Genomic DNA, 56020 nt, shown 5'->3' with positions numbered 1-56020 from the left:
GCCACCCGCGCCGGCCCCTGCTCCTCGCGCGACTCCGGCGGGCATCGCGCCAATGACTCCCGCGCCTGTCGCTGGAACCGCGCCTCGCGCGGCGCCCGTGGGCACGGTGCCACCCGCGTCGGGCCCCGCTCCTCGCGCGACTCCGGCGGGCATCGCACCGCTGACACCTCCCCCTGTCGCGGGGATGGTGCCTCGCGCGGCGCCCGTGGGAACGGTCCCTCCACCTCCGGGAGCAGGCCCCGCTCCTCGCGCACCCGCGGCGGGCACCGCGCCGCTGACTCCCGCGCCTGTCGCGGGCGCGGCGACGCGTGCGACAGCCTCCACGGGCACGCCCCCCGTCGCCGGAGCCGCGCCACGCGTGGCCCCCGTCGGCACGGTGCCTCCGTCGGTCGCGGGCACACCGCCTCGCGCGGCCCCAGCCATCACCGGGCCCCTGACGCCCCCGCCCGTCGCGGGCGCCATCATTCCGCCACCGCCGCCCGAGGGCGCCACGGCACGTGGAGCCGCGCCCACCTCAGGTGCGGTGCCGAGCGTTCCCTCCATCGCCCCGCCGGTCCCCGCCACGCGTCCGCCGACGGTACCGCCGCCCCCCGGATTGGCCCGTCCCACCGTGCCCGGCATCGCCCCGGTCACAGCGCCTCCCGCGGGCACTCCACCCGGTCCGGCGTTGACGCCCAGGCCACCTCCGACGCTCGCCGTCGGTCAGGTCACCTCTCCGCCGCCCCCGTCCTCGGCGCCACAGCCGCGCCCGGGCCCACGGCCCACCATGTCATTGCCGGCGATCGTCTCCACGGACGCGCCCCCCCGCCCTCCAGCGGCGGCCTCCGTCCCGGGCATCGCGCCGATGACGGCGCCTCGCGTGCCGGCCATCAACCCCGTGGTGCCGTCCATCGCGCCGGCGGTCCCCTCCATCGCCCCCATGGCGCCGCCCCCGCCGCCCGTGGGCGCCCTGTCACCGCCCCCGCCTCCGAGCGCCAAGGGCCCGGGCCTGGATGCGCACCAGCTCGCGGACCTCCAGTCGCGCTGCTCGAAGCTGGAAGAGCTCGACTACTTCGAGGTGCTCCTGCTGGAGCGCACGGCCACGCCCGCCGACATCAAGAAGGCGTTCTACCGGGAGAGCCGCACCTACCACCCGGACCGCTTCTTCCACATCGACGACAAGCAGCTCAAGGAGCAGGTGCACGAGCTCTACAAGCGCGTCACCGAGGCCTACTACGTCCTGCGCGACGACACGAAGCGCAAGAAGTACCTCGCCGACGTGACCGGCTCGGAGCGCGCGCAGAAGCTGCGCTTCACGGAGGCGTCCGAATCCGAGACGAAGGCCGCCGCGAAGAAGGAGCAGGAAGAGCAGATCGGCACCCACCCCAAGGGGCGCCAGTTCTACCAGCAGTCCCAGAAGGACATCGACGCCGGCAACTGGTCCGCCGCCGAGCGCAATCTCAAGATGGCCCTCACCTACGAGCCCTCCAATCCCCGCTACAAGGAGAGCCTGGCCGAGGCGCAGAAGCGCCTGTCGGACGAGGCCAAATCCAAGGGCGACTCGTTCAAGATTCGCTGACGTCGTCCGGAGGCGCGGCAAAGCCCCATGGTCATCGACCTCATCATCCTGGGCATGGTGCTCTTCTTCGGGCTCATCGGCGCCTTCACCGGCGCCTCCCGACAGGTGGCCAACTGGGTGGGCCTGGCGCTGGGGTTCTTCGCCTCGCGCCGCCTGGGCCCCTTCGTCGCGCCCCGGCTCGCGGAGGCGCTCGACGGCCCGTTGCTGATGGGCCTCCTGCTGGGCACGGTGCTCCTCTTCGTCGGCGTGTGGCTCACCGTGCGCTATGCGCTGGGCGCCCTGCTCCAGCGCTTCCTCGCCACGGGCAAGCAGAACGAGGACCGAGGCATCGACCGCTTCCTGGGCTTCGTGCTGGGCGCGGGGAAGACGGCCGCCTTCGCGTGGATGGCCCTCAGCGCGATGACCTTCTTCGAGCAGCACGTCATCGTCGCCGGCAAGCGCATCGGCGTGTCCCCCAAGGACTCCCTGGCCGCCCAGGCCGCGCGCCGCTTCAACCTCTTCGAGATGACCCAGTTCGCCCCCATGGACGACATGGTCCAGGTGGCCAAGGCGGCGGGAGACCCGGAGCGCGCGGCCTCGCTAAAGGACGACCCCGCCTTCAAGGCCCTGCGCAAGGACCCGCGCTTCCAGCGGCTCCTCCAGGACGACAAGGTGCGGCAGGCGCTCGCCAGGGGCGACACCGCCGCGCTGCTGCGCAACGACCTGGTCCTCCAGCTCATCCAGGACCCGGACATCGCCGCTCGACTGGGAGCGGCGGCCCGGGCCTCGGAAAGTGACGGGGACGTCACACGTTGAGCTGCACGGCGTCCAGCCCCACCAGCCGCGGACGCACGTAGTCCGCGTCCACCTTCACCTCTCGACGTCGCCGCTCGGGCGCCTCGAACATGATGTCCGCCATGACGTGCTCCAGGATGGAGCGCAGTCCGCGAGCCCCCAGCCCCCGCGTCGCCGAGTAGTGCACCACCTCGCGCAGCGCCGCGTCGTCGAACTCCAGCTCCAGTTCGTCCATGGCCAACAGCTCCCGGAACTCCCGGATGATGGAGTCCGGCGGCTCCGTGAGCACGCGGATGAGGTCCGCCTCGCCCAGCAAATCCAACTGCACCACCACGGGCAGGCGTCCGAGGAATTCCGCCAGCATCCCGAATTCCACCAGCTGCTTGGTGCTGATGCGCTTGCGGGGCCCCTTGGAGGCGCCGTCCGCGCCGAAGCCCAGGGGTCGGCTGGAGGCCTCGTCGCCGGCTTCGTGCAAGTCGCTGAAGGTGCCCGCGCAGATGAAGAGGATGTCGCGGGTGTCCACCTGGACGAAGTCGCTCTTGTTCCAGGCCTGGGTGACGTTGAGTGGGACGTACACCTCGCGGCCCTCCAGGAGCTTCAGCAGGGACTGCTGCACGCCCTCGCCGCCGATGTCCCGGCTGCCCGCGCCGTTGCGAGCGCCCTGGGAGCGGCGGGCAATCTTGTCCACCTCGTCCACGAAGATGATGCCCCGCTGCGTGTCCTCGACGGAGTGGTTCGCCTTGAGGAGCAGGTCGGAGATCATCACCTCCACGTCTTTGCCGTAGTAGCCCGCCTCCGTGTACTCGGTGGCGTCCACGGTGGTGAACGGCACCTGGAGGATGTCCGCCAGGTTGCGGGCGATGTGTGTCTTGCCACTGCCGGTGGGGCCGATGAGCAGGATGTTGGACTTCTTGATGAGGGACTGCCTCCGCAGCCTCCGGGCCTGCACACGCTTGAGGTGATTGTGGGCGGCGATGGCCACCGCCCGCTTGGCGAGGTCCTGGCCAATGACGTAGCGGTCCAGTCGCTCGAAGATTTCCCGAGGGGTCAGCGGCGCTTCTTCCCTGCGTGCGGACGACTCCATGTACCCTTCCCTTCTATCCACGCGTCCTCCCGACACTCCGTCCAAAGGGTAGGAATCAGATGGAAGGTCCGCCCGCCAGGACAGGGGCCCTGGGAGGTCGCCTGCCCGCCAGCTTGCTGTCCCTTCAGCCGGCTGTTGTATGCGGGGGGGCTTTCCTATAGTTCCCGCGCCCCTCCAGTGTTGACTGGAGTCCACCCTCCGTTTCCCTGGGAGCCTCGAACCGCCGATGCCCGCAAACGCCCCTCCGCACCGCTGGACCCTCGCTGACGCGCACGAGCTCTATGGAATCCGGAACTGGGGCTCGCCCTACTTCGGCATCAACGACAAGGGCCACGTCTGCGTCCATCCGGACGGCCCCCAGGCCCCCAGCATGGACTTGAAGGACCTGGTGGACGAAGTCCGTCGCCGGGGCATTGGACTGCCGCTGCTGCTGCGCTTCACGGACGTGCTGCGCCACCGCGTCGTCCACCTCAACGAGGCCTTCCGCAAGGCCATGGCCGACCAGGCCTTCAAGGGCGGCTACCGGGGCGTCTACCCCATCAAGGTGAACCAGCACCGCTACGTGGTGGAGACCATCATCGAGGCGGGCAAGGGCTACAACTACGGCCTGGAGGCCGGCAGCAAGCCGGAGCTGATGGCGGTGATGGCGCTCCTCGAGAGCGAGGAAGCGCTGGTCATCTGCAACGGCTACAAGGACGAGGAGTACATCGAGACGGCCCTCTTCTATTCGCGCCTGGGTCGCAACGTCATCCTCGTCGTCGAGAAGCCCAGCGAGCTGCCCCTCATCGCGGAAGTCTCCCGCCGCACGGGCATCACCCCGCGGCTGGGCATGCGCGTGAAGCTGTCCACCCGCGGCGCCGGCAAGTGGGAGGCCAGCGGCGGAGACCGCTCCAAGTTCGGCCTGTCCTCGTCGGAGTTGATGAGCTGCATCAGCTTCATGAAGGACACCGGCCTGCTCCCCTCCTTCGAGCTGTTGCACTTCCACCTGGGCAGCCAGATCTCCAACATCCGCAACGTGAAGAACGCGCTGCGCGAGGTGGGCTGCTTCTACGTGGAGGTGGCGCGTCAGGGCGCGCCCTTGAAGTACCTGGACGTGGGCGGCGGCCTGGGCGTGGACTACGACGGCTCCCAGACGAACTTCGCCTCTTCCATGAACTACACGACGGAGGAGTACGCCAACGACGTCGTCTTCGGAGTGATGGAGGCGTGTGATCGCGCGGGCGTGCCGCACCCGACGATTGTCTCCGAGTCGGGCCGCGCCGTCGTCGCGCACCACGCGGTGCTGGTGGTGGACGTGCTGGGCACCAGCGAGTTCGACCCGGCGCACGTGCCGGACAAGGTGGACGACAAGGCGCCCTCCGTGGTGCGCAACCTCCTGTCCACCTTCCGCGAGGTGACGAACAAGAACCTGCTGGAGGCGTGGCACGACGCGCAGGACGCCAAGGAGGAGAGCCTCACCCTCTTCTCGCTGGGCCACCTGTCGCTGGAGCAGCGCGTGGCGGCCGAGAACATCTACTGGGCCACCTGCCACAAGATCATGCGCATCGCGAAGGAGGCCGGCGAGATTCCCGAGGAGCTGGACTCACTCGAGAAGGCGCTGAGCGACACGTACTTCTGCAACTTCTCCGTGTTCCAGTCGCTGCCGGACTCGTGGGCGATTGATCAGCTCTTCCCGATGATGCCCATCCACCGGCTGGCGGAGAAGCCGACCCGGCGCGCGACGCTGGCGGACATCACCTGCGACTCGGACGGCAAGATTGAGCACTTCATCGACAAGCGCGAGGTGAAGGACGCGCTGGAGCTGCACGCGCTCAACGATGACGACTACTACCTGGGCATCTTCCTGGTCGGCGCGTACCAGGAGATCCTCGGCGACTTGCACAACCTCTTCGGGGACACGCACACGGTGCAGGTGTCGCTGGCGCCCAACGGTGGCTACCTCATCGACCACGTGGTGGCCGGCGACACGGTGACGGAAGTGCTGAACTACGTCAGCTACAGCAGGGACGACCTCGTCGCCCGGCTGCGCAAGTTCACCGAGATGGCGCTGCGCCAGGGCCGCATCTCCCTGGACGAGTCGCGCACCCTGCTGCGCATGTACGAGGACGGCCTGTCCGGTTACACGTACCTGGAGCGCGGCGTGGACGCGAGCTTCGCCGGCAGCGCCAGCCAGCTCCGCCTGGTGCCGGTGCCGGACGCCACCCGGCCGCCGGTGTCTCCGTCGGGCACGTAGTCACTTCGACTTCAGTGGTTCCCACCCCGCCCTCCGCCGCGCCCTCAGGGGAAGCGTCGGGGGGCGTGGTGTTTTCAGTAGCTGGCGATGAGCGGCTCTCCAGCACCGAAGGGCGTGGGCTCGTCCGCGAAGGCGACATCCGCGGCGCGGGCGCGCAGCCGCTGGAGCCCCGCCTGCTGAAGCTCACCCCGGGCGAGGAGTGACTCGAAGTCGAAGCTCGCCAGCCGCAAGTCGTGGAGCTGGAGTCGCGCCAGCGTGCTCCACAGGGACAGGCGGCCCTCGGTGGCCGTGCACAGGCCCTCCAGCTCGACGAGGCGACTCAGGGGTGAGTAGCGCACCCAGTGGCCGTTGAGCTTCAGGCGGCCCGCCTTCTCCAGCACCCACGCGGCGCGGGACTTGACCGGGTCCTTGCGCAGCTCCAGGGCCCGCATCACCGCTTCGAGCGTCCGCTGGTCCTGCCGCAGCTCCGGAATGAGCGCGGCCAGGAAGTGGCCCACGGGGTTGCTGTGGTTCTCCGCCTCGGTGCGCCGCGCCAGCTCGATGCCCGCCACCGAGCCCGCGTGGTGATCGCTGAGATAGATGCCCAACCGCTTCGCATCCATGCCGTCCCTCCCCGCCACGCGGCCACACTGCCGCGGGGGAAGATTCCTCATGGAGAAGCCTCCGGGCAGCGAGTGCCTGGAGGCTCCAACGGAGGGTGGCCGGACGGACAGGCGCCCGGCTCAGTCCGGGTAGCTGAACGTCATCGGCAGCTTCACCTCGGGGTGGAGGCTGCGAGCCACCGGACACTCGCGGCCCACCTGCTCCAGCCGGGCGCGGTGCTCGGCGGAGAGGCCCGCGGGCATCTGGAGGTCCAACACCAGCTCGCCGATGCGGCGCGGCGGCGGCGTCATCCGCTTCTCCACCCTGGCGCGAACCTCGCCCAGGGAGATGCCCTCGCGCGAGGCGAACAGGTGCATCGTCGTCACCGCGCAGGACATCAGCGCCGCGCCCACCAGGTCCGTGGGCGAGAAGCTGCCACCGGTGCCGCCGTTGTCCCGAGGCGCCTCCGTCTGGAGGCCCGCGCTGGACGGGCCGTGGGTGAGCTGCGTCTTGAACTGGGCGTGGCTGACCAGGGTCATCACCACGCCGGTGGGCTGTTGCTGGCTCATGTGTCGGACCTCCTCGGGCTGGTGTGCTTCAGCGGACGTAGGCTTCGTGCTTCTTCGCGTCCTTCTTGGTGGAAGGCTCCGCCTCCTCCACGCTCCAGTCCAGCGTCTTCATCAGCGCCTTGCTGCGCTTCTTCACGTCGGCGTCGAGGAAGGTGATGGCCTCCGGCAACCGGTCCATCAGCCGCATGGGCTTGCGCTTGTTCTTCGGCTCGTTGAGCAGCGCGTGCGTCAGCCAGGGGAACACGGCCGTCACGTCGCAGTGCACATAGACGGAGCCCGTCTCCACCGCCTCCACGGAGACCTTGCCCCAGGTGTGGCCCTCGCCCGCGGGGCAGCTGGACAGCGCGCCGTTGTCCACCGGGTCCACGCAGAACTGCACGTCGATGTCGAAGCCCGACGTGGGGACGTTGAGGATCTGGTCCAGCAGCGGCTCACCCTGCAGCGTGTAGTTCTTCGGCACGCCGCCACCCAGAATCCAGATGGCCAGCCGCTTGCTGCCGTTGTGCCGGCAGAAGTGCTGCATCGCCGCCATGGAGTAGACGTCGTCGTTGATGTCGAGCTCGAACTTGAACTCGGGCCCGAGCAGGCGCTTGAGCTTGACGATGTTCAGGAAGATGGAGCCGTCCTGCACCGCGCCCACCCAGATGGGGACCGCGTGCTTGTAGCAGGTGGACAACAGCGACGGCTGCTTCACGCCCAGCTGCTTTTCGATGCCGTGGATGGCCTTGCCGAGCAGGAAGTGGAACTCCGGCGTGGTCATCTTCTTCTGGAACTCGGGCTGCCGGATGATGGCGGAGAAGAGGCGGTCGGTGTCGAGCAGCGCCTCCTCCCAGAAACCCAAATCATAGATGCGGATGATGCGCGCCAGCCGGTACTGGAGGTCGCCCGCGTTGGGGTTCACCTCGCGGATGGCGTGGCCGATGATGCGGTGCGCGTCGTGGTAGAGATTCGCCCCCGTCGTGGTGATGGCGGAGATGATGCCCTTCTCGATGAGGGGAATCAGACAGCTCTGGTGCAGGCCGGCGGGCGTCATCGCGCCCGACAGCGTGAGGAAGATGGACGCGTCGTCCTCCATCGACTTGGACATCAGCTCGAACGCCGTGCGCTCCTGGCGACCCACGTAGGCGCTGAAGGCGTGGGCGAGCAGCTCCGCCGGCTTCTCCTTGCCGGTGATGGGGCGCGGGTCCGCCTTGCGGGCGCCGGAGTACGCGGAGCGAAGGGACTTCTTCGGGTTCGAGGAGGTCTTGGCCATGGCGCGGCGATCTACCACCGCCCGCGCCCCAAGGGGAGCACCGCCAGAGCCCCGTCCCTACTTGTCCCGCTTGCGACGGCTTGCGCGCTTGCCGGGGGCGGCGTCGGCCGGAGGCGCGCTCAGCACCCGCTCCCGGACCTGCTCGGGCGTCAGGTCCTCGGTGTCCGCCACCACACAGGAGACGAAGGCCAGCTCCGCCAGGACCCGGCGGGCCCGCTCACGCTCCGCGGAGTCCTTGGAGCCCAGCGCCTCCGAGGCCGCCGCCACGTAGCTGCTGGCGAGCGACTCGAAGAGGTACACCCGGTTCTCGATGCTCGTGTCGGCTTTCTTGGCCATGGGGCGGGCAGTCTAGGCCCGCGCCGTCACGGCCGGCGAGCCGGACTCCGGTGCACCCCAGGGGTTGTGAGGCCAGGAAGGTCATGGCCCGCAGCCCGTACTCAAAATCTTTCGTGAGATTTGGAGTGGGTGCTGCGGCATCGCCCTTGACGTCGTCCGTGGTTTGAAGAAGAGCCTAGGTCGCGACAGTGCGGCTTTCAACCGCTCGCCCCGGAGCCCGAGATGATCGACCTGCACTCCCACACCACCGCCAGCGACGGCCAGTACTCGCCCACGGAGCTGCTGACGCGCGCGGCGGCGGCGGGAGTGACGGTGCTGTCGGTGACGGACCACGACACGGTTGCGGGGCTGGCGGAGGCCGGCGAGGCCGCGCGCGCGCATGGCGTGGAGCTGGTGCCGGGCATCGAAGTCTCCGCCTTCGTCCTGGGCCGAGAAGTCCACATCCTGGGGCACTTCGTGAGGCCGGATGACGAGGACCTCGCGCGCTTCGCCCAGCGCCTGCGCGGCGAGCGCGAGCAGCGCATGGAGGCCATGGTGGCGCGGATGCAGCAACTGGGCTTCCCGGTGCGCATGGAGCACGTGCGGGCCGTCGCGGGAGAGGCGCAGCTGGGCAGACCGCACCTCGCGCGCGTGCTGGTGAACCAGGGCTGGGCGGTGGATATGAAGGCCGCGTTCGACCGCTTCCTGGGGACGCGGGGCATGGCCTGGGTGGAGCGCTTCAAGCTGGACGGCGCGGACGCCATCCGCCTCATCCGCAACGCGGGCGGCACGGCGACGCTGGCGCACCCGGGCTCGTCCAAGGCGGAGCGGATGGAGATTCGCGAGCTGACGAAGGCGGGGCTCGCGGGCCTGGAGGTGCTGCACGCGGACCACAACCCGGGGCTGCGGCAGAAGTACCTGGCGCTGGCGAAGGAGCACGACCTGGTGCCCACCGCCGGCAGCGACTTCCATGGCGAGGCAGTGTCCGCCGAGCACCGCCTGGGCACGGCCGCGATGCCGCCGGAGCTGTTCGCGAAGCTGAAGTCCCGCGCCACGGCGTGAGCCCTCCGAGGGGGCGACACGTCAGCCCCAGGAGACCACGGGCTCGGGCGTCCCCTCATCTTCGTCCCGCGACTCCAGCCTCCGGGTGGGTCCGAAGACACGGGCCACGAAGTCGTTGACGAACTTCCCATCCGGGTCCTGGGCGCGCTGCACGGTGCGCAGCGCATGCCAGCGCACGCCATACATCCGCTCCATGTCCTCCTCCTTGGCGCGCGTCGCCTTCCCCAGGTGCACCTGGCCGCCGTACTTGAGGAAGATCTGCTCCACCTCCTCGAACACGGCGCTGGAGTCGACGGACAGGCTGGGCGCCAGCTCGATGAAACACGTGCGCCGTCCCACGCCCGGCCCCACTGTCGCCATGGACGTCGCGGGCGTGAAGCGCACCTCGACGACGCAGACGAAGCGCTTGCGCTCCAGCAGGTCCAACACTTCTTGGAGACACTGCTGGTGCTTCGCGAAGGGCACCCCGTATTCAATCTCGTCGTGGTGGTAGAAGAGCTGGCGCGAGAAGGCGGAGCACATCGGCAACACCGTCTTGCGTCCCTGCTGCGTCAGCTTCATGAAGAACAAGCCGACCTTCGCGAAGGGCTCCGTCAGCATCAGCACCCGCGACAGGCCGAGCAGATAGCCCGACAGCAGCATGTCCATCAGCTCCAGCCCCATTTTGCGCACGTGGCAGAGCCGCGATGGCGGCTGCGTCGTCCGGTTCCACACGTTCATCCGGACGTGCTCCGCGTCCACGCCTCCCACGTAATAGAAGCTGACGTGGTCGTTCGTGTTGAGGACTTCCTCCAGGTGGTCCTCGGCCCACTGGCGCGGGACGACCTCCAGGCGCTTCTCCAGGTTGAACGCGGGGACACACTGGAGCTCCAGCTCGGTGACGACGCCGCAGGTGCCAATCGAGCCGGCCACCGCGTGGAACTCGGGCGAGCCCCGCACGAGCGTCCGCGCCTCGCCCGCCGCGTCCATCACTCGCAGCGACAGCACCTGTTCGGAGAGGAAGCCATGCGACTTGCCGGTGCCGTGCAGGTCCGTGCCAATCAACGCCCCCAGGCTCTGCGCGTTCGTGGAGCCGAGCACCGGTAACGAGAGGCCGTGCTCCAGAATCTGTCGGGTGAAGTCGCGCAGCCGGATGCCGGCCTGCACGCGCACCACCCTCCGCGCCACGTCGACGTCCAGGATGCGGTGCTGCGCGTCGAGCGAAATCAACGTCCCTTGCGTCAACGGACAGCGGTTGAACGAATGGCCTCCGCCCACGACGCGGACCTTCTCCGACTCCCGGACGATGCGCCCCAGCTCCTCTTCCGTCTCCGGCCTCTCGAAGCGCGCGGGCTGACATTCGTAGGTCTGGCTCCAGTTGCGCCAGGTTCCGCACCAGCGGGCGAAGCGACCTTCATGCAGCGTCGTCGTTCCCCCCGACGCGACATAGACAGCGGTGTTGAGCGTGTTGATGCGCCACGTCCGCGCGATGCGACGAATACGGTCCAGCGTCATGAGTCCCCCTCTTTTTCTCGAAGGAAGGAGGCGCAACGGCCGAGGGTGTGAGCCGTCGGCACGGAGCAACGCTCGCCTGGACGCACGGGTTCGGGAATGGAGTCCTCGTGCACCGCACCCCGGGGCAACTCGCCTCTTGCACCACCCCGCCCCACCTTGCCTGTCGACCGGACGGAGTTCACCGACGGCGGGGCAGCGGGGGCGGGCGAATGGCGTTTCTCGGAAAATCCAAGAGCAAGGGCAATGGCAATGGCCACGGCAAGCAGCCGGCGAAGAAGCCGAACATCCTGGTCATCTGGGGTGACGACATCGGCCTGTGGAACATCAGCGCCTACAACCAGGGGATGATGGGCTACCGGACGCCCAACATCGACCGCATCGCCCGTGAGGGCGCGCTGATGACGGACTGCTACGGACAGCAGAGCTGCACCGCGGGCCGCGCCGCCTTCATCACGGGGATGAACCCGCTGCGCACGGGGATGACCACCATCGGAATGCCGGGCGCGGACTACGGCCTCCAGGACTCCGACCCCACCATCGCGGAGCTGCTCAAGCCCCAGGGCTACGTGTGCGGCCAGTTCGGAAAGAACCACCTGGGCGACTCGAACCGCTACCTGCCCACGATGCACGGCTTCGACGAGTTCCACGGCAACCTCTACCACCTCAACGCGGAGAACGAGCCCGAGTGCCCCGACTACCCGAAGGACCCGGCGTTCAAGGAGCGCTTCGGTCCGCGCGGGGTCCTCCACTGCTGGGCCACTGACCGCGACGACCCGACGGAAGACCCCCGCTGGGGCCGCGTGGGCCGGCAGAAGATTGTCGACACCGGGCCGCTCACCAAGAAGCGCATGGAGACGGTGGACGAGGAGTTCCTCAAGTCCTCCCTGACGTTCATGGAGCGCGCGGCGAAGGACGACAAGCCCTTCTTCATCTGGCACAACACCACGCGCACCCACGTGTGGACGTTCTTGCAGGAGAAGTACCAGAACAAGACGGGCAAGGGCCTGTACGCGGATGCGATGACGGAGCTGGACGACCACGTGGGCGTCCTGATGAAGAAGCTGGATGATCTGGGCATCGCGGACAACACCATCGTCGTGTTCTCCACCGACAACGGCGTGGAGAAGATGGGCTGGCCGGACGGCGGCAACGCGCCCTTCCGCGGCGAGAAGGGCTCCACGTGGGAAGGCGGCGTGCGCGTGCCTTGCGTCGTGAAGTGGCCCGGGGTCATCGAGCCGGGCACCGTCATCAACGACATCTTCGCCCACGAGGACTGGATGCCGACCTTCGTGGCAGCGTCGGGCGGTCCCGAGGACCTCGTGGACAAGTGCAAGCAGGGGCACACCGTGGGGAAGAAGAAGTTCCGCGTGCACCTGGACGGGTATGACCAGCGCGGGTTGCTCGCGGGCAAGGAGCCGGGACAGCGGCACGAGTTCATCTACGTGCTCGACAGCGGCAACATCGCGGCGGTGCGCTACGACGACTGGAAGGTCATCTTCAGCTACCAGGATGGCCGGGGCCCGGATATGTGGTTCAGCGGCAAGCGCTTCAACCCCGCCTGGCCCTACCTCATCAACCTGCGCTCGGACCCGTTCGAGGAGGGACTCTTCTCCGGCCTGTACACGAGCTGGTACGGCGAGCGCATGTTCCTCTTCGTCCCGGCCCAGGGGCTGGTGAAGAAGTTCGCGGAGAGCCTCATCGACTACGTGCCCAGTCAGGCCCCGGGCAGCCTGAGCATCGGCCCGCTCAAGGAGAAGGTGAAGGAGAAGATGAAGGAGGCCCAGCGCGACGGGAAGTCGGAGGTTGGCGACCAGGTGATGTCGCTCGCCAACGAGGTGGAGCAGGCCATCCACCGCTTCCAGCAGAGCCACGCCTGAGCCGGCGCGACGGGCCTCGTGACGTGACTACGAGGCCCTGAGCTCCTCGGCCGCCGCGAGCACCTCGTGAACCACCGTTGCCACGTCCTCGCGCGTGGTGCGGTGGTTCACGAAGCAGGCGCGCAGGCAGAAGCGTCCCTCCAGCGTCGCGTTGGAGATGTAGATACGACCGCGCCGGTTGATTCGCGCCAGCAGCCGCGTGTTGAAGTCGTCGAGCCCCGCGTCCGGAAGCCCACCCGTGTAGCGGAAGCACACCGCGCTCAATGTCGCGGGGGAGCGCAGCTCCAGTCCGGCCGTCTCCCGGATGAGCGTCTCCAAATATCTCGCGTGCTCCACATCGCGGCGGATGGCCTCGCGGAACGCGGCGAGCCCGTGGAAGCGGACGGAGAGCCACACCTTCAGGGCCCGGGCGCGACGGGACAGCTCCATCGACTCGTCGAAGAAGGCGAAACCCTCCACCGGGTCCGAATTCAGGGCGCGCGCGTAGTCCCCGGTGAAGGAGAAGGCGCGACGCGCGGCCTGGGCATCGCGGAACAGCAAGACTCCGCAGTCCGCCGGCTGGTAGAGCCACTTGTGCGCGTCCATGGACAGCGAGTCCGCCAGGCCGAGCCCCTCGAAGCGCTCCGGGAAGGCCATGGCCGCGAGCGCGCCATAGGCACCATCCACGTGCATCCACAGTCCGTGCTCGCGCGCGAGGGCCGCCACCGCCGTCAGCGGGTCCACCGCGCCGGTGTTCACCGTGCCCGCCGTCGCCACCACGGCCAGGGGACGCAGGCCGGCTGCCTTGTCCTCGGTGATTGCGCGAGCCAGGGCGTCCGCGCGCATCCGCCATTGCGAGTCGGTGGGAATCAGCCGCAGATGCTTGCGCCCCAGGCCCAGGAGGGCGACGGCCTTGGGAATGGACATATGCACTTCGGCGGACGCGTACACCACGCCGGAGGGCGCGCCGTCCTCGTTGGCGGGGGCGAGCGACTCGCGCGCCATGGCCAGGGCCATGAGGTTCGCGGAGGAGCCGCCGCCCGTGAAGCTCCCGGTGAAGCCCGCGCAGCCCACCGCGCTCGCGAGGCTCCGAATCACCGAGCGCTCCAGGCTCACCACCGTGGGCGCCGAGCGCCACGCGGTGACGTTCTGGTTCACCACGCTGGCCACGTAGTCGCCCAGCACGCCCACCGGCTCGCCCGAGCCGAACACGTACGCGAGGAACCGCGCGTTGCCCGCGCGAGAGCCCTCCATGAAGGGCTTCAGCGCGTCCAGCGCGGCGTCTCCGAGGCCCTGCTCGGGGAGCCCCTCGGAGAACATCGCCTCCGCCGCGGCGCCGGTGATGGAGGGAGCGATGGGGCGCGAGTCGAGCCCCTCGAGCCACTCCTCGGCCAGGGTGGACACACGGTCGGCCAGACGCCGGAAATGCGCGGGGGACAGTTCGAGCGAGCCCATGCGCGCGCACAGTAATGAAGTTCGACGGGTTTGCACGCCACTGGCAGGATGGCGCGATGGCGAAGCGACCGAAGCGAGACATCGAGAAGGTCTACCCCCGCGCGCAGTTCGTCGCGAAGCTGCGACGGCTCGCGGACGCGGTGGAGAGCGGCAAGGCGTTCAACATCCAGGTGGCCGGCGAGCGGCTGCACGTCCCCGCCCACGCGCACTTCAGCATCGAGCACGAGCGCGAAGGCGACGTGGACGAGCTGGAGCTCCAGGTCCGCTGGACGCGCGACGAGTAGGCGCCTCTCAGCTCCGCGTCGTCTTGAAGCGGCTGGTGACGGCGGTGAGCCCCTCGGCCACCGCCTGGAGGTCCTGGGCGATGCGAGTGGTGCGCCCGGTGGCGTCCACGCCCTGCTTCACCAGCTCCGCCACGTTGCGCGCGCCCTGCACGGCCTGCTCGCTGGACTGGCGCTGCTGACGCGTGGCGATGGTGATCTGCCGCGCGGCCTCGCTGGTGCCGCGCGCCAGCTCGACAATGCGCTGGAACACCGAGGACGCCTGCTCCGCCACCTCGACGCCTCGGTCGCTGGTGGCCATGCCCACGCGCGCCTTGGACGCGGCCTCCTCGCCGGAGTCCTGCACCTTCTCGACGATGCGGCCGATGTCCCGCGCGGACGCCGACACGTTCTCCGCCAGCTTGCGCATCTCCGCCGCCACCAGCGAGAAGCCCCGGCCCACCTCGCCCGCCTTGGTGCCCTCCAACGCCGCGTTCAGCGCCAGCAGGTCCGAGCGCTCCGCCACCTGGTTGATGACGTGGGCAATCTTCGACACCTGCTGCAGGTCCTGGTTGAGGCCGACAATCGCGTCCGCCACGCCCTTGGACTCGGTGCGGATGTCGTTGATGCCCGCGACCACTTGCGCCACCACCGCCATCGCCTCGGCCACCGCCTCGTGGGTGCGCCGGGCGCTCGACTCCACGACCTCGGTGGAGCTGGAGATCTGCTCCGCCGTGCGGCTCAGCTCCTCGAACGTCGCGGCGATCTGCTGCGCATAGGCCGCCTGCTGGCTGATGACGTGCTCCTGGTCCGCGGAGGCGCCCAAGAGGCCGCGCGACGCGCCGGAGAGCTGCTCCGTGCGCGACACCAGCTCCAGCACCGTGATTCGCAGCGTACCGAGCATCTGGTTGAAGGACTGCGCCATCAGGCGGACTTCACCCGTGGCCGGCACGTCCAGCTCCACGCGCGAGACATCCCCGCGAGCCACGTCCCGCACCACATCCGTCACCTGGGCCACGGGCTCGACGATGGTCCGCCCGATGAGCGCCGCGAGCAGCAGCCCCAGCACCAGCGCGCCCACCAGTCCCGCCACCACTGCGCCCTTCAGCTCGGTGACGGAGGCCGCCGCTTCATCCAGGCCCAGGCCCACCACATACGTCCGCTCGCCGCTCGCGCACCGCACCGACACCTCGCGCAGCGCCAGGAGCGACGTCACGCAGCCGTTTCGAGTCACCGCCGTCTTGCCCTTCGCATGGTCGGGCAGCCGCGTCAGGGACTCGTACACGGGGCGGCCATCCGGCCCGAGCAGCCCCTGGTAGTTCACCGTGAAGCCGCCCCCACCGTTGACGTCATGGGCCTCCAGCTGGGCGAGCACGGCGTCCAGGCGCTCCTTGGAAGACTCCGAGCCGTCCCAGTCCCGCGTCGCGGGGTGGTTGGCCACCAGGGTGCCGAGGACCCGAGCCCGCTTCTGCAGCAGCTCCAGGGAGACCTCGCGCTGGCGGGCGGAGAAGTTCCAGATGCACAGGCCGATGACCGTGAGACAGGGCACGAGCACCGCGATGGCCACCTGCATCCGCAAGCCGAGCCGCCCCCACATGCCGTCATCTCCCAGGTGATGCGCTGATCGCCGGCCGCCGGCGCCGCCCGACGGTAGGCGTGGCTCCCCAGGAGCGTCAAACGAGCCCGCCGCTCGCGAGCCGTGCGGGGAGGCGCGCGAGGCCCCCTGCTCGCCGCCCGCTGCGACAAGCCCTGCTTTTCATCGTCATCTCAAGGGGTTGCGGCGCCGAGCCAGGGGGAGTTTCCCTTTGACATGGCAAGGTCGGTGTCATTAGGTTCCGCGCGCGATGACTCCCTCTCCCCTCTCGCCCTACCTGCCCCTGGCGGTGGTGCTGCTGTTGGCCGGCATCATGGGCGTCGCGATTCCTTTCATCACCTCGCTGCTGGGCCCCAGTCGCCCTAGCGCCATCAAGTCGACCCCCTTCGAGGCCGGCTCCGAGTCGAGCGGCCCAGCTCGCCAGCGCTTCGCCGTGAAGTTCTACGTCGTCGCGTTGTTGTTCATCGTGTTCGACGTGGAAGCCGTGTTCATGTACCCGTGGGCGGTGAACTTCCAGGCGCTCGGTTGGTTCGGGTACATGGAGATGCTGGTCTTCGCGGTGACGCTGGTGGTGGGCCTCATCTACGTCTGGAAAAAGGGCGCCCTGGATTGGGAGAGCTGAGACATCATGGCTGATGCAGACATCGCTCCAGTGCTGACGACCCGCCGCGACGAGGCCATGGGCTTCTTCCAGCGGATGGTCTCCAAGGGCCTGGGTTGGGCCCGCAAGTACTCGCTGTTCACCTACCCGTACGCCACCGCCTGCTGCGGCATGGAGTACATGTCCGTGGCGGCCAGCCGTCACGACATCGCGCGCTTCGGCGCCGAGTTCCCGCGCTTCTCGCCGCGTCAGGCGGACTTGCTGATGGTGGTGGGCACCATCAACCTGAAGCAAGCCCCCATCCTCAAGCGTGTGTACGAGCAGATGACCGAGCCCAAGTGGGTCGTGTCCTTCGGCGTGTGCGCGTCCTCGGGCGGCTTCTACGACAACTACGCGGTGCTCCAGGGCATCGACCGCATCCTCCCGGTGGACGTCTACATCCCCGGCTGCCCGCCCCGTCCGGAGCAGGTGCTGGACGGGCTCATGCTCCTCCAGGACAAGATCGCCAACCAGGTCCACCGCATCGCGGACCGCGAGCAGCCCAACCAGACGGCCGCTCGGCACGACCTGCTCATGTCCATGGGCAAGTAGTCCTCAAGCCTGCGTCTTGCTCCCGGGGCCCCGCGTGCCTCCCCTTCCCAGGGGTGGCGTCGGGGCCCCTGGTGTTTCCACCGTCACCAGCGGTGGTACGCGGGGTGGCCTTCCTTCACCGCGACGAAGGTGCCCCGGCACAGCGCCGTCACCTTGCCACCGGCGGTGAGCGTGCCCTCGATGATGGCCCGGTCCCCTTTGATTTCCACCGGCTTCGCCTCCAGCCGCACCGGCCCCGTCATCGGCGTGGGGCGCTTGAGGGTGATGGAGTAGTCGGCCGTCACGGTGCACGGCGGCGAGGCCGCGCCCTGCGCCTTCATCAAGTGGTACGCCGCCGTCCAGTTGCAGTGACAGTCCAGCAGCGCGCCGATGATGCCGCCGTTGAGCACGCCGGGGAACGCCTGGTGGTGCTCGGAGGGCGTCCACTCGGCGACGACGAGGTCACCCTCCGCGAGGCTGCGGATGCGCAGGCCCTGGGTGTTGGCCGGGCCGCAGCCGAAGCAGCTGTTGTGGGGGGCGTACTGTTCCTGGAGAGACGGGCCGTCTGGAATCGTCGACATGGCCGGCGACCTTACGCGAGTCCCCCTCCGGCGTCCGTCCTCGCACCGTATCCAGCCACGACTCCAGCGACAGCGCGTCCAGCCCTTCACAGTCGCCCGTGCACGCGCGCAGCAAGGTGCCATCCGCCTGCGGACGGTCCACCCACCAGCGTTCTCCGTCGAACGCGCCTCGGTCCTTCTCCAGCACCACTGCCTCGTGCGCCGCGTCACCGAGTTCCACCACGCCGTCCGGACGGATGCGGTACGCGTCGAACGCGCGCGGCGCGCCGGGCCAGTGCCCCGCGTCGAACACCTCGGGCGAGACATGCGTGAAGCCCGTCTCCGCGTACAGGTTCAGCGGCGCCAGCGACTCACCGCGCAGGAGCGGCGCCAGCGACACGCCAGCGACACCCGTCAGCGCGGGCAGGCTCGACAGCTCCAGCAGCGTGGGTCCCACGTCCACCAGCCGCACCAACGCCTCCGAGGTGGCGGGCGCGGAGAAGCGTCCCTTGGGCGGCTTCACCGCGAGCAGGATGCGGTTCTCCAGCTCGGTCAGCCGCGCGCCATGGACGGGCGTGGCGCCCGCCAGGTCCGGCCGGTCCTCGTGGAAGCTCTCGCCGTGGTCCGAGATGAGGACGATGAGCGCGTCGTCGTAGCGCCCCGAGCGGCGCAGCGCGCCCAGCAGCATGCCCACCTGCGCGTCCGCCTGGGCAATCAGCTCGTCGTAGAGCGCCTCCGCGCCGTCGCGGCTCCACCCGCCCTTGGCGCCTGGAGACACGGGGGCGAAGTGCATGCGCAGCCGTCGCTCCAGAGGCTCGGACGGTGACACGAAGCGCCGGTAGAAGGGGTGGACGGGGTCGCCTGGGAAGTGCGCCGCGGTGGCGTGGAAGGCGAACAAGGTGGGCCCCTGGCTCGCCTCGTCCAGGAGCGTGTTCGTGAGCCGCTCCGCATAGCCCATCGGGTCATGGATGCCGGCCAGCGCGCGGTTGTCGATGAACTCCGGCACCCACGCGGCGCCGACGGAGTGGTCCGCGAAGACGCCGAGCGCTCGGTAGCGCAGCTTCTCCAGCAGGAAGTTCACCGCGCCGCGCGGGGGCTGCAACCGGGTGGCGAAACCCGAGGCGGGCCCCTCCGCGTGGAAGCGCGAGCAGTCCGTGGCGAACACCGTGCGCCACCCCGCCCTCGCGAAGGACTCCGGGAAGGTGGGCTGGAGCTTCATCCGCGACTCGGACGTCAGCGCGTAGCGCACGCCCGTCTCGTGGGGCCAGCGCGCGGTGAGCAGCGAGCGCCACGCGGGCTCCGTCTGCGCCACGGGCGTGTACGCGCGGGTGAAGAGGGTGGAGTCCGCGACGAAGCGGTCCACATGAGGCGCCACCTCACCCGTGCCGCCCAACGTCCGCAGCCGGTCCGGGCGGAAGGCATCGATGCCGATGAGCACCACCAGCGGAGGCTTCACGTCATCCGTCCCGCCGTCCCCCATCCGCCCCGCGACGAACAGCACCGCCACCGCGGCCACCAGCCCCGTGCCCACCTGGAGCCGCCGCTTCCACGTCGGCAGCCGGGCCAGGAGCGCCGCGACGTGCACCAGCGCCAACACCACGGCCGCCGCGCGCGGATGCCACGGCGCGCCATGGTCCACCAGCCACGCCAGCAACGGACGTACGGCGGGAAGGTCGTCGAACAGGGCCGGGCGGGAGATGGCTCGGTCCCACGCCAGCAGCAGGACGAGCACGCACCAGCCCGCGAGCGTCGCCCCCACCCCACCCCATCCCCAGACGCGCGCCAGGCCCCAGGCCACGCCCGCGAGCACCGCTCCCGCCAGCAGATAGACGGCCGCGACGCGCAGCAGCAAGCCGGGCAGCACCGGGCGCACCGCCGCCGACAGCGCCGCGTAGGGCCCGTCCACGTTGATGTCCACGCCGACCAGCCCCGAGCGCAAGAGCAGCCAGGACTCCAAGGCGAACAGCACCAGGCCCAGGCCCGCGCCCAGCACGAGGCGCCAACCGAGCGAACGGAACGGATGAGGGGGAACGGACTCAGCCATGCGTCAGCGTGTATACCGCAACGCGACACGCTCGCGAGCACAGGAGCCTTTCCGGCCCGGAAGGTGCGAGCGCTATCGAGACGGTGCAAGATGCGCGGGCAGTGGAAGTCGACGGGTGGAGCCTGGGATGGGGGGTAAGGCCCTGAGGTCCAACGCGCCAGAAGGCATCCAGGACTCGGTGAACCGGGCCCTCGACGACGAGCGCCGACGCAACGCGCGCCAGATGTCGATGATCCGCTTCGTCGCCGTCTCCGTCATGCTCGTGATGTCGGCCGTCCTGGGCCTGTACTTTCGCAAGGCGGACTGGCTCGCGTACCTCCCTACCCTCTCCATCTACTGGCTCTGCACCGCGGCGGTGTGGGTGGCCGTGGCCCGCTCGCCGCGCGCGGTACGCTGGGCCGGCATGTCCGTGGCCTTCATCGACGTGCCGGCGGTGTATTTGCTCCAGAGCCAGGCGATGCCGGAATCCCCCTCCCCCGGAGGCGTCGCCGGCTTCACGCTCGGCATCTTCGCGGTGCTGGTCATCCTCGCGGCGCTGTCCTTGCGCAACACGGTGACGCTCGTCGTCACCGCCTTCGCCGCCGTCGCGGAGATATTCCTCCAGCAGCAGGCCAAAATCGGCTTCGGCGCCCAGATGGCCTCTGTGGTCATGCTCTCCGTGGCCGCCGCCGGCGCCAGCCACCTGCTCAACCGCATCCGCGCCCTCTCCGCCGCAGTCTCCGAGGAGGAGCTCAAGCGCGCTCGCCTGGGCCGCTACTTCGCCCCCGCCGTCGCCGAGCGCCTCCAGCGCCTTGCCTCCCCCGAGCCCGAGCTGCGCGAAGTCACCGTCCTCTTCGCCGACATCCGCGACTTCACCTCGATGAGCGAGCGCCTCCCCCCGGGCGAGGTCGTGAAGTTCCTCAACGCCTACTATGGCCGGATGGTGGAGGTGGTATTCCGCCACGGAGGAACGCTCGACAAGTTCATCGGGGACGCACTCATGGTGTACTTCGGCGCGCCGCTGGCGGACGCCGAGCACGCCTCCCGCGCGGTGCGCTGCGCCCTGGACCTGGTGAAGGAGCTGGAGGCGTTCAACGCGGACCGGGCCCTCCAGGGAGCCCCGGCCATCCGGATGGGGGTCGGAGTGCACACCGGCCCCGTCATCCTCGGCAACATCGGCTCCACGGCCCGGCGCCTGGACTACACGGCCATCGGCGACACGGTGAACCTGGCCAGCCGGATTGAAGGGTTGACCAAGCGGGTAGGCGTCCCGGTGCTCGTCTCGGAGGCCACCCGTGCGCAGGTGGGCCCCCTCTTCCACTGGGAAGCCATCACCCAGGCGCTGGTGCCCGGCAAGAGCCGGCCGGTGGCGACCTTCGTCCCCTTGCCGCTGGCCCCCGCCCTCGTCGGCAGCCCGGGCTCGGCGGCCTGAATTCCTCCGTTCGAGCGATCCTCCCGCCTGCTCGGACGCCGCGTATGCAACGCGGGCTTCTGGGCTTCCTAAGTGGCCTACATGGTTGAGGGTTTACGTTGACGCCCCCCTTCCGCGCTCCTTATAAAGCCGCGATTCTTCTCCCTCAGTCATTGGGTCCCCCTTGAGCACTTTCGCGTTGGACAGGGTCTCCGCCCACTTTCCCGAGGCGGTGGTGGAGCGTTATGTGGACCGGGCCGGTGGCGCCTGGGCCGTGATCCACCCCGACTCGCTTCCGAAGGTCGCCGCGTTCCTCAAGAACGACGCGGAGCTGGAGTTCAAGCTCTTCGGCTCCATTGACGGCGTGGACCGGCTGCACCTGGCGGAGAGCGACCCTCGCTTCGAGGTCGTCTACTTCCTGTACTCGTTCAAGCGCCATGAGCACGTGCGGCTCAAGGTGCGCGTGAGCGAGCACCAGCCGGTCATCCCCACGCTGGCGTTCGTGTACCGGGGCGCCAACTGGTGGGAGCGCCTGACGTTCGACTTCTACGGCATCCGCTTCGAGGGCCACCCGGACCTGCGCCGCATCCTCCTGTACGACGAGTTCCAGGGCCACCCGCTGCGCAAGGACTACGCGCTGCGCGACAGGCAGCCGCTCATCCCGGAACGCCCCATCAAGGACATCTTCCGCGGTCCCGGCACCAGCGGGCACTCCTGAGGACGACACATCATGGCCGACAGCCACACGTTTGATGCGAAGGGCCACAATCCGGACACCGACGGCTCGCTGCCGGAGGGCTCGGATCTGGAAGCTCACCTCCAGAGCAAGCACATGGTCATCAACATGGGCCCGTCCCACCCCGCCACGCACGGCACCGTGCGGCTGAAGGTGGAGCTGGACGGCGAGACCATCGTCAAGATCGACCCTGAAATCGGCTTCCTGCACCGCGGCTTCCAGAAGAGCTGCGAGAACGTCACCTGGACGCAGTGCCTGCCGTACACGGACCGGCTCAACTACCTGTCCGCGATGATGAACAACTTCGGTTTCCTCAACGCCGTGGAGAAGCTCATCGGCCTGGAGATTCCGGAGCGCGCCCAGTACATCCGCGTCATCGGCAGCGAGCTGCATCGGCTGACGGACCACCTGACGTGCGTGGGCGCCACCGGCCTGGAGATGGGCGGCTTCGCGCCGTTCCTCTACGGCATGGAGGCCCGCGAGCTCCTCCAGGACCGCGTCACGGAGCTGACCGGCGCGCGCCTCACCACCAGCTTCGGCCGCGTGGGAGGCATCAACCGCGACCTGCCCGAAGGCTGGGCGGACAAGGTCCACAAGACGCTCACTCGCACCGAGGAGCTGCTGGTGGAGATGGACGGGTTGCTCACGCGCAACCGCATCTTCGTGGACCGCACCAAGCACACCGGCGTCATCTCCGCCGAGGACGCCATCGACTACGGCTGGACGGGCCCGGCCCTGCGCGCGTGCGGCATCGACCACGACCTGCGCAAGGCGCACCCGTACTGGGTCTACGAGCGCTTCAACTTCAGCGTCGCGGTGGGCGAGCACGGCGACAACTACGACCGCTACCTCGTCCGCATGGAGGAGATGCGTCAGTCCATCAGCATCATCCGCCAGGCCTTGGAGACCATCCCCGCCGGCCCCATCATCGTGGATGACTGGCGCATCGCGCTGCCGCCCAAGCCGGAGGTCTACGGCACCATCGAGGGCGTGATGGCGCACTTCAAGCTCGTCATGGAGGGCATCCAGGTGCCCCCCGGCGAGTGCTACGACGCGACCGAGGCCTCGAACGGCGAGCTGGGTTGGTACCTGGTGAGCGACGGGCGCGGTCGTCCGTACAAGGTCCACGTGCGCGCCCCGGGCTTCCCGGTGCTCGCGGCGGTGCCCCATATCATCGAGGGGAAGATGCTGGCGGACCTCATCCCCACGTTTGACACCATCAACATGATTGGCGGCGAGGTCGAGCAGTGAGCAACGACGACACGAAGAAGCCGACCGGTGACGCGCAGCCGCCCCCCAAGGGCGCGCCCACGGACACCCCCGCGGCGAAGATCGGTCCCGAGCCCTCCAACCCTCCGGCCGGTCCGAAGATGGACACGCCTCCCGTGGCGGCCAGCAGCGTCACGCCTCCGCCCAAGGCCGCCGCCCCTCCGGGCCCGCCGCCCAAGCCCGCGCCGAAGAACCCGGGCTTCGTCACCTGCACCATCGACGGCAAGGAAGTCGTCGTGAAGCCGGGGACGAACATGATCGAGGCGGCCAAGACGGTCGGCTCGGACATCCCGTACTACTGCTACCACCCGCGCCTCTCCATCGCGGCCAACTGCCGCATCTGCCTCATCGAGGCGTCCAACGCGCCCAAGATGGTGCCCGCGTGCCAGTCGCCGCTCGCCGAGGGTGTCGTCGTGAAGACGACGACGCCGAAGGTGAAGGAGCAGCAGCGCGCGGTGATGGAGTTCCTGCTGCTCAACCACCCGGTCGACTGCTCCATCTGCGACCAGGCTGGTGAGTGCAAGCTGCAGGACTACTACATGAAGTACGACTACCGCCCCTCGCGCCTGGAGGGCGGCAAGGCCCTGAAGAACAAGCGCAAGGTGCTGGGGCCGCGCGTCGTGTTGGACCAGGAGCGCTGCATCATGTGCACCCGCTGCGTGCGCGTGATGAACGAAGTCGCCAAGGAGCCGCAGCTGGGCGTGTTCGGCCGCGGCAGCCACGAGCGCATCGACGTGTTCCCTGGCAACGAGCTGGACAGCGACTACTCGCTGAACACCGTGGACGTCTGCCCGGTGGGCGCGCTGCTCAGCCGCGACTTCCGCTTCAAGGCGCGCGCGTGGTTCCTGTCCGCCACGCCGTCCATCTGCACGGGCTGCGCGAAGGGCTGCAACACGTACGCGGACTGGATGTCGCAGGACACCTACCGCATCCGTCCTCGTGAGAACGAGGAGATCAACAAGAGCTGGATGTGTGACCAGGGCCGGCTCATGTACAAGTCCTTCAACCTGGGCCGCGTGCTCCAGGCGAGGATTGGCCGCGCCACGGGTCAGGCCGCGTCCGAGGCCGTGCCGGTGGTGACGCGCAAGGAGGCCGCGCAGGCCGCCGCCAAGGCGCTCAAGCCGCTGGTGGGCAGTGGCAAGCTCGCGGTGCTCGCCTCGCCGGTGTCCTCCAACGAGGAGCTGCTGGCGGGCCTCACCTTCGCGAAGGCCACGCTGGGCATCTCCACCGTCTACGTGGGTGGTCGTCCGGCGGGCAAGGCGGACCACTTCCTGAAGACGGCGGACAAGAACCCCAACCGCAAGGGCCTGGAGTGGATCGCCAAGGGCCTGGGCCTGAAGGTGGAGACCTTCGAGGCGCTCACCACCGCCCTGGACAAGGGTCAGGTGAAGGCGCTGTACGCCATCGGCACCGAGGTGCCGGGTGACGTGGCGGCCTTCGCCCAGGCGGCCTCCAAGCTGGACGTCTTCGTGGTGCAGGAGAAGAACGAGTCGCCGGTGACGGCGCAGGCGACGGTGCTCCTGCCCGCCTCGATTCACGTCGAGGACGAGGGCTCCTTCACGCAGATGGACGGCATCACCCAGCGCTTCCGCAAGGCGTACCCGCCCAAGGGCGACGTGATTCCGGGCTGGAAGTGGGCCGCGGAGCTGACGCGCGAGGTGGGCGGCGAGGCGCCGGCCTGGACCTCCGCGCGCGACGTGTGGCGCGAGCTGTCCGGCAAGGTCGCCGAGTTCGCCGAGTTCAACTGGGACAAGGCCTCTCCGCCGGACCGGGAGAAGCCGGGTATCAATCCGCTGCCCACGGGCGCCGATGGGCGTCCTCCGGGCTACCGTGAGTTCGGTTCTCCCCGGGTGAGGGGTATCTAGCGATGAAGCGCGTACTGACTGTCCTCTTCGCGATGGGCTTCATCGTCGCGACGCTCGCGGGTGTGTCCGCGGCGGCGTATGTGGTGGCCGGCCTGGCCGAGGAGCATCTCTTCGCGGGCGCCAGCCGCCTGACGAACATCCTGTTCCTGATGCTCGTCTTCGTGATGATCATCGCCACGCTGTTGACCATCGCCGAGCGCAAGTGGAGCGCGCTGATGCAGGACCGCGTGGGTCCCAACCGCGCGCGCATCAACCTGCCCGGCCTCCGCAACCGCTCCCTGGCGGGCCTTCCGCACATCCTCACGGACGTGCTGAAGATGCTGACCAAGGAAGACTTCATCCCGGGCACGGCGAACACGTTCCTGTTCAAGCTGGGCCCCATCCTCGCCTTCGCGCCGGTGTTCGCGCTGTTCGCCGTGGTGCCCGCTGGGCCCTCGGTGACGGTGTTCGGTCACCGCGTGGACATGGTCGTGGCCACGCCGGACTTCGGCGTGCTGTACCTGCTCGCCATCGCCTCCCTGGCCGTCTACGGCACGGCGCTCGCGGGCTGGTCCTCCAACAACAAGTTCGCGCTGCTGGGTGGCGTGCGCGCGTCCTCGCAGATGATCTCCTACGAGGTCGCCCTGGGCCTGTCGCTGATCGGCCTGTTCATGGCGTTCTCCTCGCTGCAGCTTCCGCTGCTCGTCGGTGAGCTGGGCCTGGATGGCGCGCAGGCCACGGGTCAGGCGCAGTACCTCTGGCGCACGGATGGCGCGTTCGACTTCGGCCTGCCGGCGTGGGGTTTCCTGCTGCAGCCCATCGGGTTCATCGGCTTCTTCGTCGCGTCCTTCGCGGAGACCAAGCGCGCCCCGTTCGACGCGCCGGAAGGCGAGTCGGAGATCATCGGCTACTTCGTGGAGTACTCCGGCATGAAGTTCGGCCTGTTCATGATCTCCGAGTTCGTGGAGGTCGTGGTGCTGGCCGGCGTGACGACGGCGCTGTTCTTCGGCGGCCACCACCTGCCCTTCGGCGGCGAGTGGCTGGCGAGCCAGCCGCTGATGCAGGAGCACGGGTGGCTGTACGGCACCCTCCTCGGCACGGTGTTCTGGGTGAAGGTGGTCCTCCTCATCTGGGTGCAGCTGGTGATTCGTTGGACCTTCCCCCGCTTCCGCTACGACCAGATCCAGGCGCTGGGCTGGAAGATCCTCCTGCCGCTGGCCCTGGTGAACGTGTTCGTCACCGGCGCGCTGGTGCTGTGGGATCCGTCCCTGCGGGCGCTCGCGGTGGTGGGCATGCTGGAGATTGGCGTGCTGGTGGTGCTGACGATGACGAAGAAGGCAGAAGCGGCGGAGGGCGGTGCGCACGGCGCGCATGGAGCCCATGGCCATGACCACGGGCACGACGCGCATGGGCTGCCGTCCCACGCCAGCGCGGCGTCTCCGCACTAGGCCCTAGGGCACCGGGAATCGAGACACCATCATGGCCATCAAGATTACCAAGGTCACCCAGGACCCCCGCACGGACATCCGGGAGCGGATGTACATCCCGGAGCTGCTGCACGGTCTGGCCATCACGACCAAGCACTTCTTCCGCAACCTCTTCGGCACGCGTGACACGAACACGCAGGTGCAGGACCGCACGGGCTCCAGCCTGATGACGACGGTCGAGTACCCCGAGGAGAAGCCCATCTACCCGGAGGGCTACCGCGGGCTGCACCGGCTGGTTCCGCGCGAGGACGGCAAGCCGCGCTGCGTGGCCTGCTACATGTGCGCGACCATCTGCCCGGCGCAGTGCATCTACATCGAGGCGGGTGAGTACGAGGAGACGGACGCTGACGGCGAGTCGCGCGTCATCGAGAAGTACCCCACCCAGTTCGTCATCGACGAGCTGCGCTGCATCGTGTGTGGCCTGTGCGTGGACGCGTGCCCGAAGGACGCCATCCGCATGGACACGTACATGCACACCCCGTCCGAGTACACGCGGCAGAACTTCGTCTACGACATCCCGAAGCTCTTGAAGGGGCCGGCCGTCTCGCACCCCTCGGACCCGTGGAACAAGCGTGAGGGCTCCGAGGAGCCGCACCACACGCACAAGGAGGCCCACACGCGCATTGGCGACGGCCTGGTGCAGCTCAAGACGCCGCAGCTGGGCGCGGGGCATGACCACCACGGTGGGCACGGCAAGGCCGTGGTGACGCACGGACAGACGGTCGTCACGCAGCAGGGCCCCATCCAGGTGACTAAGTTCCTCAAGTAGATCCATCCACGCGCCCCGCGCGTACGGATGTGCAGCAGCCCCGGCCCGCCTCCCCGCTCCTCGAGCGGTAGGCGGGCCGGACTCATTTCGGGGTGTGGGTGATGACGTTGCAGCTCTTCAATGGCCCTGGCGTCTGGCGTCCGGGCTTCCGTCCCCGGGACGGTGTGGAGTGCGGCCTGGCACACGATGTTGAAGGTCGGCTGCTTTCGCTCGGGGTGTGGACTCCGTAGGGTGGGTGGTGTCTTGGCGATGAAGCGCTACCGCTTGTCCGTGTGCAAAGGGTCGACCTGCAAGGCCGGCGGCGCGGATGGGGTGTATGCCGCGGCCCGGGACGCGCTGTCGGAGCAGGGGCTGGTGCGGCGCTGCGAGCTGTACCGGGGCGGCTGCTACGGCTTCTGCCACATGGGGCCCAACGTGGTGGTCCGCGAGGACACGGGCCGCAAGAGGGACCCGCTGTCGCCCGAGGACTTCCAGCTCATGGGCTGGGACGGCGAGGTGTACTACTCGGAGATGACGCCCGAGAAGATGCGCCGCGTGGTCAACGAGCACATCGCGAAGGACGCGCCCGTGCGCGAGCTGTTCGGCCAGCCGGAGACGCCGGACCCCGACGACGGCTGAGGCTCGCGCGAGCGTCACGCCGCGACAGCGACGTGCTCACTCTCGTCCACGCCGTGCACCCCATCCCACTCCGCGGGCGGCGGCGTGACGATGAAGCGGGCGCAGCGCGCCGCGTACACGGCGGAGACGGTGTCCTTGAATTCGGTGGCGGAGCGCTCGAAGACAGCGTGCGCCTCCGCGAAGCGGCGCTGGTGGTACGCCGTCAGGGCCTTCTCGTGCAGCGCGAGCTGCTCCTGCTGCGGTCCGGTGATTTCACCCTTCCGCCCCACCAGCTCGTGCACGCGCAGCGGCTCCGTGCGCCCCTTGAGCCGCACCCGGTCCACCACGCGGAACACGTAGTTGTCCCCCGCGAGCGACGCGGTGCCGTCCCCCACCAGCACATAGGTGCCGTACACCTTGTTCAGCGACTCCAGCCGAGCCGCCATCCCCACCGCGTCACCGAGCACGGTGTAGTTGGACTTCAGCTCGCTGCCCATGTCGCCGACGATGACCTCGCCTGTGTCCACGCCAGCGCGGAAGTTCAGTCGACGGCCGTACTTCTTCTCCCAGGCGTCCTGCTTCTCCGTCAGCACCGCGCGCATCTTCAACGCGGCCTCGCAGGCCAGGTGCGCGTGGCGCTCCGTGCGCACGGGCGCGCCCCAGAACGCCATCACCGAGTCGCCGATGTACTTGTCCACCTGCCCCGCCGTGGAGCGCACCACCGCCGCCATCTCCAGCAGGTACTCATTGAACAGGCCCACGAGCTGCTCGGGCGTCATGCCCTCCGACAGGCGCGTGAAGCCCTCGATGTCGCAGATGTACACGGACATCCGCCGCCGCTCGGGGCGCATCAGGCTCAAGTCGCGAGTCACCAGCCGGGCGACCTCGGGGCTGACGTAGCGGCCCAGCGCCGTCTGCACGAAGTCGCGAATCTGCTGCTCGTTGCGGAAGGCGTAGACGGTGGTGACGGCGAACGCCCCCACCATGGCCAGCAGCGGTCCCGCCATGGCCACCCAGAGGCGCTGCTCGATGAACACGTAGAAGACCGCCGCCGTGTACCCCGCACCCGCGAGCGCCAGTCCACTCAGGTACAGCAGCGCGCCCCGCAGCGAGCGCAAGAGGAAGCTCAGCGACAGCGCGAGGAAGGCCCCCAGGAACGCGAGGCCCACCGTCAGCCCCAAATCGTAGTCCGCGGGGGCCCGGGTGATGCCCTCGGAGCGCAGGATGTTGGCCAGCGCCTGACCCAGAATCGCGCCGCCCGGCGTCTCCAGGCCAATGGGCGTGTGCCGCAGGTGGCCGGACTCGCCCGCCGTGCGCGTGAGGACGACGGTGCGGCCCTCCAAGTCATTGTCGAAGCGCGCCGGACGCTCGTCCGCCACGTCGAAGACATTGAGCAGCACGTTCCACGCGCGAATGGAGCGCGCCAGCGAGCCGCGAGAGCCCCGCCCCGCCGTCGGCGCATCCCAGCGCATCAGGCTGTAGCCCGACGCGTCCATCGGCACCGAGTACGCATCACCCACGTGCAGCCTGCCATCCACGTAGCGAAGCGTGCGCGTGTTGGCCAGCCGCATGGCCGCCGCGAGCGGGAGCGAGGGCAACACGTGGCGCCCATCCCTCGCCGTATACGCCACCAGATGAGGGATTCCGCGCACCACGCCGTCGGGGTCCCCCGGCAGGGTGACGGCCCCATAACCCGAGCCACCGCCCATGAGCGGCGCCACCGGATGCTGGAGCTGGCGCACCTCCACCAGCTTCGAGGGGTCCACCCCCTCCACCTGCACCTCCGCCAGCGAGACGAAGAGGTCCGTGGGGCCGATGCGGAACGTGTCGTCCGTGGCACGGCGCTCCGCGATGGCTGCCCCGCGCTCGCCCAGCCGCGTCCCCAGCTCCTTCCCATCCGCCTCGTCCGAGGCGCCGCCCCAGACCTCCACCTGACTTCCCGCGGGGATGACGAAGGCGGGCCGCTGCACCGCGAGCACCGTCTGCGCACGCGCGCGCGCCTCGGCGGTGTTGGCGAACGTGCCCACCTTCACCCGATAGGGCCAGAGGCGACTCGCCGGAGGCAGCACCCGCGAGCCCTGCGACTCCCACGAGAAGGACAAGAGCGCCTTGCCCGAGTCACGCTCCAGGAACTCGCGGAACGAGGCGTCGTCGCTGGAGATGGCGCCGGGTGACAGCTTCGGGTTGACGCAGGCGTTGGGGCTCAGCTCGGGGAACGGCAGGTCGAGCAGCACCAGCAACGCGCCCTCCTCCACCAGCCGGTGTGCCATGGCGCCCACGAGCTGCCGGGGCCAGGGCTGGGTGGCGATACCGGGACGGTCATCCTGACGCGCCTCGGCGAGCGTCTCGTCGTCAATGGCCACGACGACGGCCTCGTCCGGGCGATCCGAGCGAGCGCCGAGCTCCAACACGCGCCAGTCGTAGGTGCGCCGCTCCATCCCCTCCAACCACCCCTGCGCTGTCTCCACGGGGCCCGAGGGCACCCATGCGGGCGAGTCCCCTCGCGGCGCCGCGGGCTGGGGCGCCCGGAGATACACGAGGATCCCCAGCACACAGCCGAAGAAGGCGGCCATGGCCAGCGAGAAGCCGAGCCGCTTGAAGAAGCGCCGGCTCGCGGAGTGAACGCGGTGTCCTTGCACGAGTGCCCGCAGGATACCCCGAGATGCCGAGTGCGCGGGGCTTGTCGCGCGTGCCTGCTATGCTCGGCGGACTCGTTGCAACCCAGGAACCCATGAATCGCGTCCTCTTGTCCGCCGCCGTCGCTGCCCTCTTCCTTGCTCCCCTGGCGTGCGACCTGGAGAAGACAGGGGCTCAGCTCACCGCCGACCACGTCATGGTGGGCACCCTGCTGGCCACGCCCGAGGTGGAGGTCTCCGCCTCGGCGCTCGCGGGCTTCGACGCCGGGACGTTCGGTGCGGATGGCGGCGACGCCATCTCGCTGCCCGCCCAGACGGCGGCGCTGGTGTTCTTCGGCACCAAGTCCGGGGAGAACTCGCAGCCCTCGGGGGTGTCCGGGGCCACGGCGACGCTGCAGCCGATGGGAGGCCAGGCCACGACGCTGACGGAGGACGGCTCGGGCAGCTACAGCCGCACCAACGTAGGCGGGAGCGACCCGAGCCTGGCGTACCAGTCCGGCGCCACGTATCAGTTCATCGCCTCGCGCAATGGCACGCGCTACGTGGGACAGGTCGACGACGCGCCGATTCAGGAGAAGATCGAGAAGTTCCACCCCAGCAATGGCTACCTGAGCCACGCCTCCGGGACGTCCCTGTCCTTCGACCGCCCCGCGCCCGCTGGCGGCAAGGAGCGCACGCTGGGCTTCGTCACCGTGGTGCCGCTCAGCTCCGACGGAGCGAAGGGCCAGCCGACGTACTCCAACATGCCCACCACGCCCCTGGAGTTCCTCCAGCTCGTCGCGGTGCCGGGTTCGTATCGCGAGGCGCAGGTGACGATTCCGGGCACGGCCTTCTCTCGGGCCAATCAGACGTACCTGGTCATCTTCCAGGCCGTGCGTCTGGGCGGCGCGGAGTCCGACAACCTGTTCCTCGGCAGCGCGCTGCTCGCGGGCACCGCCGACGTCGGCATCATCCGGACGAACTGACAGCAAGCCCCCCTTCGCTCAGGGAAGGCGCCTCCACAAAGGCCCTTCCCGTGCGAAGTGCGTCTGAACCCAGCGCTCACTCGCCGCCGACAGTTGCCACTCGCCTCGGCCATTGAGGACGAGGACATCGCAGCTCTCGAGCAGGGCGAGCATCGTCCGCTGCGAGCGCTCATCCTCGAAGGCCGCCGCCGCGGAGGCGTAGCGCTCGGCGCCTCCCAGCGCGTCGTGCAACATCAGTCCATACGGGTCGACCAGTGCGGGTGAGCCCTGGGGAATCCCAGGCAGTCGCCCCGCGACGATGCCCCACGCGGGCTCGAAGACGCAGAGCGCCGAGTCAGGAGACACATGGGCCCTGATGTCGTGCCCCAGCGCGAGCAGTCCACGGTCCCGCTGCTGGGCATCACGGAGGGAAGCAGGCAGCGGAGAGAGTGCGGCGAGCCCCACCACGCCCGCCATTGCCACCGCGAATCGGCGCGAGCGCGCATCCGCCCAATCGAGCAGCCACGAAGCGCCGAGCCCCGCGAGCAACGCCGTGGCCGGTGCCAGGCTCGCGTTGTATTGGCCCCAGTAGCTCTTGGATGACAGGAAGACCGCGCACGTGAGGAGCCAGGCTCCCGCGAAGAGCCTCTCGGCGACAGCCTCCCTCCGCCGAGCGCGAACCAGCACCACGAGCAGCCCCACTCCGCTCAACACGGAGACACCGAGGTGTCTCTCGCCCAGCATCGTCACGAGCCGACGCCAGGTGTCCAGCTCACCATCAGGCGGGCGCAGCAACTGGAAGTGCAGCAGGCCCTCGAACATCGGCCCGGGCGCCAGCGCGAAGAAGGGCCCCACCCAGAGCAGCCCCGCCACCAACGCGGCCCCCACGAGTCTCACGACTCGCTGCCACTCTCCCGCGGCGCCACGAGCCCACACCGCGGCGAGCACCCAGACGCCCGCGGTGAGCTTGATGGCGCACGCGGTGGCCAGCAGGACACCGGCCCACAAGTCCTGTCGCCGTGCTCCGTCCTTGCCTTCCGGACGAAGCCACACCCACGCCATCCCGAGACAGGTGAGGTTGAGCAGCGGCTCCAGGAACGGGCCTCGCTCAGTCGCGGCGGCCTCGGGATAGACGGCATACACGAGGGCCGCGACGAGCCCTGCCCGCATGCCCCAACGCTCCTGGGCGATACGTCCACTCAACACCGTGCTCAGGGCACCGAGGACAGGGATGCACCAGCGCACCACGGTGAACGCCGTCGCGGCATCGAAGACGCGGGAGAGCGCGGCCAGGGGCGACAGCAGCACCGCCAACCCGGGCGGGTGGACGAAGAAGTAGTCGCGATAGGGCAACACCCCCTGCGACAGGAGCGCGGCGGCGCTGAAGTAGACGCCCTCGTCGTAGTCCACGGGATGGCCGAAGGCGCCGCCCCGATGGAAGAAGCCCGCGACACGAAGCAGCCAGGCCGCGGCCCCCACCAGCAGGAGCGGCCACCACGGATGGCGCGAAGGACTGGAACTCGAGAGGCTGGCGTCGGACACGGAGTGTCGCGTCTACCAGAGGTCGCGGCCGTTTTCGAAGGCGGCTCAGCCCGCTTCGATATCCAGGTCGATGCGCCCCGCCAGCTTGAGACGCAGCAGGTGCCCCGCGAAGCGCTCGGACTCCTCGCGGCCGAGGACGTTGCGGAAGCTCGAACCCTCCACCACCTCCACCTCGAGCACGGCCCCGCGCTGCAGCAGTCGGAAGAAGTCCTCCCCTCCTCCGGGACGCGGCACGGCCAGCGGCAACATGCCCTTCACCGGAAGCACCTCTCCCAAGGCGCGCACGCGCTCCACCAACGCGGCGGCATCCGGCCTCACGTCCGAGGGAGCCACACCCTCGTCCGGATAGAGCGGCGCGGGCGCCAGGGCCACGTCCTCCGTGGAGTCATCCAGGAGGAAGCCGTACCGCGACGGAATCCGCCCCGTGAAGAGCTGACACAGCAGCACGGGCGTGTCACCCGACACGCGCTCGACATGGAGGATGGAGCGCTCCGTTCCCACCCGGCGCAGCAGCAACGTCAGACGCGGACGATGCACCGCGAGGTGCCGCTGCACGCGGTCCTTCAGCGTGGCGCGAATCTCCGCGAAGGCCGCCGAGTAGCCCGCTTCGGCCTCCGCCTCGCGCGCCGCGAGCGCCTCACGTGTCTTCGTCAGCTTCTCCTCGGCGTCGCGCAGGAAGTCCCCCGCCGACGCCGACGAGGGAACCAGCCCCGGCTCTGTCGACGCCGTCGGCTCCAGGCCCGCGGCGCGCACGGCCCCCAACAGGAAGGAGCCTTGTTGATCCAACCGCTCCCGCTCCTCGCGGAACCGCGCGACGGAGGCCGCGTGCTCCCCCTTCAGCTCCAGCCACGCCTCGTAGCCCGACTCGAGCGTCTCCAACGCACGCAGCCGGGCCAGCGCCGCCTCCGGCCCCGCCGCCGCGCTCATGGGCCCCAACGCCCCACCCTTCGTCGTCTCACTCACGGCCGCGGAGTCTACACCCTGCCCGCAACAGGGCCTCACGAGTCCACGCCGCTCCAGAAACACGGAAGGCCCCCACCCGACGCCGACTCGCGGCACACGGATGGAGGCCCTCACGTCATGACAGGGTCCGCGCTCGTGAGCACGGACCTCTGGAACTACGCCGTGCGGGACGAGGGCGACTGCGCGCCCTGGGACGGCGACGTCTCGCCCTTGCCCAGCGTGTTCGTCAGGTACTCCTGGCCGGACTGCAGCCGCTGCTTGAGGTCATCGCGGAGCTGGTTGCCCGGCTTCGGCGCCAGCAGCAGGCCCAGGCCCGCGCCAACCAGGATGCCCGCCGCGAAGGCGCCCAGCACCGGCAGCACATCCTCCGCCGCGCTGCGACGGCTCTCCAGGCCGATGAGGTTGAGCAGGTCGTCCTTGTCCATCTTCTTCAGGGCGTTCAGGTTCATTCGTGACTCCAACAGGCTGTTACGTCGTGGGGGGATGAGACAGCAAAGCTAGTAGGACGGAGGGCGCGGAGTCCCCGCGGCGGACGCATCCGCCGACGCGGAGCCTTCACGCGCGGCCGAGCCCACCACGCTGCGTCCCGTCTGATAACCCTGGAAGGCCGTCTCGGCCATGCCCAGCAGCTCGTCCTTCACGAAGGGCAGCGCCGCCAGCCGCACGCCCAGCTTGAGCATGCGCGCCGTCAGCGGCGTGAAGAGCCCGCCGCCCAGCACGTAGCCCACGCCCAGCGCGGCCGCGAGCATCCCGTACGGGTTGCGCTCGACGCGGCCCCGCAAATCAAGCGTCTGTCCCAGGTCATCCACCGCGCCCCTCGCATCGCTCCAGAGCTGCTGAGCCTCCGAGCCAATCTGGTCCACCCGCTGGCCGAACCCCGCGTCCGAGCCATGCTCACGGGACGAAGGGTTGCCGTTGCCTGAAGCCCCTGGATAGTTCGTCATGAGTGCCCTCTCTCGTGTTTCGTCAGCGGCGCCACTCAGCGACGCGAGGCGATGCGGCCAACAAGGAAGCCCACGGCCACCGCGCCCAACAGGCACGTGCCAGGGTTGGCGCGGATGAAGCTCACCACGCGGTTGTTCATGTCCACCAGGTTCTGCCGCGCCTCATCAATCTGGGGCACCACGCGGTCCTGGAGCTGACGGGCCCGGTCGGCCACCTGCTGCGGATTCATGTCCATGAAGGTCTTCTCCTCGGTTCAATCAAAAAGGTGAAACCACGAAGTCGTCGGCCCGCGCGGCCTCTAGCGGCGCGAGCCCAGCAGCAAGCCCACGGCGAAGGCCGCGGCCACGCACTCGTGCGGATGGCGGCGCACCCACTCGCGCCAGTCGGCGGCGACGGCCACTTCCTCGCGCAGCGCGCTCACCGACGTGGCCAGCTCCTCGCGCGTCCGCTCGATGTCCTGACGCAGGCTCGCGCTGGTGCGGGGCCCCGCCGTCTTCGGATGTCCATTGCTAGCGCCCACTCGAATGCTCCTTCAGGGCCGGTGTGGTGGCCAGCGCCGCCATGCTCCGCGTCAGCTCATCCGTCGTGTCGTCCATCATCTTCCGCGTCTTCAGCCGCTGCGTCGCCCAGGCGATACCACCACCACCCGCCGCCAGGTTGAGCAGCGACACCACCCCGAGCGCCCCGGCCCACCCCAGGTACGGGGACAGCACCGCCGCGAGCGCACCGCACGCGAAGGCATACCCCACCAGGATGAAGGGCACGAAGGCGGCGATCATCGCCACGTTCATGCCCGTGGCCTTCAAATCCTCCGCGAGCTCCAGGCGCGCCAACTGGAGATGCTGCGTCACCAGTCGGCTGAAGCTGTCCGCCATGCGGCCGACGAGCGCGGCGAGGCCACGCTCCGTCTGTTCGCTCCCCACGTGCATTCACTCTCCGGCCGGCGCTCACGTCCTTACAGAAGTGGCGCCAACCTAGGCACCCCTGCCCTCCGGGACAACCTCATCCCGGCGTTTCTGTCCGGCGTTCGCAAGCGTCGGCCACTCAACGCGCCCGCCGGTCCCCCACGCTACCCGATGAGCTCCACCGGGGGAGAGGGGGTGGACGTCGTCTCGACGACGGGCGCCGCGAAGCGCAGGACGAGCGGCAGGTGGTCGGATGCAATGCGACTGCGCTCCGTGCGGTGGGGGTGGATGGAGAGCGGCCGGACTCCCGAGTCCACGTAAATCCGGTCCAGCCGCAGCACGGGCCACCGCGTGGGGTAGGTCCGAGCAGGCGTCCCCAGCTCCAGCGCCGCGTCGTGGATGGCCTGGCGCACCAGCGAGGGCACCGCGCCGTTGCCCCAGTAGTTGAAGTCCCCGCACACCACGGCCGGGTCCTTGCGCACGGCGTCCCGGAGGATGTCCGAGCCCAACAGCAACGCCTCCTGGCGACGGCGCTCCGACACCCGCAGGCCCAGGTGGAGCGAGAAGACATGGAGCTGCTGTCCCCCGCCCAGGTCCAGGTCGCAGCGCAGCGCGCCTCGAGGCTCGCGCCGCCCCACGCTCAGGTCGTAGTTCTTCGAGTGGAGGATGGGCAGCCGCGTGAGGACGGCGTTGCCGTAGCGCCGGCCGTTGCGCACCACGTTGGGGCCAAAGGCCATGTGCATCCCGAGCATGTCCGCCAGGTGCTCGGGCTGGTCCTCGCGCGAGGTGCGTGCGCGAAAGTCGCCCACCTCCTGGAGGGCGACGATATCCGCTCCGACTTCGCGGAGGACCTCACCCACGCGGCCCAGGTCGAACCGGCCGTCCGTCCCGATGCCGCTGTGGATGTTGTAACTGACGAGCGTCAGTTCCACGGGGCGCGGCTATCCGTGGAGGGGATTGAGGCGCCGCGCCGCCAGACGGACCACCTCGAAGGGCAGCGCCGCCAGCCGAGCCACCGCCTTGGCCGCGTCCCCCAGTCCGCCGCGCAGCGTCTGCAGCTGACGCCCCGCCTCGTCGATGAGGTCCGGCAGCCGGCCGCGCGGAGGCTGCTCGCGCGTGGGAGGCAGCGCGCCAATGGGCGTGGTGCCACGGATGACGGGCTCCACCATCGGCGCGTCCTTCTTGACCTTGTCCTCCCTCACCTTGTCCTCGCGCGCGGCGCGCTTCGACGCGGCGCGGGCGGGCGCCGACGTGCCGTGGGAGAACTTGCCATCGGGTTCCTGACGCGCCAGCTCCTCGAGCTGCGCCTCCATCTGTCGCGCGTGGAAGATCTCCTCCGTCTCGGAGAAGGACTTGCCGTAGTGCACGCCTTCCTGCGCCGCCAGCTCTTCGGTCTGCGAACGGGATTGAGCCAAATGCTCCTTGTCCCGCCGGCGCATGCTGCGGCTCTGCGGCAAAGTCTTCGGCGCCTGGAAATGGTCGAAGCTATAGGGACGAGGCATCCGCGAATCTCCAAGAGTAATTGGGTCCGAGCAGAAGCTAGGAAGCCTGGAGGCGCGCCGGTACGGGTTGACACAGCGGCTGACAGTCGGCTGCCTGCTCTCCAGCCCGCCGGGCCGCGATTCCAGGCCCCTGCGACGTCCAAGTGCCGACAATGTCAGGCGTGCGCTGCCCGCTCGGAGACCGGGCAGCGGGGCCGCGCCGAGCAGGCACCCCAGCGGGCGCTCCTGGGCAAAGGAGCAACCGTCCGACACCTCGAATTCTCACCCTGGGAAGAGTCCGGGACTTCGTGGTGTAAAGAACGGCTCATGGCTCCGCACCCCGCACGCTGGTTGTATTCCGCGCCTTCCCACGCGCTGCTCGCACTGCTCGCCCTGGGTGCGAAGGCCCAGGCCGCCGAGAAGACGCCAGCGCCTGTCGTCCTCCCCGCCCCTTCGGTGGAGGCCCCTGTCGCGTCCCAGGCGCGTCCCTTGCTCTCGCTCCAGCCCGGCACGGCCAAGCCCGGCGACCCGGTGATGGTGGCGGTGCGGGGCATGGCGGGGATGCCCACGGGCACGCTCGCGGGGCGTCCGCTGCGCTTCTTCGCGTGGGGGGATGGCTTCCTCGCGGTGACGGGGCTGCCCGTGGAGCTGGCTCCGGGCAGCGCCCTGGCCCAGGTGGTGGGCCCGTCGTCGCTCGGCGGCGCGCCGCTGGAGCTGACCGGGAGTCTGGACGTGGTGGAGCCGGGCTATCCGTCGCGCGAGCTGCGCGTGTCCGGCAAGTACGTAGCGCCTCCGGCGTCGGTGAAGGCGCGCATCGCCGCGGACCGGAAGGCCTTCGCCGCGGCCTTCTCCCAGCCCTTCAGCGCGCCGCACTTCGCGCAGAACTTCGTCTGGCCCCGGCAGGACCGCATCACCGCGCCCTTCGGCGACCGGCGCACCTTCAACGGCAAGCTGTCCAGCCAGCACTTCGGCGTGGACATCGACGGGGACCCGGGCGCGCAGGTGACGGCCAGCAACGAGGGCACCGTGGTGATGGCGCGCGACAACTACTCCTCCGGCAAGACGGTGCTCGTGCACCACGGCGGAGACCTCTTCACCGCGTACTTCCACCTGTCGAAAATCCAGGTGAAGAAGGGCGACAAGGTGCCGCAGGGTCACCCGCTGGGCCTGGTGGGCAGCACCGGCCGCGTCACCGGCCCCCACCTGCACTGGGGCGTGAAGGTGGATGGCATCTGGGTGGATGGCGAGTCGCTCTTGCGCCTGGACTTCTTCCCGCCCACCGCCCCCGCCGTGGCCAGCGGGGACACCGCGCTCAGCACGCCCTGAGCGCGGCGAGCTTCAGCGGTCGTTCCACTTCGGCGGGCGCTTCTCCATGAACGCGGAGACGCCCTCGCCGGCATCGTCGGCCAGCACGTTGAGCGACAGCTGCGACGCGAGGAACTCCAGCGCCGCGGGCAGCGGCAGGTCCTCCGCCGTGAAGAAGGCGCGCCGGCCCAGGGCGAGCACCGCCTGGCTCTTGCCGGCCAGCTTCCCCGCCAGCGCCCCCACGGTGGCATCCAGCTCCGACGCGGGCACCACCCGGTTGAGCAGGCCGAGCGTCAGCGCGTCGCGCGCGGGGAGCCGGTCTCCCGTCAGCACCAGCTCCAGCGCCCGCTTGCGGCCCACGTGGCGCTGCAGGAGCGCCATCATCATCATCGGGAACAGGCCCACGTCGATTTCGGGCGTGCCCAGGTCCGCGCCCTCCACCGCCACGGCCAGATCGCACGCGAGCACCAGCCCCAGGCCGCCCGCCAGCGCGTGCCCGTTGACGCGCGCCACCGTGGGCTTGCGCGCCTCCTGGAACCGGGTCAGCAGCTTCCCGTAGGAGCGGCGACCGTCGTGGGTGGCGAGGAAGCCGCCATCGCCCACCATCTGTCCCAGGTCGCCACCCGCGCAGAAGACCTTCTCACCCGCGCCGGTGAGCACCACCACGCGCACGGCGGGGTCCGCCTCCGCGCGCTCCAGCCCGTCCGTCAGCGCCTTCACCACCGTGGGCGACAAGGCGTTGCGCGCCTTGGGCCGGTTGATGGTCAGGTTCGCTTGGGGGCCTTGGACTTCGTAGAGGACTTCTCCGACGACGGCTTCTCCGGCTTCCATGCGGCGGTCTCCGCGCCTGGCGACGCGACCGCCAGCACGCCATGAAGGAAGGTATCGGCGATCTGCGCCTTGGCTCGCTCCAGCGCCTGCGCGTCGCGCGAGTCCGCCAGCCCCGTCACGAAGGCCGTCAGCCCCATCTCAATCGCGCCGAACAGCAGGGCGGAGGACAGCAGCGGATCCGTGTCCGCGCGCAGCTCCCCCGCCTCCTTCGCCCGGATGAACAGCTCCGAGCTCAGGCGGATGGCGTCCACGAAGGCCGTTTGCCGGTTGATGCGCGAGCCCGCTGGACTGCGAGCAATCTCCAGGATGAGGACCTTCACCGCTCGCGGGTCCACCCGGTACGCCTCGAAGGCCACGTCCACCACGCCGTGCACCTTGGCCGAAAGCGGCCCCTCCCCCTCCACCACCGCGCGCACGCGCGTGACGAAGCCGCTCCAGCCCGTGTCGAACACGGTCTCCAGCAGCTCATCCTTGTTCTTGAAGTAGTGGTAGACGAGGCCGTAGGCGACACCCGCCTCCTTCGCCACGTCCGCGATGCGGCAGCCGTGATAGCCCTTCCGGGCGAACACATCGATGGCCGCCCGCAGGATGGTCCGGCGGCGCTCGCTCTCGCGATTCCCGTTGTCCGCCGCCGACTTGCTCTGGCCCACGACGTCCTCCACCGGCTGGTTGATTCTTGAATCAGTCGGCGTGGACCCTACGAACGCGGGCCCCCGGGGTCAATGGGTACTTCTCCGGGGAGCCCGCGCGAGACAGCGGACTAGAGCACGTCGCCCGTGACAGGGGGCGCGGTGACGGACACCTTGTGGCCTTCAATCTTCGCGGCCGTGTACGTGCAGGTGGCCTCCGTCTTCCAGTTCACCGGCGTCGGGAACGGCCCGGGCTGGGGCTCCTGGGTGACGTCGTGCTTGTCGCTGATGAGGTAGCGCTCCACGCGGTACGACGGGTACGTGAGCGGAATCGACCCAGAGGCGAACGGGTCGATGACGATGGGGCCCTCGGCGCCGCCGGTGCAGCCATCCGACTCCGAGTTCTGGGCGATCTGGTTGTACCAGGGGTCCGACACGAGGAAGGTCGCGCTGGCCGAGCCGAAGTGGTCGATGTGGACGTTGGTCGCGGGGGGCGGCGGGGAGATCTGCCGCACGGTGTCCGGGCGATCCAACCCGTGGGGCACACCCGTCCAGAGGATGCGCTCCTGGACCCAGATGAGCGTGGACGCGTCGTAGGTGCCGTTCTTGCCGGTCCACTTGCCGTCGCCGCTGGTGTCGACGAAGCGCTCGCCCGGATCCCACGTGCCGTTGTCGTTGTTGTCCACGAAGGGCTCGGTCAGGTCCTCGAAGAACTCCCCCGTGTCCCACTGGCCGTTGTTGTTGTCGTCATCGAAGGCCTCCTCGCCCGAGGTGACGGCGATGAGGGCGACCAGGTTGTCGCGCGGGTTGTTGGTGATGCCCGGACGGATGGGGTCGGCGCGCGTGGGCTCCGGGCGCGTGATGAACGGCTGGGGCGGGGTGTTGAAGGCCGCCAGCGGGTTCACATCCCAGAGGAAGGGCTGCATCCACAGCGGGGCGATGTACTCACCGGTGTGGGTGGCGTCCTTGGTGGGCGTCCAGGTGAACTCGCCCGGCGGAACGTCGTCCGGCAGCGGCAACGAGGTCTTGTAGAGGACCTGGGCGTTGCCCACCACGTCGGTGACGGACGTGGCCGTGGGGCCGATGGTGCCGGCCTCGGTGAGGAAGGACACCTGCGTGCCCTCGATTCCGTCGCCGTTGCGATCACCCACGTGGGCGATGCAGTTCACCTTCACGCCGGCGATCAGGTTGCGCGCCTCATCCCAGGCGCCAATGGCGTGGTGCAGACCGGACCCTTCACCGGACCACGAACCGCACTGGAACGTGAGCTGACGGGAGCTGGAGTTGGTGCCCGCGAAGCTGATGACCGGGGAGATGACCGACTTGGCCTCCGCACCCGTCCCCGCCGACGCCACCACGACCACCGAGGCAACACGGCCACCTCGGGCAACCACCTGCATGGTGACGAGACCGTCGCCAGGGTTGGTTGTTCCCACGGTGGGAGACAGCTCGACACCCGGGACCGGTGACTGGAGGGTGAAGGTCACCTGCGTGCCGGCTTGCGCCATGCCTCGCGAGTCCACCGCGCGGAAGCGCAGTGTGGTGATTTCTCCCAGTCGCGGCCGAGCCGGAGACTGATCCACGAACTCAAGCGTGGCAGGAGCTGGCGAAGAGCACGCCAACAACACCATGCTCGTAAAGGCCACCCACGAGGCCAGACCCGGACGCATCAGCGACGACTCCTTGACGAAGAAGAAAGCGCGCTGTGCGCGAGCAGCGCACAGCGCATCTCCATCATCTTCCCGGGCTACCTACCGTCCAGTCAAGGACAGGGCGGGCGGACCCCGGGGCCCCTTGCGTCCGGCGAGGGGCCCCACAGGTGGAATTCAGGCGGCGGTGCCGCTGAACATCACCCGGGCGACCCCTAGCAGGCGGTCCACGTCCCGTGCGGTGAGGCCCCGGGCGCGCGCGAAATCAGAAAGAGGACGCAGCAGGTCCTCCGTCTGGGCAAGGGTCTGCTCCGTTCCAGTGAAAAGCTCTCCAAGGCTGACGCCAAGGGCGTTGGCCAGGGCGGCGAGCGTTTCCACATGGGGGACACGCTCTCCACGCTCGATCATGGAAAGGAAAGAGACGCTGATCTGGGCCCGCTCCGCGAGCTCCTCCTGCGTCCACCGCTCCGGCCTCTGCGTACGAAGCTCGCGGATGCGCTGGCCGATTCGTTTTCCGAGATCCGACACGAAGTACTTCTCCTGGCTGCTTGGGGTTTGTGGAACCACCATGCACATGGGGTGATTCCTAGCCGCCCGAACCGAACGACCCGACACCGGCGACGCTGACATTTACATCGGAAAATTCCAACCCGATGTCACGCCGCAAAGTCACCACCCCTTCGATTCGCCAGCAGTCACACGCTGGTCCATACGACACGCCCAGTGTCTGCTGGGCGAAGGGCTTCGACTCTTGTGTTGTGCGATCTTGGTAAAGGGGCTGCACCAGGGCTTCGTACCGCACCCCGAGACCAAATCCGAGCTTCAAACGCGTACCCGCGATGAGAGCTTGAGCCCGCTCGGCCGAAGGGATGCCGGGCGTTTCCCGGGATACACTGCCTACCAGGGCATCTAGAGGGCGGCGGATGGCATCCGGACCCTGCGCGAAGGGCGTATCGCCGCGATCGATGGCGGCCTGGCTGGTGGTGAGGATGTCGTCGTAGCGGGCGTACAGCGCGGTGCCCTTGCCGTTGTCGATGCTGAAGTCGGCGCTGAGCTGGGTGATGCGACCGGACCTGGGGTCCATCCGGACCAGCCCGCCGGCGTTGACCACACCGGCGCTCGCGCTGAGCCGCGCGAAGGTGTCACGCAGGACGGGCTCCGGGTCTCCGAGCTTGTTGGCGGCCGGCACGTAGCGGGTCAGGTCGAACCCCTGGCCAATACGAAGCCGGAGGGGCTCCCGGACCTGGGTGCCCGTCTTGACGCGCAGCGACTGGTCCACGGCGAGCACGCCCTGGAAGAAGCCCCGGGTGGAACCGTCGAGCGCGAGCGGCACGGCGCGATCAATCTCGTCGTAGGGCTGGGCGAGCCCCCCCTCCTCGGCGCCGGCGGACGGCACCCTGCCCCACCCGCCCGGCACATAGCGCAGCTCCAGGGAGGGCGAGAAGGTGTGGCGGTAGCTGGTCTTCGTGCCCGTCCAGGTGCGGCTCCACTGCGTGTCCAGCATGAGCCCGCCGATGGGGTAGCCGCGCTGCCACGACTTGCCGGAGTACTCACCGGCCCACGCGTCCTGGCGCAGCGACAGCGACGGCGTCACCCGCGCGACGTCTCCCAGCGCCACGGAGGTGGCGAGCCGCGATGTGAGGTCGATGCGGTCCCTCGCCTCGCGATCACGCGTGTCGAAGAGGTCGTTGGACTGGCCGGGGTCCACCCATGGGGAAGCCCCCAGGCGAAGGTAGTTGCCATCGCGGCGGAAGATGCCGTCGACCCCTTCGTCCCCGAAGCCTCCCTCCATGGGGGCCAGGCGGGTGAACTCCGCGCGCAGCGCTCCGTTGAGGCCTCCCGCCAACGGGCGCTCGGGCAGTGACAGGACGAGTCCGGGCAGCCGCTGGAAGGTGCGCGGCGAGGGCAGGTCCGGCCGCAGCGGGTCGACCGCCGCCGGCACGCGGTTGTCCTGGAAGAAGCGGTAGGGCCAGCGGATGTCCTGGCGCAGCGACACGTCCAGGCCCGCGTAGGAGTCCTCCTGGCGCCGGAAGACGGTGGCGGTGCTGCGCAGGTAATCCAGCCCCTGGACGATGATGTCGGCGGTGAGGTCGCGCGTGTAGTTGCCGTCCGAGACGAACGACGCGTCCACCCTGTCGTACCAACCGGAGCCCAGGTCCTGGAAGTGCTGCCAGGAGGCCTCGCCCCGCAGCCCGCGCGGGGCGTCGACGATCTTCTCGATCCCGTTCGCATCCGGGGGATAGCGGTAGAAGTCTCCAGTCGCCGGGTTCAGCCGGGGCCGCAAGTCGTAGAGGAACCCGAGCGTGGCGCGCCCCCGCGTCCGCTCGCTGGGCACGTAGCGGAACTCCGTGAGCAACCGGGGGCCCTTCACGCCGTTGAGCCGAGGTTCCTCGTAGGTAATCGTGTTCTTCGTCTCGGGGTCGTTATCGGGGTCGCGCGTCAGCTCCAGGAGCTTGCCGCCATTGTAGTAGCCCGGAGTGAACGTCATGTCGTAGCTGCGCCCCAGCGTGACGAAGAAGGGCTGATCCAGGCCCAGGCCGTTGATGCCGGCGAACCTGGGGCTGGGGAAGAGGAAGCCCGTGCGGCGCTCGGCCAGGGGCAGGTACACCCAGGGCAGCGCGAAGATGGGGACGGACTGCACGTAGACGACAGGCCAGGTGAGCGTGGCGCGCTCGCCGAGGATGACGTTGGCGGAGCTGGCCTCCATGCGCCAGGTCGGCGTGCCGGGGCCGCACTCGCACGGGGTGAAGGCCAGGTCATCCACCACGAAGGCGTTGGTGCCGGTGCGGCGGATGCGCGAGCCACTGAGGATGATGGGCGTCTCCCCCATGGCGCGCAGCTCCTGGGGTGTCTTCGCCGTGAGCAGCGCGTCCTGGGTGACGCCCTTCTTCTGCATGAAGAGGCCGCCCTGGAGCGTGGCCTCGAAGGAGCGGATATCCACGCGCACGTCGTCCGCCACGGCGACCATGCCGCCGGGGCCCACGAACATGACGTTGCCGGTGGCCGTGGCCACCTGGTTCGCCTCGTCGTACGTCACCTCGTCCGAGCGGAGCAGCATCTCGCCGGTGCGCAGCTCGCAGTGGCCGCGCGCGGTGAGCAGCTGCTTGTCGGACTCGTAGGTGAGGAAGTCGGCGGCCAGCTCCACCGTCTCGCCGGAGGGGAGCTGGACCTGGGTGGCGAGCGGAATCTGCGCTGACGACACCAGCAGCGCTGCGGCGAGCGGAACGAGGAGGCCCATTCAGGGGTGCAGGGTATGCCGCGCCACGGCCGCGCGGTCGCCCTTATCACCGAGCCGTGCGCTGAAAATCCAACGAAATGACGTTGCCGTCCTGCTTCGCCTGCACCGGGGCCTGCTGCCGGAGCTGGATGGTGACGCGCACGTCGCGCCCGGAAGCGTCCGCCTCCACCCGCGTGACGGGGGAGTTGAAGTAGGACGTGTCCAGCGGACGGGTGTTGTTGCCCAGGTCGATGCGGCTGTTCTCCAGCTCCAGCACCACCGCGTTGCCCTGCTCGCTCACCGTGTAGCGCGCCGGCTCGTTGGTGCGGATGAAGACGCGGGAGACGCCCGCCTGCTGCTGGAAGCCCACCAGCGTCATCGTCTTGCGCCGCGACGACACCTCCGAGGACGAATCCGAGCCGCTGGCGACTTCGCGCCGCGGGCGAGGCGTGGCGGCGGCCACCCGCTCCTGCTGGCGACGCTCGCGCTCGGCGTGGGCCTCGTCCGCGCGCTGGCGGCGGGCCTCGGCGGCCTCGTCCGCGGCGGCCTGGGCGGCGGCGCGCTTCTCCTCGGCGGCCGTCTTCGCGGCGGCGAGCGCCTCCGCCTTCTGGCGCTTCTTCTCGTCGGCGGCGGACTCAGCGGAGGCAAGACGCTCGTCGGCGGCGGCCTTGGCGGCGGCACGGGCCTCCTCTTCCTGGCGCTTGCGGTCGTCGGCGGCGGCCTGCGAGGAGGCACGGGCCTCCTCTTCCTGACGCTTGCGCTCGTCGGCGGCGGCCTGCGCGGCGCGCTTCTCGTCCTCACGCTGGGACGTGGCGCGGGCCTCGGCCTCCTGCTGGCGCTGGCGCTCCGCGTCCGACTCCTGCTTCGCGCGAGCACTCGCCTCGGCGGCGGCCTTCTCCTGGGTCTGACGGTCAGCCTCGGCGCGGGCGGTGGCCTCGGCGGCGGCCTTCTCCTGGGCCTGGCGTTCAGCCTCGGCCGCGGCGGCGGCCTTGGCGGCGGTGCCGTCCGTCGTGGGCTGCGCGGCGGGCTCCGGCTGCGCGGTGGGGGCCTGGGCCACGGCCTGTCCGCCTCCGCCAGCGACCTTCACGATGAGCTGGGTGTCGGTGGCCTGGATGTCCGTCTCCACCTCGCGCTCGTAGCCGATGAGCACGCGGGCGATGGCGGAGTCATCCGAGCCGTAGCTGGCGGTGCGGATGCCCGTCACCGTGCCATTGCCCACCTGCGTCTCCTCGGGGACTCCGGAGAAGACGGCCTCGGCGATGTCGATGACGAGCCGGGGCGGGTCCGTCATGGTGAAGGTGGTGAAGTTCGCCTTCTTCGAGCCGGTGATGGTCACCGTCCCGCCATTCACCTGCACGCCGGTGATGGTGTTCAGGTTCGCCGGAGCCTGCGCGAGCGCCCAGAAGGGCACGAGCACCACACCGAGCAGCCACACCGCTGAGGCCTTCATCGAACCACTCCCCTTCACGTTGACAGTGGGCGCGGATGCTAACACGCGCGCTTCACCCTCCAACTTTCCAACCACACGGCCCTCAGCGCAGGCGCGGCATGGACGGCGACCGGTGACGGTGCGTCCGGGCGTACTCGATGAGGTTCTTGATGTCGTAGCAGATCTGCCGGATGTCATGCCCCATCGTCAGCTCGATGTGGCTGTTGCCCTTCACCGGGCGCCAGAGGAGGTACTCGCTCTTGGCGGCGCGATACACGCTCCGGGTGGATTCCACCGAGGCCAGCGGGTCCATGTCCCCGAAGATGATGGCCATGGGGATTTGAATCTTCCCGAAGCCGCGCTTGAAGTCATAGCCGGTGCGGTAGCAGACCATCTCCCCGCGTCGAATCCAGCGGGCGAACTGATCCAACACCTTGCGCGGCTCGCGCTCACCGCCCTCGCGCAAGAGCCAGCGGATGTCGTCCGAGCCCACGCGCTCCGGGTTGATGAGCCGGTTGAGCCGCGTGGTGAGCTGTTGATACAGCGGTGAATCCTCCGCCTTGCCAATCTGCCGCTCGACGAACTTGAGGATGAGGTCCACCGGCATCGCGTTGAAGCGCAGCTTGCGGCGCGCCTCCGGCTCCAGCTTCTTGCCCAGCTTCGCGTTCACCTTGCCCACGCCTCGCGCGAGCAGCTTCCTGCCCAGCCCCTCCACCTCGCCGCCCAGGTTCAGCCCCGCGAGCGTCAGGTCCACCATGCCGCCGAGCATCGGCGCGCCGTGGGCCACCATGCGCAGCAGCATGAAGCCCCGGCCCAGGTCCGCCGGAGAGCCGATGGTCATGAGGCCCTCGAAGTCGTCGTGGATGCCGGTGTAGCCATACCCCAGCATCCCGCCCATGGAGTGGCCGCAGTAGAAGATGCGCTCGCGGCGGGTGATGCGCTTCACGCCGGAGACGGCGGCGGGCAAGTCGTAGAGGAAGTAGCTGTCGATGTCCCAGTCGTAGTCCAGGTCCGGAGGCAGGGGGCGCTTGAAGCGCTCGGCCCGCTCCTTCTGGAAGGCGATGGAGCTCTTGCCGTGCCCTCGCAGCTCCAGGATGTGGATGTCCACGCCGAAGAAGAGGAGGTTCTTGACGAACTGTCCGCTCGTCCACGTGTGCCGGTTCTGGGAGAAGCCATGCACCAGCAGCAGCGGCTCACCGAACAGCGGCTGGGCGAAGGGTTGCTTCACCGGACGGTAGCGGGTGATGACCAGCGACCAGCCATCCGCCGTCTCCACCACGTACTTCGTCTTGGAGTAAAGCGCCCGGAAGTCGACTTCGTCGATGGAGGGGATGGCTGGTCCCGTGGTCGTCGCGGCTCTCCAGTCCGGCAGGCGCATATCTTGAATCTACGGCGGCTGATGCAGCGCGCCAAGGATTCAGTCTGGTTGCTCACAGGTCTTGCCCGGGCGGAACGGCAGCCCCACCCCATGAGGTCACCCCGTCAAGGCTCGCCAGGTGACGCCTGGCACGTCGGGACCAGGCCGCGTCCTCCAGCCGTCGCGCGGTGGCCCGTCAGGGCACTCGGGCCCGCTCCAGCCGGGCTCGCACCATGCCGACCAGGAAGAGCGAGCCGGTGCAGAGCACGAGGCCATCCACGCCCGCGCGCCGCCGCGCCTCCGCCAGCGCCGCATCCACGTCGGGCCAGGCGGCCACGTCGGGAGCCAGGGCGCGCGCCTCGTCCAGATAGGCCGCGGGCGCGAGCGAGCGTGGCGTGTCCAGCGGCGTGAGCTGCACCGAAGCACACGCGGGGAAGAGGGCCCGCATCATCGGCCCCCGGTCCTTGTCCGCCACCACGCCGAAGACGCAGTGGACGGGACGCCCCGCGTAGAGCGCCCGCAGGGACGCCAGCAGCACCGCCACACCCGCCGGGTTGTGGGCCCCGTCCAGCAGCACGGTGGGCCCCTGCCCTGCCTCCTCCATCCGTCCCGGCCAGCGCGCCGAGCCCAGCCCCGCTCGCGCCGCTTCGGGGGTGACGGCGATGCCGCGCGCGTCGAGGGCTTCCAGACAGGCCAGCGCCACCGCGGCGTTCTGGAGCTGATGCGGTCCCCGCAATGAGATTCGCAGACCGTCCAGCCGCCAGCCCGGCCCCCTGTAGGACAGGCTGCCGTCGGCCCACGTCTCGATGTTGAAGTCACGGCCTTCCACCCAGAGCGGGACGGACAGGGCGCGGGCCTTGGCCTCGATGGCCTCCAGGGCCTCGGGTTCCTGGCGGGCGACGACGCACGGCACGCCGGGCTTGAGGATGCCGGCCTTCTCACCGGCGATGGAGGCCAGGGTGTTGCCCAGGTACTCCATGTGGTCGAAGGAGACAGGGGTGATGGCGGTGACGAGCGACGGCGCGGCGGTGGTGGCGTCCAGCCGGCCCCCCAGGCCCGTCTCCAGCACCACCACGTCCACGCCCGCTCGCGCGAAGTGCCACAGGGCGACGACGGTGCCGAACTCGAAGTACGTCATCGGCTCCGCGACGGCGGAGGGGTAGCGCTCCAGCACGTCGAGGATGGCGCGGCCGAAGTCCGCGTCGGAGATGTCCTCGCCGTCCACGCGGATGCGCTCGTTGACGCGCACCAGGTGCGGGGACGTGTAGAGGCCCACGCGGTGGCCCGAGGCCTGGAGCGCGGTGGCGGCGAACGCGCAGGTGCTGCCCTTGCCGTTGGTGCCCGCGACGTGGAGCACCGGGTAGCGGCGCTCGGGGTGTCCCAGGGCCTCGAGCGCCTCGCGCACCCGCTCCAGCCCCAGCTTGATGCCGGAGGGGTTGAGGCGGGAGAGGAAGCCCAGGGCCTCCTCGGGTGTGCGGGGCGCGCTCATGCCAGGGACGCGAGCCGCGCGGGCTCAGCCCAGCAGGCCGAGAATCTGCCCGAGCTTCGCGCGCAGGTCCTTGCGGTTGACGATGCTGTCGATCATCCCGTGCTCGAGCAGGAACTCCGAGCGCTGGAAGCCCTCCGGCAGCTTCTGGCGGATGGTCTGCTCGATGACACGCGGACCGGCGAAGCCGATGAGCGCCTTGGGCTCGGCGATGATGACGTCGCCCAGCCAGGAGAAGGACGCCGCCACGCCACCCGTCGTCGGGTGCAGCAGCACGGAGATGTAGGGCTTGTTGCCGGTGCGGAAGCGGGCGATGGCCGCGGACGTCTTCGCCATCTGCATCAGGGAGAAGATGCCCTCCTGCATGCGCGCGCCGCCGGACGCCGAGAAGATGAGCGCCGAGCACTTCAAGTCATGCGCGCGCTCGAAGGTCCTCGCCACCTTCTCGCCCACCACCGAGCCCATGGAGCCGCCCATGAACTCGAAGATGAACGCGCCCACGGAGACCTGGTGGCCGGCGATGCGGCCCACGCCCGAGACGAAGGCGTCGTTCTCCTCCAGGTTCTTGCGCGTGGACTTCAGCCGGTCCTTGTACTTCTTGGTGTCACTGAACCCGAGCGGGTCCTGCGGCTCCAGCTCCTTGTCGAACTCCTCGAAGGTGTCCGGGTCCAGCAGCGTCGCCAGCCGCGCGCGCGCGTTCCACGGGTGATGGTGGTCGCAGTGCGGACACACCATCCAGTGCTTCTCGAGTTCCTGCCGGTAGATGATCTCGTCGCAGTTCTCGCACTTGGCCCACAAGCCCTCCATGCGAGACGGACCAGGCTCGGGTTGCTGCTGGGTGTCGACGGCGATGCGGGGCTTCTTCGAGAACCAGGCCATGAGACGGCGGGGGTTAATCCGACCGTCCCCGCCCGTCAACCGTTCCGTGTGGCGCGCCGCGTCGTCCCTCTTGGAGCAGGGCGAGAAGGGCCGGCCTACAGCTCGAAGGTGTCGTTCAGCTCCAGGACCTCCACCGGCATGCTCGCCAGCTCCTTCTTGAGCTGGGCCACGAAGGCCGGCTTGAGGTGGTAGAGCATGACGGAGGCCCCGTTGCGCTCGAACTTCTGAAGCTCCAGGCCCAGGGTGTGGGGCGTGAGGTGGCCGGAGATGTCGGCCAGCGACTGGAGCGCGTTGGGGAAGGACGTCTCCAACAGGAGCGCCTTGAGGTTGCGCGTCTCGTTGAGGGCCTTCCAGAGCTTGTCGGTGGGCCCGGTGTCGCCGCTCATGGCGAGCGACGTCTTCCCGTTGGAGATGATGAAGCCGCAGGACTCCACCGGGTGGCTCACCGGCACGCTGCGCACGGTGTACGGCCCCACCTCGAAGGTGCCGCCGGCGCGGAACGTCTTGATGCGCAGGACGGGGTTGCCCTTGGTCGGGATGCGGGTGAAGTCCGGCCAGAGCGCGTTGTTGAACATGTTGTCGCGCAGGGCCTTGGCGCACTCGCGAGACGCGTGGATGGTGACGGGCTTGTCGCGGCGACCAATCACGAGGTCCGCCATCAGCGGCAGGTCCTTCACATGGTCGAAGTGACTGTGGCCCACGAGCACGTGGTCCACCCGACACAGCTCCTCCAACGAGAGCGTCCCCGTCAGTGCGCCCGCATCGAGCGCCAGCACGTCATCGACGAGAAAACACGTGCTCTTGCACGTGGGTAGCTCGCCACCGTGGCAGCCGAGGACTCGGAGCTTCACCTAGAGGTCTCCGAACTTCCACTTCATCTCCAGGTATTGGAGGAAGTCGTGGAGTTTGGCCGTGTCATACACGGTCACTCTGTCACCACTGCGTGAGATGAGGCCGGCCCGGATCATCCGGTCCAGCACGTTGCGCACCGCGGGCTCGCCCACGCCAATCTGGCGGGGCATGTCGCGGACCACGAAATCGACCTCGGTGCCCTCTTCGGACGGACGACTCCGGGTCTGGGACATCAGGATGAGCTGGTGGACGACCCGGCTGGCCGGATCATTGTGGAGCAGGTTCTCGATTTGAGCGTCGGCCTCGGAGAGGCGCCCGGCCAGCGTCTTGATCATCCGGACGGCAATCTCGGCGTTGCCGCGGATCATCGCCTCGAACGTCTTGGGGTCGATGACCAGCAGGCGAGCGTCCTCGTTGACGACCGCTGACGCGTTGCGGGGCTTGTTGGAGATGATGGCCATCTCCCCGAAGAATTCTCCGGCGCCCAGCACGGCGAGGACCTTCTCCACGTCGCGCACGCGCTTGGTGATGGAGACCTTGCCCGCCTGGATGACGTACATCTCCCGGCCGGCCTCTCCCTCGCGGAAGAGCTCGGTGCCCTTAGAGAATTCCTTGCCGAAACGTTGAAAGAGGGTTTCCTCGGCGCCCATCCTGCGAGGAGTCAATCAGCCCCACCACCCCCGGTCAAATTCCCTGTTGTGCGGATCAGTGGGACAGCGAGTGTGTGCAGGCGTCCGCGCCTCAAACCCGACACCCTCTTTTCGCTGGCCGAGACAACGGGCGCGCCGGCCGATAGAAGGCCGCCCGTGGGAACGACCTACAAGCAGTCCGGAGTGGATATCGAGGCCGGCGACGCCTTCGTCGACCGAATCAAGCCCTACGCCGCGCGGACGATGCGTCCGGAGGTGGTGGCCGGCGTCGGCGGTTTCGGTGGGCTGTTCGCCCTGCCGCCGGGCAAGTACCGGGAGCCGGTGCTGGTGGCGGGCACGGACGGGGTGGGCACCAAGCTGAAGGTGGCCTTCTCCGCGGGCCGGCACGGCACGGTGGGCATCGACCTGGTCGCCATGTCGGTGAACGACATCCTCACCTGTGGCGCGGAGCCGCTGTTCTTCCTGGACTACTTCGCCACCGGGCGCCTGGAGGTGGACGCGGCGGCCGAGGTCGTCAAGGGCATCGCCCTGGGCTGCGAGCAGGCCGGGTGCGCGCTCCTGGGCGGAGAGACGGCGGAGATGCCGGGCTTCTACGCGCGGGGCGAGTACGACCTGGCGGGCTTCTGCGTCGGCGTGGTGGAGCGGTCGGCCATCATCGATGGCAAGAGCGTGAAGCCGGGCGACGCGCTCATCGGGCTGACGTCCTCGGGGCTGCACAGCAACGGGTACTCGCTGGCGCGCAAGGTGCTCCTGGAGGACTCGAAGCTCGCGCTGGACGCGACGCCCGAGGGCCTGGGGCGCTCGCTGGGTGACGCGCTGCTGGAGCCCACGCGCATCTATGTGAAGGACGCGCTGGCGCTGCTGGCGGCGGTGAAGGTGAAGGGCATGGCGCACATCACCGGCAGCGGGATTCCGGGCAACCTGCCCCGGTGCCTGCCGGATGGGACGCGCGCGGTGCTGAGCGAGAAGTCCTGGGTGAAGCCGCCCATCTTCGACCTCATCGCGAAGCTGGGCAGCGTGGCCCGCGACGAGATGTTCAGCACGTTCAACATGGGCCTGGGCCTCATCGTCGTGGTGGCGCCGGAGGACGTCGCGAAGGCGCTGGAGGTGCTGCGCGCTCGGGGCGTGGAGGCCAGCGAGGTGGGCCGCGTGGAGGCGGGCCAGGGCGAGGCCACGGCGGTCATCGAGCCATGAGCGGACGGCGGGTCCGACTGGGCGTGCTCGTCAGCGGCAGCGGGAGCAATCTCCAGGCGCTGCTCGACGCGTGCGCGAGGGAGGACTTCCCGGCCGAGGTGGCCTGCGTGGTGTCGAACGTGCCCACCGCCTACGCGCTCGAGCGGGCTCGCGCGGCGGGGGTCCCCGCCATCGTGGTGGACCACAAGGCCCACGCGTCGAAGGCGGAGTTCGAGGCGGCGCTGTTGGAGACGCTGCGCGCGGCGGGTGTGGAGTGGGTGTGCCTGGCGGGGTTCATGCGGCTGCTCAGCGCGGACTTCCTGGGGCGCTTCGCGGGCAAGGTGCTGAACGTCCACCCTTCCCTGCTGCCGTCGTTCCCGGGGCTGCATGCGCAGCGGCAGGCCCTGGAGCGCGGCGTGAAGGTGGCCGGGTGCACGGTGCACTTCGTGGATGCGGGCACGGACACCGGGCCCATCATCGGACAGGCCGCCGTGCCGGTGCTGCCGGATGACGATGAGCAGAGCCTGAGCGCGCGCATCCTCGTCGAGGAGCACCGGCTCTATCCGTTGGCCGTGCGGCTCGCTGTCACCGGGCAGGTCGCGATGGACGGGATGCGTACTCGAGTGGCGGCGGTGGCGACGGCGGGAGAATTGGCGCTGCGCAGTCCCGGGGCCGCGAAGTGACTCGCGAGGACGTGCGGGTCGGGACAGGCCTCGCATCCTCTCCTGACGGCGCCGCTGACGGTCCGCCCCAGGTGAGTACGGAAGCGGACTCTCGGGTGACGGACGCTGACGGCATGGCCACGCGCCCCCTGGCCTCCCCTGACCCCGGCGGCTGCCACGCACGCGCGCGGGAGACGCCGTCCCAGGAAACACGCCGCGCCGCCCTTCGCGAGGCGCCCGTGGTGTTGGTGAGCGCGTGCCTCCTGGGCGAAGCCTGCCGCTACGACGGACGCGCTCAGCGCTCGGAGCGCGTGCTCGCGGCCCTCACGGGCAAGGCCGTGGTGCCCATCTGCCCGGAGGTCGGCTCGGGACTCCCCATTCCCCGGCCCCCCGTGGACCTGTGTGGTGGAACGGGCGTCGACGTCTGGGCAGGCAAGGCGCGAGCGCTGGAGCGAGAGGCCCGCACGGACCGCACCGAGGACTTCCAGCGCGGAGCCCTCCTCGCGCTTGAGGCCGCGCGGCGCTTCGAGGTGACGGTCGCCTTGCTCAAGGAGAAGAGCCCCTCCTGCGGCAGCCAGCGCGTCTACGAAGCCGGAGTCCTGCGCCCGGGCGAAGGCATCACCACCGCCCTGCTGCGCTCCGAGGACATCACCGTCATCAGCGACGAGGAGCTGTAGCCAGCCGCGTCAAGGACAGACGCGGCGCCCTCTCGACGGAGCGTCGTGGACGTCCTCCAGCGAGACCCGTTCGCGTCAGTCCAGCGCCTTGAGCACTTCGAGCAGCCGGGTCATCAAGCCGTGCAGCTCCCGAGTCTCATCCGCGCCCAGGCGCCTGGCCACGCGCCGGTCGATTTCCACCAGCTTCGTCGTCCCATGCCGCATGGCCGCGATGCCCTTCTCCGTCAGGAGCACCCTGCGAGCACGGGCATCATCGGGGTCCGGCTCGATCCGCACCGCACCGAACTCCGCGAGCTCCGCGATGACCGGCTGCACCGCCTGCTTCGTCACCCCGAGGCTGCGCGCGAGCTCCGTGATGCGCACGCCCTCTGGATTCTCCAGATACGGCAGGAGCCGCGCGTGGACCTCGCGCATCGTCGGCCAGCCGGCCTCGCTGTTGACCGCCCGCATCCCCAGCTCGTTGAACACCTGCCCACACCGGATGAGCACGTAACCCAGGCTGCTGGCCTGAAGCCTCTTCACGTCCTCGAGCGCGTCCTTCTTCTTCATCAGTCAAGTCTACTTGACTTTATTGGTCAAGAACCATTGACTATCCCCCCATGCAAGTTCCCGCCTGGGTCGACCGAGAGGCATTTCCCTTCAACGTGCGTGAGGTGGCGGGGCTGTCGGTGGTGGACGAAGGCAGCGGTCCGCCCATCGTCTTCGTGCATGGGACGCCCACCTGGTCCTTCGAATGGCGCGCGCTCATCCGCGCCTTCTCGGCCACCCACCGGTGCATCGCGGTGGACCACCTGGGCTTCGGCCTGTCGCCCCGGCCTCCGGACGCGGACTACTCGCCCGAGGCCCACGCGCGCCGCTTCGCCGCGGTCATCGAGGCGTTGAAGCTGCCCCGCTTCACCCTGGTGGCCCACGACTTCGGCGGGCCCATCTCGCTCGACTTCGCGCTCTCCCATCCGGAGCGCGTCGAGCGCGTGGTGCTCATCAACACCATCGCCTGGCCCTTCGTCGACGAGCCCTCACTCGCCAGGGCCGCGCGCATGGCGGGAGGCTGGCTCTTCCGCTGGCTGTACCGGAACTTGAACCTCTCGTTCATCATCGCGAAGTCGGCCTGGGGCAAGGGCCCACGTCCCGAAAAGATGTGGAACCAGTACACCTTCATGTTCCCCGACCCCGACTCTCGCGAGCGCGTGCTCTGGGCCCTCGCGAAGAGCCTCAGCGCGTCCACGCCCTTCTTCCAGTCGCTCTGGGAGCGCCGCGAGCGACTCGCGAAGACCCCCATCCACTTCATCTGGGGCCTGCGCGACGCCGCCTTCCCACCCGTGGTCCTGGAGAGGTTCCGGAAAGCCTGGCCTCACGCCACCGTGGACACCCTCCCCGACGCGGGCCACTGGCCCCACGAGGAGGCCCCCGAGGTCTGCATCGACAGCTTGAAGCGCGCCCTGAAGAGCCCCTCCGACTCGGCTTGAGCGCTCAGCTCCGAGTCAGCACGAGCTCGTCACCGTCCCGGGGCGCGAAGCACGCCTCCACGTCCGCCTCCGTGACGTCGCCCAGCGTGCCCGGGTGCCAGCGCGGCTTGTTGTCCTTGTCCACCAGCACCGCGCGGATGCCCTCGCGGAAGTCCGCTCGCGCCGTCATCGACTGGCTCAGCCGGTACTCCACCGCAACCATCTCGTCGTAGTCCCGCGTGCGCCCCATCCGGAGCTGCCGCAGCGACACCTTGAGGCTCGTCGGACACATGTGCACCAGCGTCGCCCACGTCTGCTGGGCCCACGCCGTGCCCTCCGCCTCCAGCGCCTGCTGGATGTCCTCCACCCGCTCCGCCGCGAAGCAGCGGTCCATCGCCGCGTGCTGCG

55 protein-coding genes (2 of these 55 cut by a window edge) are annotated in these 56020 nt (G+C 69.3%); 21 read left to right on the top strand and 34 right to left on the bottom strand.

Annotated elements, in window-relative coordinates:
* A protein-coding gene (locus ACN469_RS28310; RefSeq protein ID WP_498772704.1) for a hypothetical protein crosses the window boundary here: on the bottom strand, positions 1–633 show its 5' portion. 597 nt of this gene lie to the left of the window's left edge; only the first 633 of its 1230 coding nucleotides appear in the window; the start codon lies at positions 631–633; the stop codon falls past the left edge of the window.
* Between the two features lie 133 nt (positions 634–766).
* Between ACN469_RS28310 and ACN469_RS28305 the strand changes: the two genes are divergently transcribed.
* Positions 767–1558, top strand: a complete 792-nt coding sequence (locus ACN469_RS28305) for a J domain-containing protein (protein WP_498772702.1) — start codon at positions 767–769, stop codon at positions 1556–1558.
* Positions 1559–1585: 27 nt separating this feature from the next.
* Positions 1586–2353, top strand: a complete 768-nt coding sequence (locus ACN469_RS28300) for a CvpA family protein (protein ID WP_498772700.1) — start codon at positions 1586–1588, stop codon at positions 2351–2353.
* Here the strand turns inward: ACN469_RS28300 and clpX are convergent.
* The gene (gene clpX, locus ACN469_RS28295) at positions 2343–3416 is read right to left on the bottom strand and encodes an ATP-dependent Clp protease ATP-binding subunit ClpX (RefSeq protein WP_498772698.1); all 1074 of its coding nucleotides are present in this window, start codon (positions 3414–3416) and stop codon (positions 2343–2345) included. The two genes, ACN469_RS28300 and clpX, sit on opposite strands and share 11 nt — an antisense overlap.
* A 226-nt stretch (positions 3417–3642) precedes the next feature.
* Here clpX and speA point away from each other — a divergent pair, with 226 nt between their 5' ends.
* The gene (gene speA / locus ACN469_RS28290) at positions 3643–5649 is read left to right on the top strand and encodes a biosynthetic arginine decarboxylase (RefSeq protein ID WP_498772696.1); all 2007 of its coding nucleotides are present in this window, start codon (positions 3643–3645) and stop codon (positions 5647–5649) included.
* Positions 5650–5723: 74 nt separating this feature from the next.
* Here speA and ACN469_RS28285 read toward each other — a convergent pair whose 3' ends face one another.
* From ACN469_RS28285 to ACN469_RS28270, 4 genes are all read right to left on the bottom strand, one after another.
* Positions 5724–6302 carry a hypothetical protein gene (locus ACN469_RS28285; RefSeq protein WP_498772694.1) on the bottom strand — a complete coding sequence of 193 codons (579 nt, stop codon included), beginning with the start codon at positions 6300–6302 and terminating at the stop codon, positions 5724–5726.
* A gap of 69 nt (positions 6303–6371) precedes the next feature.
* Positions 6372–6800: an OsmC family protein gene (locus ACN469_RS28280; protein ID WP_498772692.1), complete on the bottom strand. Its 429-nt coding sequence runs from the start codon at positions 6798–6800 to the stop codon at positions 6372–6374.
* 28 nt (positions 6801–6828) lie between these two features.
* Positions 6829–8052, bottom strand: coding sequence for a deoxyhypusine synthase family protein (locus ACN469_RS28275; RefSeq protein WP_498772690.1), 1224 nt, complete (start codon positions 8050–8052; stop codon positions 6829–6831).
* 57 nt (positions 8053–8109) lie between these two features.
* Positions 8110–8388 (bottom strand): hypothetical protein, encoded by a 279-nt coding sequence (locus tag ACN469_RS28270; protein WP_498772688.1) that lies wholly within the window; start codon positions 8386–8388, stop codon positions 8110–8112.
* A 222-nt stretch (positions 8389–8610) separates the two neighbouring features.
* On the opposite strand from ACN469_RS28270, the gene ACN469_RS28265 reads away from it, so the two are divergent.
* Positions 8611–9429: a PHP domain-containing protein gene (locus ACN469_RS28265; protein ID WP_498772686.1), complete on the top strand. Its 819-nt coding sequence runs from the start codon at positions 8611–8613 to the stop codon at positions 9427–9429.
* Between the two features lie 21 nt (positions 9430–9450).
* Here ACN469_RS28265 and ACN469_RS28260 read toward each other — a convergent pair whose 3' ends face one another.
* The gene (locus ACN469_RS28260; RefSeq protein ID WP_498772684.1) at positions 9451–10923 is read right to left on the bottom strand and encodes a D-arabinono-1,4-lactone oxidase; all 1473 of its coding nucleotides are present in this window, start codon (positions 10921–10923) and stop codon (positions 9451–9453) included.
* A gap of 209 nt (positions 10924–11132) precedes the next feature.
* Here ACN469_RS28260 and ACN469_RS28255 point away from each other — a divergent pair, with 209 nt between their 5' ends.
* On the top strand, positions 11133–12800 hold the full coding sequence (locus ACN469_RS28255; protein WP_498772682.1) for an arylsulfatase: 1668 nt from the start codon (positions 11133–11135) through the stop codon (positions 12798–12800).
* Positions 12801–12827: 27 nt separating this feature from the next.
* Here the strand turns inward: ACN469_RS28255 and ACN469_RS28250 are convergent, their stop codons facing one another.
* The gene (locus tag ACN469_RS28250; protein ID WP_498772680.1) at positions 12828–14234 is read right to left on the bottom strand and encodes a pyridoxal phosphate-dependent decarboxylase family protein; all 1407 of its coding nucleotides are present in this window, start codon (positions 14232–14234) and stop codon (positions 12828–12830) included.
* A gap of 56 nt (positions 14235–14290) precedes the next feature.
* Here ACN469_RS28250 and ACN469_RS28245 point away from each other — a divergent pair, with 56 nt between their 5' ends.
* Positions 14291–14518, top strand: a complete 228-nt coding sequence (locus ACN469_RS28245; RefSeq protein ID WP_498772678.1) for an amphi-Trp domain-containing protein — start codon at positions 14291–14293, stop codon at positions 14516–14518.
* 7 nt (positions 14519–14525) lie between these two features.
* On the opposite strand, the gene ACN469_RS28240 is transcribed toward ACN469_RS28245, so the two are convergent.
* Positions 14526–16091, bottom strand: coding sequence for a methyl-accepting chemotaxis protein (locus ACN469_RS28240; RefSeq protein ID WP_498772676.1), 1566 nt, complete (start codon positions 16089–16091; stop codon positions 14526–14528).
* Between the two features lie 247 nt (positions 16092–16338).
* Between ACN469_RS28240 and ACN469_RS28235 the strand changes: the two genes are divergently transcribed.
* Together ACN469_RS28235 and ACN469_RS28230 are read left to right on the top strand one after the other, a co-directional pair.
* On the top strand, positions 16339–16710 hold the full coding sequence (locus ACN469_RS28235; protein WP_498772674.1) for an NADH-quinone oxidoreductase subunit A: 372 nt from the start codon (positions 16339–16341) through the stop codon (positions 16708–16710).
* A gap of 6 nt (positions 16711–16716) precedes the next feature.
* Positions 16717–17280: an NADH-quinone oxidoreductase subunit B gene (locus ACN469_RS28230; RefSeq protein WP_498772672.1), complete on the top strand. Its 564-nt coding sequence runs from the start codon at positions 16717–16719 to the stop codon at positions 17278–17280.
* 83 nt (positions 17281–17363) lie between these two features.
* On the opposite strand, the gene ACN469_RS28225 is transcribed toward ACN469_RS28230, so the two are convergent.
* Positions 17364–17840, bottom strand: coding sequence for a PaaI family thioesterase (locus tag ACN469_RS28225; RefSeq protein ID WP_498772670.1), 477 nt, complete (start codon positions 17838–17840; stop codon positions 17364–17366).
* Positions 17722–19863, bottom strand: coding sequence for a sulfatase-like hydrolase/transferase (locus ACN469_RS28220; RefSeq protein ID WP_498772668.1), 2142 nt, complete (start codon positions 19861–19863; stop codon positions 17722–17724). The genes ACN469_RS28225 and ACN469_RS28220 overlap by 119 nt, the downstream gene beginning before the upstream one ends.
* Before the next feature lie 127 nt (positions 19864–19990).
* On the opposite strand from ACN469_RS28220, the gene ACN469_RS28215 reads away from it, so the two are divergent.
* The 7 genes from ACN469_RS28215 (at position 19991) to ACN469_RS28185 (ending at position 27976) form a co-directional block, all read left to right on the top strand.
* On the top strand, positions 19991–21274 hold the full coding sequence (locus ACN469_RS28215) for an adenylate/guanylate cyclase domain-containing protein (RefSeq protein ID WP_498772666.1): 1284 nt from the start codon (positions 19991–19993) through the stop codon (positions 21272–21274).
* Between the two features lie 178 nt (positions 21275–21452).
* Positions 21453–21971, top strand: a complete 519-nt coding sequence (locus ACN469_RS28210) for an NADH-quinone oxidoreductase subunit C (RefSeq protein ID WP_498772726.1) — start codon at positions 21453–21455, stop codon at positions 21969–21971.
* Positions 21972–21983: 12 nt separating this feature from the next.
* Complete coding sequence (gene nuoD, locus ACN469_RS28205; protein WP_498772664.1) at positions 21984–23240, top strand: NADH dehydrogenase (quinone) subunit D; 1257 nt, start codon at positions 21984–21986, stop codon at positions 23238–23240.
* Positions 23237–25123, top strand: a complete 1887-nt coding sequence (locus ACN469_RS28200) for an NADH-quinone oxidoreductase subunit G (protein WP_498772662.1) — start codon at positions 23237–23239, stop codon at positions 25121–25123. The genes nuoD and ACN469_RS28200 overlap by 4 nt, the downstream gene beginning before the upstream one ends.
* Positions 25124–25125: 2 nt before the next feature.
* Positions 25126–26550 (top strand): complex I subunit 1/NuoH family protein, encoded by a 1425-nt coding sequence (locus ACN469_RS28195; protein ID WP_498772660.1) that lies wholly within the window; start codon positions 25126–25128, stop codon positions 26548–26550.
* Positions 26551–26581: 31 nt separating this feature from the next.
* The gene (locus ACN469_RS28190; protein WP_498772658.1) at positions 26582–27358 is read left to right on the top strand and encodes a NuoI/complex I 23 kDa subunit family protein; all 777 of its coding nucleotides are present in this window, start codon (positions 26582–26584) and stop codon (positions 27356–27358) included.
* Positions 27359–27607: 249 nt separating this feature from the next.
* Complete coding sequence (locus ACN469_RS28185) at positions 27608–27976, top strand: (2Fe-2S) ferredoxin domain-containing protein (protein ID WP_498772656.1); 369 nt, start codon at positions 27608–27610, stop codon at positions 27974–27976.
* Positions 27977–27990: 14 nt separating this feature from the next.
* Here ACN469_RS28185 and ACN469_RS28180 read toward each other — a convergent pair whose 3' ends face one another.
* Positions 27991–30528 (bottom strand): CHASE2 domain-containing protein, encoded by a 2538-nt coding sequence (locus ACN469_RS28180; protein ID WP_498772724.1) that lies wholly within the window; start codon positions 30526–30528, stop codon positions 27991–27993.
* 158 nt (positions 30529–30686) lie between these two features.
* On the opposite strand from ACN469_RS28180, the gene ACN469_RS28175 reads away from it, so the two are divergent.
* Positions 30687–31556 (top strand): hypothetical protein, encoded by an 870-nt coding sequence (locus ACN469_RS28175; RefSeq protein WP_498772654.1) that lies wholly within the window; start codon positions 30687–30689, stop codon positions 31554–31556.
* Positions 31557–31574: 18 nt separating this feature from the next.
* Here ACN469_RS28175 and ACN469_RS28170 read toward each other — a convergent pair whose 3' ends face one another.
* From ACN469_RS28170 to ACN469_RS28130, 9 genes are all read right to left on the bottom strand, one after another.
* The gene (locus ACN469_RS28170; protein ID WP_498772652.1) at positions 31575–33077 is read right to left on the bottom strand and encodes a hypothetical protein; all 1503 of its coding nucleotides are present in this window, start codon (positions 33075–33077) and stop codon (positions 31575–31577) included.
* 45 nt (positions 33078–33122) lie between these two features.
* On the bottom strand, positions 33123–34040 hold the full coding sequence (locus ACN469_RS28165) for a hypothetical protein (RefSeq protein WP_498772650.1): 918 nt from the start codon (positions 34038–34040) through the stop codon (positions 33123–33125).
* Positions 34041–34195: 155 nt separating this feature from the next.
* Positions 34196–34489, bottom strand: a complete 294-nt coding sequence (locus tag ACN469_RS28160) for a YtxH domain-containing protein (protein ID WP_498772648.1) — start codon at positions 34487–34489, stop codon at positions 34196–34198.
* A 48-nt stretch (positions 34490–34537) separates the two neighbouring features.
* Positions 34538–34984: a hypothetical protein gene (locus tag ACN469_RS28155; RefSeq protein ID WP_498772646.1), complete on the bottom strand. Its 447-nt coding sequence runs from the start codon at positions 34982–34984 to the stop codon at positions 34538–34540.
* A gap of 35 nt (positions 34985–35019) precedes the next feature.
* Positions 35020–35220, bottom strand: coding sequence for a hypothetical protein (locus ACN469_RS28150; RefSeq protein WP_141648728.1), 201 nt, complete (start codon positions 35218–35220; stop codon positions 35020–35022).
* Positions 35221–35283: 63 nt separating this feature from the next.
* Positions 35284–35505 (bottom strand): DUF3618 domain-containing protein, encoded by a 222-nt coding sequence (locus ACN469_RS28145; RefSeq protein ID WP_498772644.1) that lies wholly within the window; start codon positions 35503–35505, stop codon positions 35284–35286.
* Positions 35495–35914, bottom strand: coding sequence for a phage holin family protein (locus ACN469_RS28140; protein ID WP_498772642.1), 420 nt, complete (start codon positions 35912–35914; stop codon positions 35495–35497). Before ACN469_RS28140 ends, ACN469_RS28145 begins: the two co-directional genes overlap by 11 nt.
* Positions 35915–36054: 140 nt before the next feature.
* Complete coding sequence (locus tag ACN469_RS28135) at positions 36055–36822, bottom strand: endonuclease/exonuclease/phosphatase family protein (RefSeq protein ID WP_498772640.1); 768 nt, start codon at positions 36820–36822, stop codon at positions 36055–36057.
* Between the two features lie 9 nt (positions 36823–36831).
* Positions 36832–37392 carry a hypothetical protein gene (locus tag ACN469_RS28130; RefSeq protein WP_498772638.1) on the bottom strand — a complete coding sequence of 187 codons (561 nt, stop codon included), beginning with the start codon at positions 37390–37392 and terminating at the stop codon, positions 36832–36834.
* A gap of 306 nt (positions 37393–37698) precedes the next feature.
* On the opposite strand from ACN469_RS28130, the gene ACN469_RS28125 reads away from it, so the two are divergent.
* The gene (locus ACN469_RS28125) at positions 37699–38697 is read left to right on the top strand and encodes a M23 family metallopeptidase (RefSeq protein WP_498772636.1); all 999 of its coding nucleotides are present in this window, start codon (positions 37699–37701) and stop codon (positions 38695–38697) included.
* Positions 38698–38709: 12 nt separating this feature from the next.
* Here ACN469_RS28125 and ACN469_RS28120 read toward each other — a convergent pair whose 3' ends face one another.
* From ACN469_RS28120 to ACN469_RS28070, 11 genes are all read right to left on the bottom strand, one after another.
* The gene (locus ACN469_RS28120; protein ID WP_498772634.1) at positions 38710–39507 is read right to left on the bottom strand and encodes an enoyl-CoA hydratase/isomerase family protein; all 798 of its coding nucleotides are present in this window, start codon (positions 39505–39507) and stop codon (positions 38710–38712) included.
* Positions 39441–40157, bottom strand: coding sequence for a TetR/AcrR family transcriptional regulator (locus ACN469_RS28115; protein ID WP_498772632.1), 717 nt, complete (start codon positions 40155–40157; stop codon positions 39441–39443). The genes ACN469_RS28120 and ACN469_RS28115 overlap by 67 nt, the downstream gene beginning before the upstream one ends.
* 110 nt (positions 40158–40267) lie before the next feature.
* On the bottom strand, positions 40268–41806 hold the full coding sequence (locus ACN469_RS28110) for a hypothetical protein (RefSeq protein WP_498772630.1): 1539 nt from the start codon (positions 41804–41806) through the stop codon (positions 40268–40270).
* A gap of 156 nt (positions 41807–41962) precedes the next feature.
* The gene (locus tag ACN469_RS28105; RefSeq protein ID WP_498772628.1) at positions 41963–42361 is read right to left on the bottom strand and encodes a helix-turn-helix domain-containing protein; all 399 of its coding nucleotides are present in this window, start codon (positions 42359–42361) and stop codon (positions 41963–41965) included.
* 10 nt (positions 42362–42371) lie between these two features.
* Complete coding sequence (locus ACN469_RS28100) at positions 42372–45023, bottom strand: LPS-assembly protein LptD (protein WP_498772626.1); 2652 nt, start codon at positions 45021–45023, stop codon at positions 42372–42374.
* A 46-nt stretch (positions 45024–45069) separates the two neighbouring features.
* Positions 45070–46452, bottom strand: a complete 1383-nt coding sequence (locus tag ACN469_RS28095; RefSeq protein WP_498772624.1) for an AMIN domain-containing protein — start codon at positions 46450–46452, stop codon at positions 45070–45072.
* An 82-nt stretch (positions 46453–46534) separates the two neighbouring features.
* A complete protein-coding gene (locus ACN469_RS28090) occupies positions 46535–47809 on the bottom strand; it encodes an alpha/beta hydrolase (RefSeq protein ID WP_498772622.1) in 1275 nt (424 codons plus the stop codon).
* A 175-nt stretch (positions 47810–47984) separates the two neighbouring features.
* On the bottom strand, positions 47985–49277 hold the full coding sequence (locus ACN469_RS28085) for a bifunctional folylpolyglutamate synthase/dihydrofolate synthase (protein WP_498772620.1): 1293 nt from the start codon (positions 49275–49277) through the stop codon (positions 47985–47987).
* A gap of 24 nt (positions 49278–49301) precedes the next feature.
* Positions 49302–50153 (bottom strand): acetyl-CoA carboxylase, carboxyltransferase subunit beta, encoded by an 852-nt coding sequence (gene accD, locus ACN469_RS28080; protein ID WP_498772618.1) that lies wholly within the window; start codon positions 50151–50153, stop codon positions 49302–49304.
* Between the two features lie 95 nt (positions 50154–50248).
* Complete coding sequence (locus ACN469_RS28075; RefSeq protein ID WP_498772616.1) at positions 50249–51004, bottom strand: MBL fold metallo-hydrolase; 756 nt, start codon at positions 51002–51004, stop codon at positions 50249–50251.
* Positions 51005–51655, bottom strand: a complete 651-nt coding sequence (locus tag ACN469_RS28070; protein ID WP_498772614.1) for a Crp/Fnr family transcriptional regulator — start codon at positions 51653–51655, stop codon at positions 51005–51007.
* A gap of 156 nt (positions 51656–51811) precedes the next feature.
* On the opposite strand from ACN469_RS28070, the gene purM reads away from it, so the two are divergent.
* From purM to ACN469_RS28055, 3 genes are all read left to right on the top strand, one after another.
* Positions 51812–52849, top strand: a complete 1038-nt coding sequence (gene purM, locus ACN469_RS28065; protein ID WP_498772612.1) for a phosphoribosylformylglycinamidine cyclo-ligase — start codon at positions 51812–51814, stop codon at positions 52847–52849.
* The gene (gene purN, locus ACN469_RS28060; protein WP_498772610.1) at positions 52846–53511 is read left to right on the top strand and encodes a phosphoribosylglycinamide formyltransferase; all 666 of its coding nucleotides are present in this window, start codon (positions 52846–52848) and stop codon (positions 53509–53511) included. The genes purM and purN overlap by 4 nt, the downstream gene beginning before the upstream one ends.
* 113 nt (positions 53512–53624) lie before the next feature.
* Positions 53625–54167, top strand: a complete 543-nt coding sequence (locus tag ACN469_RS28055) for a 2-thiouracil desulfurase family protein (protein ID WP_498772608.1) — start codon at positions 53625–53627, stop codon at positions 54165–54167.
* 75 nt (positions 54168–54242) lie between these two features.
* On the opposite strand, the gene ACN469_RS28050 is transcribed toward ACN469_RS28055, so the two are convergent.
* On the bottom strand, positions 54243–54716 hold the full coding sequence (locus ACN469_RS28050; protein ID WP_498772606.1) for a MarR family winged helix-turn-helix transcriptional regulator: 474 nt from the start codon (positions 54714–54716) through the stop codon (positions 54243–54245).
* Positions 54717–54766: 50 nt separating this feature from the next.
* On the opposite strand from ACN469_RS28050, the gene ACN469_RS28045 reads away from it, so the two are divergent.
* Positions 54767–55633 (top strand): alpha/beta fold hydrolase, encoded by an 867-nt coding sequence (locus ACN469_RS28045; RefSeq protein ID WP_498772604.1) that lies wholly within the window; start codon positions 54767–54769, stop codon positions 55631–55633.
* 4 nt (positions 55634–55637) lie between these two features.
* Here the strand turns inward: ACN469_RS28045 and ACN469_RS28040 are convergent, their stop codons facing one another.
* Positions 55638–56020 carry the end of an enoyl-CoA hydratase/isomerase family protein gene (locus tag ACN469_RS28040; protein ID WP_498772602.1) on the bottom strand. The gene runs 697 nt beyond the window's last position, so only the last 383 of its 1080 coding nucleotides appear in the window; its start codon lies off the right edge, out of view; it ends in the stop codon at positions 55638–55640.

Source organism: Corallococcus terminator (assembly GCF_049194865.1).
GTDB classification, from domain to species: domain Bacteria; phylum Myxococcota; class Myxococcia; order Myxococcales; family Myxococcaceae; genus Myxococcus; species Myxococcus terminator_A.
Note: the sequence above shows the minus strand (reverse complement) of the source record. Positions and strands in the feature narration are given on the sequence as shown.

Bases quoted from the DNA above. Each gene is read 5' to 3' on its own strand.
- ACN469_RS28305 (WP_498772702.1), top strand. From the start codon at position 767: ATGTCATTGCCGGCGATCGTCTCCACGGACGCGCCCCCCCGCCCTCCA.
- ACN469_RS28300 (WP_498772700.1), top strand. From the start codon at position 1,586: ATGGTCATCGACCTCATCATCCTGGGCATGGTGCTCTTCTTCGGGCTC.
- clpX (WP_498772698.1), bottom strand. From the start codon at position 3,416: ATGGAGTCGTCCGCACGCAGGGAAGAAGCGCCGCTGACCCCTCGGGAA.
- speA (WP_498772696.1), top strand. From the start codon at position 3,643: ATGCCCGCAAACGCCCCTCCGCACCGCTGGACCCTCGCTGACGCGCAC.
- ACN469_RS28285 (WP_498772694.1), bottom strand. From the start codon at position 6,302: ATGAGGAATCTTCCCCCGCGGCAGTGTGGCCGCGTGGCGGGGAGGGAC.
- ACN469_RS28280 (WP_498772692.1), bottom strand. From the start codon at position 6,800: ATGAGCCAGCAACAGCCCACCGGCGTGGTGATGACCCTGGTCAGCCAC.
- ACN469_RS28275 (WP_498772690.1), bottom strand. From the start codon at position 8,052: ATGGCCAAGACCTCCTCGAACCCGAAGAAGTCCCTTCGCTCCGCGTAC.
- ACN469_RS28270 (WP_498772688.1), bottom strand. From the start codon at position 8,388: ATGGCCAAGAAAGCCGACACGAGCATCGAGAACCGGGTGTACCTCTTC.
- ACN469_RS28265 (WP_498772686.1), top strand. From the start codon at position 8,611: ATGATCGACCTGCACTCCCACACCACCGCCAGCGACGGCCAGTACTCG.
- ACN469_RS28260 (WP_498772684.1), bottom strand. From the start codon at position 10,923: ATGACGCTGGACCGTATTCGTCGCATCGCGCGGACGTGGCGCATCAAC.
- ACN469_RS28255 (WP_498772682.1), top strand. From the start codon at position 11,133: ATGGCGTTTCTCGGAAAATCCAAGAGCAAGGGCAATGGCAATGGCCAC.
- ACN469_RS28250 (WP_498772680.1), bottom strand. From the start codon at position 14,234: ATGGGCTCGCTCGAACTGTCCCCCGCGCATTTCCGGCGTCTGGCCGAC.
- ACN469_RS28245 (WP_498772678.1), top strand. From the start codon at position 14,291: ATGGCGAAGCGACCGAAGCGAGACATCGAGAAGGTCTACCCCCGCGCG.
- ACN469_RS28240 (WP_498772676.1), bottom strand. From the start codon at position 16,091: ATGTGGGGGCGGCTCGGCTTGCGGATGCAGGTGGCCATCGCGGTGCTC.
- ACN469_RS28235 (WP_498772674.1), top strand. From the start codon at position 16,339: ATGACTCCCTCTCCCCTCTCGCCCTACCTGCCCCTGGCGGTGGTGCTG.
- ACN469_RS28230 (WP_498772672.1), top strand. From the start codon at position 16,717: ATGGCTGATGCAGACATCGCTCCAGTGCTGACGACCCGCCGCGACGAG.
- ACN469_RS28225 (WP_498772670.1), bottom strand. From the start codon at position 17,840: ATGTCGACGATTCCAGACGGCCCGTCTCTCCAGGAACAGTACGCCCCC.
- ACN469_RS28220 (WP_498772668.1), bottom strand. From the start codon at position 19,863: ATGGCTGAGTCCGTTCCCCCTCATCCGTTCCGTTCGCTCGGTTGGCGC.
- ACN469_RS28215 (WP_498772666.1), top strand. From the start codon at position 19,991: ATGGGGGGTAAGGCCCTGAGGTCCAACGCGCCAGAAGGCATCCAGGAC.
- nuoD (WP_498772664.1), top strand. From the start codon at position 21,984: ATGGCCGACAGCCACACGTTTGATGCGAAGGGCCACAATCCGGACACC.
- ACN469_RS28195 (WP_498772660.1), top strand. From the start codon at position 25,126: ATGAAGCGCGTACTGACTGTCCTCTTCGCGATGGGCTTCATCGTCGCG.
- ACN469_RS28190 (WP_498772658.1), top strand. From the start codon at position 26,582: ATGGCCATCAAGATTACCAAGGTCACCCAGGACCCCCGCACGGACATC.
- ACN469_RS28185 (WP_498772656.1), top strand. From the start codon at position 27,608: ATGAAGCGCTACCGCTTGTCCGTGTGCAAAGGGTCGACCTGCAAGGCC.
- ACN469_RS28180 (WP_498772724.1), bottom strand. From the start codon at position 30,528: ATGGCCGCCTTCTTCGGCTGTGTGCTGGGGATCCTCGTGTATCTCCGG.
- ACN469_RS28175 (WP_498772654.1), top strand. From the start codon at position 30,687: ATGAATCGCGTCCTCTTGTCCGCCGCCGTCGCTGCCCTCTTCCTTGCT.
- ACN469_RS28160 (WP_498772648.1), bottom strand. From the start codon at position 34,489: ATGAACCTGAACGCCCTGAAGAAGATGGACAAGGACGACCTGCTCAAC.
- ACN469_RS28155 (WP_498772646.1), bottom strand. From the start codon at position 34,984: ATGACGAACTATCCAGGGGCTTCAGGCAACGGCAACCCTTCGTCCCGT.
- ACN469_RS28150 (WP_141648728.1), bottom strand. From the start codon at position 35,220: ATGGACATGAATCCGCAGCAGGTGGCCGACCGGGCCCGTCAGCTCCAG.
- ACN469_RS28140 (WP_498772642.1), bottom strand. From the start codon at position 35,914: ATGCACGTGGGGAGCGAACAGACGGAGCGTGGCCTCGCCGCGCTCGTC.
- ACN469_RS28130 (WP_498772638.1), bottom strand. From the start codon at position 37,392: ATGCCTCGTCCCTATAGCTTCGACCATTTCCAGGCGCCGAAGACTTTG.
- ACN469_RS28125 (WP_498772636.1), top strand. From the start codon at position 37,699: ATGGCTCCGCACCCCGCACGCTGGTTGTATTCCGCGCCTTCCCACGCG.
- ACN469_RS28120 (WP_498772634.1), bottom strand. From the start codon at position 39,507: ATGGAAGCCGGAGAAGCCGTCGTCGGAGAAGTCCTCTACGAAGTCCAA.
- ACN469_RS28110 (WP_498772630.1), bottom strand. From the start codon at position 41,806: ATGCGTCCGGGTCTGGCCTCGTGGGTGGCCTTTACGAGCATGGTGTTG.
- ACN469_RS28105 (WP_498772628.1), bottom strand. From the start codon at position 42,361: ATGTGCATGGTGGTTCCACAAACCCCAAGCAGCCAGGAGAAGTACTTC.
- ACN469_RS28100 (WP_498772626.1), bottom strand. From the start codon at position 45,023: ATGGGCCTCCTCGTTCCGCTCGCCGCAGCGCTGCTGGTGTCGTCAGCG.
- ACN469_RS28095 (WP_498772624.1), bottom strand. From the start codon at position 46,452: ATGAAGGCCTCAGCGGTGTGGCTGCTCGGTGTGGTGCTCGTGCCCTTC.
- ACN469_RS28090 (WP_498772622.1), bottom strand. From the start codon at position 47,809: ATGCGCCTGCCGGACTGGAGAGCCGCGACGACCACGGGACCAGCCATC.
- ACN469_RS28085 (WP_498772620.1), bottom strand. From the start codon at position 49,277: ATGAGCGCGCCCCGCACACCCGAGGAGGCCCTGGGCTTCCTCTCCCGC.
- accD (WP_498772618.1), bottom strand. From the start codon at position 50,153: ATGGCCTGGTTCTCGAAGAAGCCCCGCATCGCCGTCGACACCCAGCAG.
- ACN469_RS28070 (WP_498772614.1), bottom strand. From the start codon at position 51,655: ATGGGCGCCGAGGAAACCCTCTTTCAACGTTTCGGCAAGGAATTCTCT.
- purN (WP_498772610.1), top strand. From the start codon at position 52,846: ATGAGCGGACGGCGGGTCCGACTGGGCGTGCTCGTCAGCGGCAGCGGG.
- ACN469_RS28055 (WP_498772608.1), top strand. From the start codon at position 53,625: ATGGCCACGCGCCCCCTGGCCTCCCCTGACCCCGGCGGCTGCCACGCA.
- ACN469_RS28050 (WP_498772606.1), bottom strand. From the start codon at position 54,716: ATGAAGAAGAAGGACGCGCTCGAGGACGTGAAGAGGCTTCAGGCCAGC.
- ACN469_RS28045 (WP_498772604.1), top strand. From the start codon at position 54,767: ATGCAAGTTCCCGCCTGGGTCGACCGAGAGGCATTTCCCTTCAACGTG.